At 59.6% G+C, this 57,038-nt stretch carries 55 protein-coding genes and 1 pseudogene (2 of these 56 cut by a window edge); 19 read left to right on the top strand and 37 right to left on the bottom strand.

All coding sequences use genetic code 11. The features are described 5' to 3' along the window. From BLO50_RS02005 to BLO50_RS02055, 11 genes and pseudogenes are all read left to right on the top strand, one after another. On the top strand, positions 1-673 hold the 3' portion of the coding sequence (locus BLO50_RS02005; protein WP_090248313.1) for a branched-chain amino acid ABC transporter substrate-binding protein. The gene continues 449 nt to the left of window position 1, outside the view; only the last 673 of its 1,122 coding nucleotides appear in the window; its start codon lies off the left edge, out of view; the stop codon is at positions 671-673. A 117-nt stretch (positions 674-790) separates the two neighbouring features. Then, complete coding sequence (gene livH / locus BLO50_RS02010) at positions 791-1,714, top strand: high-affinity branched-chain amino acid ABC transporter permease LivH (protein ID WP_090248315.1); 924 nt, start codon at positions 791-793, stop codon at positions 1,712-1,714. Next, positions 1,711-2,979: a high-affinity branched-chain amino acid ABC transporter permease LivM gene (locus BLO50_RS02015; RefSeq protein ID WP_178093306.1), complete on the top strand. Its 1,269-nt coding sequence runs from the start codon at positions 1,711-1,713 to the stop codon at positions 2,977-2,979. The genes livH and BLO50_RS02015 overlap by 4 nt, the downstream gene beginning before the upstream one ends. Then, positions 2,976-3,743, top strand: coding sequence for a high-affinity branched-chain amino acid ABC transporter ATP-binding protein LivG (gene livG, locus BLO50_RS02020; protein WP_090248317.1), 768 nt, complete (start codon positions 2,976-2,978; stop codon positions 3,741-3,743). The genes BLO50_RS02015 and livG overlap by 4 nt, the downstream gene beginning before the upstream one ends. Continuing rightward, positions 3,743-4,444, top strand: coding sequence for an ABC transporter ATP-binding protein (locus tag BLO50_RS02025; RefSeq protein ID WP_090248318.1), 702 nt, complete (start codon positions 3,743-3,745; stop codon positions 4,442-4,444). The genes livG and BLO50_RS02025 overlap by 1 nt, the downstream gene beginning before the upstream one ends. Before the next feature lie 187 nt (positions 4,445-4,631). Next, positions 4,632-5,342, top strand: a complete 711-nt coding sequence (locus BLO50_RS02030) for an rRNA pseudouridine synthase (RefSeq protein ID WP_090251120.1) — start codon at positions 4,632-4,634, stop codon at positions 5,340-5,342. Positions 5,343-5,390: 48 nt separating this feature from the next. Beyond that, positions 5,391-5,852: a YehS family protein gene (locus BLO50_RS02035; protein WP_090248320.1), complete on the top strand. Its 462-nt coding sequence runs from the start codon at positions 5,391-5,393 to the stop codon at positions 5,850-5,852. A 120-nt stretch (positions 5,853-5,972) separates the two neighbouring features. Further along, positions 5,973-6,743, top strand: coding sequence for an SDR family oxidoreductase (locus BLO50_RS02040; RefSeq protein ID WP_090248321.1), 771 nt, complete (start codon positions 5,973-5,975; stop codon positions 6,741-6,743). A 39-nt stretch (positions 6,744-6,782) separates the two neighbouring features. Continuing rightward, positions 6,783-7,478: a tRNA (N6-threonylcarbamoyladenosine(37)-N6)-methyltransferase TrmO gene (gene tsaA / locus BLO50_RS02045; protein ID WP_090251123.1), complete on the top strand. Its 696-nt coding sequence runs from the start codon at positions 6,783-6,785 to the stop codon at positions 7,476-7,478. 93 nt (positions 7,479-7,571) lie between these two features. Then, positions 7,572-7,984 (top strand): annotated as a pseudogene (locus tag BLO50_RS02050) (VOC family protein). Between the two features lie 195 nt (positions 7,985-8,179). Continuing rightward, positions 8,180-9,514: a GGDEF domain-containing protein gene (locus BLO50_RS02055; protein WP_090248323.1), complete on the top strand. Its 1,335-nt coding sequence runs from the start codon at positions 8,180-8,182 to the stop codon at positions 9,512-9,514. Positions 9,515-9,561: 47 nt separating this feature from the next. Here BLO50_RS02055 and fpr read toward each other — a convergent pair whose 3' ends face one another. Beyond that, entirely contained in the window at positions 9,562-10,341 is a 780-nt protein-coding gene (gene fpr / locus BLO50_RS02060) for a ferredoxin-NADP reductase (protein ID WP_090248324.1), read from the bottom strand. A gap of 121 nt (positions 10,342-10,462) precedes the next feature. Between fpr and BLO50_RS02065 the strand changes: the two genes are divergently transcribed. Continuing rightward, positions 10,463-11,389 (top strand): LysR family transcriptional regulator, encoded by a 927-nt coding sequence (locus tag BLO50_RS02065; protein WP_090248326.1) that lies wholly within the window; start codon positions 10,463-10,465, stop codon positions 11,387-11,389. An 8-nt stretch (positions 11,390-11,397) separates the two neighbouring features. Here the strand turns inward: BLO50_RS02065 and BLO50_RS02070 are convergent, their stop codons facing one another. Beyond that, on the bottom strand, positions 11,398-11,763 hold the full coding sequence (locus BLO50_RS02070) for a diacylglycerol kinase (protein WP_090248327.1): 366 nt from the start codon (positions 11,761-11,763) through the stop codon (positions 11,398-11,400). A gap of 67 nt (positions 11,764-11,830) precedes the next feature. Continuing rightward, on the bottom strand, positions 11,831-12,490 hold the full coding sequence (gene erdR, locus BLO50_RS02075; protein WP_090248329.1) for a response regulator transcription factor ErdR: 660 nt from the start codon (positions 12,488-12,490) through the stop codon (positions 11,831-11,833). A 197-nt stretch (positions 12,491-12,687) separates the two neighbouring features. Here erdR and BLO50_RS02080 point away from each other — a divergent pair, with 197 nt between their 5' ends. Then, positions 12,688-13,575, top strand: a complete 888-nt coding sequence (locus BLO50_RS02080) for a DMT family transporter (protein WP_090248331.1) — start codon at positions 12,688-12,690, stop codon at positions 13,573-13,575. 3 nt (positions 13,576-13,578) lie between these two features. On the opposite strand, the gene BLO50_RS02085 is transcribed toward BLO50_RS02080, so the two are convergent. Continuing rightward, on the bottom strand, positions 13,579-14,289 hold the full coding sequence (locus BLO50_RS02085) for a tRNA-uridine aminocarboxypropyltransferase (RefSeq protein ID WP_090248332.1): 711 nt from the start codon (positions 14,287-14,289) through the stop codon (positions 13,579-13,581). A 218-nt stretch (positions 14,290-14,507) separates the two neighbouring features. On the opposite strand from BLO50_RS02085, the gene BLO50_RS02090 reads away from it, so the two are divergent. Further along, positions 14,508-14,906, top strand: a complete 399-nt coding sequence (locus BLO50_RS02090; protein ID WP_090248333.1) for a quorum-sensing-regulated virulence factor family protein — start codon at positions 14,508-14,510, stop codon at positions 14,904-14,906. 3 nt (positions 14,907-14,909) lie between these two features. On the opposite strand, the gene BLO50_RS02095 is transcribed toward BLO50_RS02090, so the two are convergent. Then, the gene (locus BLO50_RS02095; RefSeq protein ID WP_090248335.1) at positions 14,910-15,110 is read right to left on the bottom strand and encodes a hypothetical protein; all 201 of its coding nucleotides are present in this window, start codon (positions 15,108-15,110) and stop codon (positions 14,910-14,912) included. A 36-nt stretch (positions 15,111-15,146) separates the two neighbouring features. Then, positions 15,147-17,549 (bottom strand): phosphoketolase family protein, encoded by a 2,403-nt coding sequence (locus BLO50_RS02100; protein ID WP_090248337.1) that lies wholly within the window; start codon positions 17,547-17,549, stop codon positions 15,147-15,149. A 129-nt stretch (positions 17,550-17,678) separates the two neighbouring features. Between BLO50_RS02100 and BLO50_RS02105 the strand changes: the two genes are divergently transcribed. Both BLO50_RS02105 and BLO50_RS02110 read left to right on the top strand, forming a co-directional pair. Further along, entirely contained in the window at positions 17,679-19,082 is a 1,404-nt protein-coding gene (locus BLO50_RS02105; protein ID WP_090248338.1) for an MBL fold metallo-hydrolase RNA specificity domain-containing protein, read from the top strand. Positions 19,083-19,214: 132 nt separating this feature from the next. After that, on the top strand, positions 19,215-20,294 hold the full coding sequence (locus tag BLO50_RS02110) for an LOG family protein (protein WP_090248340.1): 1,080 nt from the start codon (positions 19,215-19,217) through the stop codon (positions 20,292-20,294). A gap of 198 nt (positions 20,295-20,492) precedes the next feature. On the opposite strand, the gene recX is transcribed toward BLO50_RS02110, so the two are convergent. From recX to BLO50_RS02125, 3 genes are all read right to left on the bottom strand, one after another. Further along, the gene (recX, locus tag BLO50_RS02115; RefSeq protein WP_090248341.1) at positions 20,493-20,957 is read right to left on the bottom strand and encodes a recombination regulator RecX; all 465 of its coding nucleotides are present in this window, start codon (positions 20,955-20,957) and stop codon (positions 20,493-20,495) included. An 11-nt stretch (positions 20,958-20,968) separates the two neighbouring features. Next, complete coding sequence (gene recA / locus BLO50_RS02120; protein WP_090248343.1) at positions 20,969-22,012, bottom strand: recombinase RecA; 1,044 nt, start codon at positions 22,010-22,012, stop codon at positions 20,969-20,971. A 90-nt stretch (positions 22,013-22,102) separates the two neighbouring features. Next, a complete protein-coding gene (locus tag BLO50_RS02125) occupies positions 22,103-22,615 on the bottom strand; it encodes a CinA family protein (RefSeq protein WP_090251125.1) in 513 nt (170 codons plus the stop codon). A gap of 78 nt (positions 22,616-22,693) precedes the next feature. Here BLO50_RS02125 and mutS point away from each other — a divergent pair, with 78 nt between their 5' ends. Together mutS and fdxA are read left to right on the top strand one after the other, a co-directional pair. Then, positions 22,694-25,267 carry a DNA mismatch repair protein MutS gene (mutS, locus tag BLO50_RS02130; RefSeq protein ID WP_090248345.1) on the top strand — a complete coding sequence of 858 codons (2,574 nt, stop codon included), beginning with the start codon at positions 22,694-22,696 and terminating at the stop codon, positions 25,265-25,267. A gap of 138 nt (positions 25,268-25,405) precedes the next feature. Next, positions 25,406-25,729, top strand: coding sequence for a ferredoxin FdxA (gene fdxA, locus BLO50_RS02135; RefSeq protein WP_090248347.1), 324 nt, complete (start codon positions 25,406-25,408; stop codon positions 25,727-25,729). Positions 25,730-26,297: 568 nt separating this feature from the next. Here fdxA and rpoS read toward each other — a convergent pair. The 9 genes from rpoS to BLO50_RS02180 form a co-directional block, all read right to left on the bottom strand. After that, positions 26,298-27,308, bottom strand: a complete 1,011-nt coding sequence (gene rpoS / locus BLO50_RS02140; RefSeq protein WP_090248349.1) for an RNA polymerase sigma factor RpoS — start codon at positions 27,306-27,308, stop codon at positions 26,298-26,300. Between the two features lie 105 nt (positions 27,309-27,413). Next, on the bottom strand, positions 27,414-28,268 hold the full coding sequence (locus tag BLO50_RS02145) for a peptidoglycan DD-metalloendopeptidase family protein (RefSeq protein ID WP_244152823.1): 855 nt from the start codon (positions 28,266-28,268) through the stop codon (positions 27,414-27,416). Between the two features lie 56 nt (positions 28,269-28,324). Then, a complete protein-coding gene (locus tag BLO50_RS02150; RefSeq protein ID WP_090248352.1) occupies positions 28,325-29,263 on the bottom strand; it encodes a polyprenyl-phosphate transporter in 939 nt (312 codons plus the stop codon). A gap of 23 nt (positions 29,264-29,286) precedes the next feature. Then, positions 29,287-29,922, bottom strand: coding sequence for a protein-L-isoaspartate(D-aspartate) O-methyltransferase (locus tag BLO50_RS02155; protein ID WP_167354445.1), 636 nt, complete (start codon positions 29,920-29,922; stop codon positions 29,287-29,289). A 41-nt stretch (positions 29,923-29,963) separates the two neighbouring features. Beyond that, positions 29,964-30,713: a 5'/3'-nucleotidase SurE gene (surE, locus tag BLO50_RS02160; protein ID WP_090248353.1), complete on the bottom strand. Its 750-nt coding sequence runs from the start codon at positions 30,711-30,713 to the stop codon at positions 29,964-29,966. Then, positions 30,701-31,759: a tRNA pseudouridine(13) synthase TruD gene (gene truD, locus BLO50_RS02165; RefSeq protein WP_090248355.1), complete on the bottom strand. Its 1,059-nt coding sequence runs from the start codon at positions 31,757-31,759 to the stop codon at positions 30,701-30,703. Before truD ends, surE begins: the two co-directional genes overlap by 13 nt. Then, complete coding sequence (ispF, locus tag BLO50_RS02170; RefSeq protein ID WP_090248356.1) at positions 31,756-32,229, bottom strand: 2-C-methyl-D-erythritol 2,4-cyclodiphosphate synthase; 474 nt, start codon at positions 32,227-32,229, stop codon at positions 31,756-31,758. The genes truD and ispF overlap by 4 nt, the downstream gene beginning before the upstream one ends. An 89-nt stretch (positions 32,230-32,318) precedes the next feature. Next, positions 32,319-33,164: an S-formylglutathione hydrolase gene (gene fghA, locus BLO50_RS02175; protein WP_090248358.1), complete on the bottom strand. Its 846-nt coding sequence runs from the start codon at positions 33,162-33,164 to the stop codon at positions 32,319-32,321. Positions 33,165-33,204: 40 nt separating this feature from the next. Next, positions 33,205-34,317 carry an S-(hydroxymethyl)glutathione dehydrogenase/class III alcohol dehydrogenase gene (locus BLO50_RS02180; protein ID WP_090248360.1) on the bottom strand — a complete coding sequence of 371 codons (1,113 nt, stop codon included), beginning with the start codon at positions 34,315-34,317 and terminating at the stop codon, positions 33,205-33,207. A gap of 124 nt (positions 34,318-34,441) precedes the next feature. Between BLO50_RS02180 and BLO50_RS02185 the strand changes: the two genes are divergently transcribed. Continuing rightward, positions 34,442-35,329 carry a LysR family transcriptional regulator gene (locus BLO50_RS02185; RefSeq protein WP_090248362.1) on the top strand — a complete coding sequence of 296 codons (888 nt, stop codon included), beginning with the start codon at positions 34,442-34,444 and terminating at the stop codon, positions 35,327-35,329. On the opposite strand, the gene ispD is transcribed toward BLO50_RS02185, so the two are convergent. The 19 genes from ispD to uppS form a co-directional block, all read right to left on the bottom strand. Next, positions 35,326-36,036 (bottom strand): 2-C-methyl-D-erythritol 4-phosphate cytidylyltransferase, encoded by a 711-nt coding sequence (gene ispD / locus BLO50_RS02190; protein ID WP_090248363.1) that lies wholly within the window; start codon positions 36,034-36,036, stop codon positions 35,326-35,328. The two genes, BLO50_RS02185 and ispD, sit on opposite strands and share 4 nt — an antisense overlap. Then, the gene (gene ftsB / locus BLO50_RS02195) at positions 36,033-36,314 is read right to left on the bottom strand and encodes a cell division protein FtsB (protein ID WP_090248365.1); all 282 of its coding nucleotides are present in this window, start codon (positions 36,312-36,314) and stop codon (positions 36,033-36,035) included. Before ftsB ends, ispD begins: the two co-directional genes overlap by 4 nt. A gap of 65 nt (positions 36,315-36,379) precedes the next feature. After that, a complete protein-coding gene (gene eno / locus BLO50_RS02200; RefSeq protein ID WP_090248367.1) occupies positions 36,380-37,669 on the bottom strand; it encodes a phosphopyruvate hydratase in 1,290 nt (429 codons plus the stop codon). A gap of 145 nt (positions 37,670-37,814) precedes the next feature. Further along, positions 37,815-38,660 (bottom strand): 3-deoxy-8-phosphooctulonate synthase, encoded by an 846-nt coding sequence (gene kdsA, locus BLO50_RS02205; RefSeq protein WP_090248368.1) that lies wholly within the window; start codon positions 38,658-38,660, stop codon positions 37,815-37,817. 4 nt (positions 38,661-38,664) lie between these two features. Continuing rightward, positions 38,665-40,296, bottom strand: coding sequence for a CTP synthase (locus BLO50_RS02210; RefSeq protein ID WP_090248370.1), 1,632 nt, complete (start codon positions 40,294-40,296; stop codon positions 38,665-38,667). A gap of 168 nt (positions 40,297-40,464) precedes the next feature. Then, positions 40,465-41,781, bottom strand: coding sequence for a tRNA lysidine(34) synthetase TilS (gene tilS / locus BLO50_RS02215; RefSeq protein WP_090248371.1), 1,317 nt, complete (start codon positions 41,779-41,781; stop codon positions 40,465-40,467). 60 nt (positions 41,782-41,841) lie between these two features. Then, entirely contained in the window at positions 41,842-42,792 is a 951-nt protein-coding gene (locus BLO50_RS02220; protein ID WP_090248373.1) for an acetyl-CoA carboxylase carboxyltransferase subunit alpha, read from the bottom strand. Between the two features lie 168 nt (positions 42,793-42,960). After that, positions 42,961-46,482, bottom strand: a complete 3,522-nt coding sequence (dnaE, locus tag BLO50_RS02225) for a DNA polymerase III subunit alpha (RefSeq protein ID WP_090248374.1) — start codon at positions 46,480-46,482, stop codon at positions 42,961-42,963. Positions 46,483-46,593: 111 nt separating this feature from the next. After that, a complete protein-coding gene (rnhB, locus tag BLO50_RS02230; protein ID WP_090248376.1) occupies positions 46,594-47,190 on the bottom strand; it encodes a ribonuclease HII in 597 nt (198 codons plus the stop codon). Further along, the gene (gene lpxB / locus BLO50_RS02235; protein ID WP_090248377.1) at positions 47,190-48,323 is read right to left on the bottom strand and encodes a lipid-A-disaccharide synthase; all 1,134 of its coding nucleotides are present in this window, start codon (positions 48,321-48,323) and stop codon (positions 47,190-47,192) included. The genes rnhB and lpxB overlap by 1 nt, the downstream gene beginning before the upstream one ends. Positions 48,324-48,326: 3 nt before the next feature. Next, complete coding sequence (gene lpxA, locus BLO50_RS02240; RefSeq protein ID WP_090248379.1) at positions 48,327-49,103, bottom strand: acyl-ACP--UDP-N-acetylglucosamine O-acyltransferase; 777 nt, start codon at positions 49,101-49,103, stop codon at positions 48,327-48,329. Further along, entirely contained in the window at positions 49,100-49,540 is a 441-nt protein-coding gene (gene fabZ / locus BLO50_RS02245) for a 3-hydroxyacyl-ACP dehydratase FabZ (protein ID WP_090248381.1), read from the bottom strand. The genes lpxA and fabZ overlap by 4 nt, the downstream gene beginning before the upstream one ends. A 48-nt stretch (positions 49,541-49,588) precedes the next feature. After that, on the bottom strand, positions 49,589-50,650 hold the full coding sequence (lpxD, locus tag BLO50_RS02250) for a UDP-3-O-(3-hydroxymyristoyl)glucosamine N-acyltransferase (RefSeq protein ID WP_090248382.1): 1,062 nt from the start codon (positions 50,648-50,650) through the stop codon (positions 49,589-49,591). Next, positions 50,650-51,153, bottom strand: a complete 504-nt coding sequence (locus BLO50_RS02255) for an OmpH/Skp family outer membrane protein (protein ID WP_090248384.1) — start codon at positions 51,151-51,153, stop codon at positions 50,650-50,652. Before BLO50_RS02255 ends, lpxD begins: the two co-directional genes overlap by 1 nt. 43 nt (positions 51,154-51,196) lie before the next feature. Then, entirely contained in the window at positions 51,197-53,545 is a 2,349-nt protein-coding gene (gene bamA, locus BLO50_RS02260; RefSeq protein ID WP_090248385.1) for an outer membrane protein assembly factor BamA, read from the bottom strand. Between the two features lie 89 nt (positions 53,546-53,634). Next, positions 53,635-54,987, bottom strand: coding sequence for a sigma E protease regulator RseP (rseP, locus tag BLO50_RS02265; RefSeq protein ID WP_090248387.1), 1,353 nt, complete (start codon positions 54,985-54,987; stop codon positions 53,635-53,637). Between the two features lie 21 nt (positions 54,988-55,008). Beyond that, the gene (ispC, locus tag BLO50_RS02270; RefSeq protein WP_090251132.1) at positions 55,009-56,193 is read right to left on the bottom strand and encodes a 1-deoxy-D-xylulose-5-phosphate reductoisomerase; all 1,185 of its coding nucleotides are present in this window, start codon (positions 56,191-56,193) and stop codon (positions 55,009-55,011) included. Further along, positions 56,190-57,005, bottom strand: coding sequence for a phosphatidate cytidylyltransferase (locus BLO50_RS02275; protein ID WP_090248388.1), 816 nt, complete (start codon positions 57,003-57,005; stop codon positions 56,190-56,192). Before BLO50_RS02275 ends, ispC begins: the two co-directional genes overlap by 4 nt. After that, a protein-coding gene (uppS, locus tag BLO50_RS02280; RefSeq protein WP_090248390.1) for a polyprenyl diphosphate synthase crosses the window boundary here: on the bottom strand, positions 57,005-57,038 show its final stretch. 722 nt of this gene lie beyond the right edge of the window; the window shows 34 of its 756 coding nt (coding positions 723-756); its start codon lies off the right edge, out of view — the gene reads right to left on this strand; it ends in the stop codon at positions 57,005-57,007. The genes BLO50_RS02275 and uppS overlap by 1 nt, the downstream gene beginning before the upstream one ends.

A 57,038-nucleotide genomic window follows, 5' to 3' on the forward strand; every position in this document is an offset into this window, starting at 1 on the left:
GCAAGGCCCAACCGCTGGCAACTTCATCGCTGACCACGTCAAGCCTAAAGCGGTTGCCGTGATCCACGACAAGCAGCAGTACGGTGAAGGGATTGCTACCGCGGTCAAGCAGACCCTGGAAAGCAAAGGCACCAAAGTCGTTATGTTCGAAGGCATCAACGCCGGCGACAAAGACTTCTCCGCAATGATCGCCAAGCTCAAGCAAGCCGGTGTGGACTTCATCTACTACGGTGGCTACCACCCAGAGCTGGGCCTGCTGCTGCGTCAGTCGGCTGAAAAAGGTCTGAGCGCCAAGTTCATGGGCCCAGAAGGCGTAGGCAACAAGGAAATCTCGGCCATCGCTGGCCCAGCTTCCGAAGGCCTGCTGGTTACCCTGCCGAAGTCGTTCGACCAGGACCCACGCAACAAGGCGCTGGTTGATGCGTTCAAAGCCAAAAACGAAGACTCCAGCGGTCCGTTCGTGTTCCCGGCTTACGCCGCGGTACAAGTGATCGCCGAAGGCATCACCAAGGCTGGCGACACCGATACCGCTAAAGTGGCCGCAGCCCTGCGAGCCAACAGCTTCGACACCCCAACTGGCACCCTGGCCTTCGACGAGAAGGGCGATCTGAAAGACTTCAGCTTCGTCGTCTACGAATGGCACCAGGACGGCACCAAGTCCGAAGCCAAGTAAGCTCTTAGCCTGAACCCAAAACCCACTGCTTCGGCAGTGGGTTTTGTTTATTAGAAGAATTCCGGTTGCATGCTGCGCCAAAAGCGCTGCCTTGCGTGACAACCCAGGAGTTAGGCAATGCCTGATCTTTATCACTACCTGCAACAGCTGGTTAACGGTCTGACCGTTGGCAGCACCTATGCCTTGATCGCCATCGGCTACACCATGGTTTACGGCATTATCGGCATGATCAACTTCGCCCACGGCGAGGTTTACATGATTGGCTCGTACGTAGCCTTCATTGTGGTCGCCGGCCTGGCCATGTATGGCCTGGACAGTTTACCCATCGTGATGATTGCGGCCTTTGCCGCCAGCATCATTGTCGCCAGCGCCTATGGCTACAGCATCGAACGGGTCGCCTACCGCCCTCTGCGCGGCGGTAACCGTCTGATTCCTCTGATTTCCGCTATCGGCATGTCGATCTTCCTGCAGAACCAGGTGCTCCTGGCGCAGGACTCCAAGGACAAATCGATCCCCAACCTGCTGCCAGGCAACTTCGTCTTCGGCGAAAGCGCCATGAATGGCGTGGTGATTTCCTATATGCAGGTACTGATCTTCGTCGTCACCTTCTTTGTCATGGTCGGCCTGACGCTGTTTATCTCCCGTTCACGCCTGGGCCGCGCCTGCCGCGCCTGCGCCGAAGACATCAAGATGGCCAACCTGCTGGGCATCAACACCAACAACATCATTGCCCTGACCTTCGTCATCGGCGCTGCACTGGCTGCCATCGCCGCCGTGCTGCTGGGCATGCAATACGGCGTGATCAACCCACACCTGGGCTTCCTCGCCGGGATCAAGGCCTTCACCGCAGCGGTACTCGGCGGTATCGGCAGTATTCCTGGCGCGGTACTCGGCGGCCTGCTGCTGGGCGTGGCCGAAGCCTTTGGCGCCGATATCTTCGGTGACCAGTACAAAGACGTGGTGGCGTTCAGCCTGCTGGTACTGGTGTTGCTGTTCCGCCCAACCGGTATTCTCGGCCGTCCGGAGGTTGAAAAAGTATGAAGACCTCCATTACCCAAAACCTCAGAACCGCGATCTTCAGCGCCTTGCTGGTGCTGGCCGTGGCCTACCCGGTTATCGGTCTGAAGCTCTCCACTGTCGGCATCAAGCTCGAAGTGCAAGGCGCCAGCCCAGCCGTGCTGTGGACCATCTTCGGCTGCTCGATTGCCATGTTCTTCTGGCAACTGTTCCGCAACCACCTGAGCGCCGCCTGGAGCAATGCACCCAAGCTGCCCAGCATGCCGGGCAAAGCCAGCGAGTTCCTCACCCTGCCCTCGACCCAGCGCTGGATTGTTCTCGGCCTGATCGTCGTTGCGCTGGCCTGGCCGTTCTTCGGCTCGCGCGGTGCGGTGGATATCGCCACGCTGATCCTGATCTACGTGATGCTCGGCCTCGGCCTGAACATCGTGGTCGGTCTGGCCGGCCTGCTCGACCTCGGCTACGTGGCCTTCTACGCCGTGGGCGCTTACAGCTACGCGCTGCTGTCGTTCTACTTCGGCCTGAGCTTCTGGATCTGCCTGCCGATTGCCGGCCTGATGGCGGCGTTCTTCGGCTTTATCCTGGGTTTCCCGGTGCTGCGCCTGCGCGGCGACTACCTGGCCATCGTGACCCTGGGTTTTGGCGAGATCATCCGCATCCTGCTGAACAACATGACCTGGCTGACCGGTGGCCCTAACGGCATCGGTTCGATCCCCAAGCCAACGCTGTTCGGCCTGTCGTTCGACCGCAAGGCCGCTGAAGGCATGCAGACCTTCCACGAGTACTTCGGGGTGGCTTACAACTCGATCAACAAGGTGATCTTCCTCTACCTGATCGCCCTGCTGCTGGTGCTCTTGACCCTGTTCGTGATCAACCGCCTGCTGCGCATGCCAATCGGTCGCGCGTGGGAAGCGCTGCGTGAAGACGAAATTGCCTGCCGCGCCCTGGGCATGAACCCAACCGCAATCAAGCTCTCGGCCTTCACTATTGGTGCCTGCTTCGCAGGTTTCGCCGGTAGCTTCTTCGCCGCGCGCCAGGGCTTGGTTAGCCCACAGTCGTTCACCTTTATCGAATCGGCGATCATTCTCGCTATCGTCGTACTGGGCGGTATGGGCTCGCAGCTGGGCATCATTCTTGCGGCCATCGTGATGATTCTGCTGCCGGAGCTGGCACGTGAATTCAACGAATACCGCATGCTGATGTTCGGCGCGCTGATGGTATTGATGATGATTTGGCGTCCGCAGGGCCTGCTGCCCATGCAACGTCCGCACCTGGAGCTGAAGCAATGAGCCGCCCGATCCTGGAAGTAAGCGGCCTGTCCATGCGCTTCGGCGGCCTGCTGGCCGTCAACGGGGTGAACCTGCAGGTCAAGGAAAAACAGGTTGTGTCGATGATCGGCCCGAACGGCGCCGGCAAGACCACCGTATTCAACTGCCTGACCGGCTTCTATCAGCCTACCAGCGGCAGCATCCGCCTCAATGGCGAGCAGATCGAAGGCCTGCCCGGCCACAAGATCGCCCGCAAAGGCGTGGTGCGCACGTTCCAGAACGTGCGTCTGTTCAAGGACATGACGGCGGTGGAAAACCTGCTGGTCGCTCAGCACCGCCACCTCAACACCAACTACCTGGCGGGCCTGCTGAAGACCCCGGCGTTTCGCAAGAGCGAACGCGAAGCCATGGAGTTTGCCGCGCACTGGCTGGAGCAGGTCAACCTGACTGAGTTTGCCAACCGTACGGCCGGCACCCTGGCCTACGGTCAGCAACGTCGCCTGGAAATCGCCCGCTGCATGATGACCCGCCCGAGCATCCTGATGCTCGACGAGCCAGCCGCTGGCCTCAACCCGCGCGAGACCGACGACCTCAAGGCGCTGATCCGCGTGCTCAGCGACCAGCACAACGTCACCGTGCTGCTGATTGAGCACGACATGAAGCTGGTCATGAGCATTTCCGACCACATCTACGTGATCAACCAGGGCACGCCCCTGGCGGACGGCACGCCGGAACAGATCCGCGCCAACCCGGACGTGATCAAAGCCTACCTGGGGGAAGCGTGATGCTGTATTTCGAGAACGTTTCCACCTTCTACGGCAAGATCCAGGCGCTGCATGACGTCAACGTCGAAGTCCGTCAGGGTGAGATTGTCACCCTGATCGGCGCCAACGGTGCCGGCAAGTCGACCCTGCTGATGACCCTCTGTGGCTCGCCCCAGGCGAGCAGTGGCAGCATCCGCTACCAGGGTGAAGAGCTGATCGGCCAGGACACTCCGAGCATCATGCGCAAGAGCATTGCCGTGGTGCCGGAAGGCCGCCGGGTATTTTCCCGCCTGACCGTGGAAGAAAATCTGGTGATGGGCGGCTTCTTCGGCAGCAAGGCCGACAATCAGGAACAGCTGGACAAGGTCCTGCACCTGTTCCCGCGCCTGAAGGAACGCTTTGCCCAGCGCGCCGGCACCATGTCCGGCGGTGAGCAGCAGATGCTCGCCATCGGCCGCGCGCTGATGAGCAAGCCCAAACTGCTGCTGCTCGACGAGCCGTCGCTGGGCCTGGCACCGATCATCATCCAGCAGATCTTCGACATCATCGAACAGCTGCGCAAGGACGGTGTAACGGTGTTCCTGGTCGAGCAGAACGCCAACCAGGCGCTCAAGCTGGCCGACCGTGGTTATGTCCTGGAGAACGGCCGGATCGTCATGCAAGGCAGCGGTGAACAACTGCTGAACGATCCAAAGGTACGCGACGCCTATCTGGGCGGTTAAGCGCTACCTCGCTGAAAAACCGCTCTTCGGAGCGGTTTTTTATTGCCGAAGACAAAGCCAACCCTGCCTGCCTGTCTCTGCCTCAATACTGACAACAGCTTTTATCGCCGCCGTTCGCCCGATGTTCCGTGCACCGGGGGCCTGTCCGGTTACAATGACGGCCCTTTTTTTGCCGATGACCGCTTTTATGACTGACCCCATTCGCCTGTCCAAACGCCTGATCGAAGTGATTGGCTGTTCGCGCCGCGAGGCCGAACTCTACATCGAAGGCGGCTGGGTCACGGTGGATGGTGTGGTCGTAGAGGAGCCCCAGTTCAAAGTCGCTGAACAGCGCGTGGAACTGCTGCCCAATGCCGTCCTGGCGCCGATCGAGCCAGTCACCTTGCTTCTGAATGTGCCCAATGGGCATAACCCGGAACGCGCAGTGGAAGGCATCAGCTCGGCCAATCACTGGCCGGAAGACAGTTCCGGGATTCGCCCGTTAAAAGGCCATTTCGCCCGTCTGATCAACTGTGCACCGCTGCAAGCTGGCGCAGATGGCCTGCATGTACTGACCCAGGATTGGCGCATCGAGCGCAAGCTCAAGGAAGACCTGAGCAAACTGGAGCAGGAATATGTGGTCGAAGTCGTCGGCACCCTGAGTGCAAGTCAGCTCAAACGCCTGGCACACGGCCTGACTTTTAATGGCGTGGCCTTGCCACCCTGCAAGGTCAGCTGGCAGAACGAAACCCGCCTACGCTTCGCTTTGAAGAACCCGCTGCCCGGACAGATCGTGTTCATGTGCAACAGCGTCGACCTCAAAGTGCTGGGTATGAAGCGCATCCGTATCGGCGGTGTGTCGATGGCCAAGGTTCAGCCTGGGCAATGGCGCTACCTGGCCGGCAAAGAACGCTTCTAATCATTTTTTAACGGCTGCTTTGAGCCGCCGCCTTTTCAGGACCTTTCCATGCTTAACAACGACGTACTGCGCAGCCTGCGCTACACCCTCGACATCAGCGACGCGCAGATGGTCGACATCATTAAGCTCAGCGGCAAACAGGTTGCTCCCAGCGACCTCGCGGCCATGCTCAAGAAGGAAGACGAAGAAGGCTTTACCCCATGCGACGACGAGCTGATGGCACATTTCCTCGATGGTCTGGTGTTCTTCAAGCGCGGCAAGGATGACAGCCGCCCCGCTCAGCCACTGGAGCTGCCCGTCACCAACAACATGGTGTTGAAGAAACTGCGCGTGGCCTTCGAGCTGAAGGAAGACGACATGCACACGATCATGAACAGCGTCGACTGCCCGGTTTCCAAGCCGGAGATGAGTGCGCTGTTCCGCAAGTTCGGCCACAGCAACTACCGCACCTGCGGCGATCAGTTTCTGCGCAACTTCCTTAAGGGCCTGACCCTGCGCGTTCGCGGCTGAGTCCCAACGCCTCGCTGCCATGCCCGCCCGCATGGCAGCGTATTTCCACAGGCAATGATGACTGCCATGGCGCGGTCAGATGATTAGGGTAGTGGCACTCATCCGTTAAAAGGATTCGCCATGCACCCCTACTTCAGCCTGCAAGGCCGCACCGCCCTGGTTACCGGTGGCACCCGCGGCATCGGCAAAATGATCGCCAAAGCCTTTGTCGAAGCCGGCGCCACGGTCTACGTCTGCGCGCGTGACGGCGAAGCCTGCGCGCAAACCGCTGCCGAACTATCGGCCTTTGGCACCTGCCACGGCATCGCCGCCAACCTAGCGAGCGAGGAAGGTGTGCACGTGTTGGCTGAGCAGTTGGCCGGCAAGATCAACAGCCTGGATATTCTGGTTAACAACGCCGGCACCACCTGGGGCGCGCCGCTAGAAAGCTATCCGGCCAAGGGCTGGGAAAAGGTCATGCAACTCAACGTGACCTCGGTGTTCAGCTGCATCCAGCAATTGCTGCCGCTGCTGCGCAAGGCAGGCAGCGCGGCTAATCCGGCGCGAGTGATCAATATTGGCTCGGTCGCCGGCATTACCTCCCACGGCGAAGACGCCTACGCCTATGGCCCGAGCAAGGCGGCGCTGCATCAGCTGTCTCGCATGCTCGCCCGCGAGCTGGTCGGCCAACATATCAACGTCAACGTAATCGCGCCGGGGCGCTTCCCGAGCAAGATGACTCAGCATATCGCCACTGATGAGGCCGCCATGGCCGAAGACACCGCACTGATCCCGATGCAGCGCTGGGGCCGTGAAGAGGAAATGGCCGCTCTGGCGATCAGCCTGGCCAGCACGGCCGGGGCCTACATGACCGGCGCGATCATCCCCATCGACGGCGGTTTTCACCTCTAGTCAGGTACTATGGCGGCGTTTTCACTCGATCACACCGCCATGCCCTACTCCGTTTCCCCCATCGGTTTTGTCCGCTCCTGCTTCAAGGAGAAGTTCGCCATTCCCCGTCAGCCGCAATTGGCCCCGGCTGCCCGTGGCGTGCTGGAGCTGGTCACGCCCTTCGATAACGGCGATGCAGTGCAGGGATTGGAGCAGGTCAGCCATGTCTGGCTGCTGTTTCTGTTTCACCAGTCGCTGGAAGACAAGCCGCGGCTCAAGGTGCGCCCGCCGCGCCTGGGCGGCAATCAATCGGTCGGCGTATTCAGCACCCGCGCCACCCACCGGCCCAATGGCATCGGCCAGTCGGTGGTCAAACTGGACAAGGTCGAAGCCGGCAAACTGTGGCTGTCCGGCATCGACCTGCTCGACGGCACCCCGGTGCTGGATATCAAACCCTACGTGCCCTATGCCGACAGCATCGCCGGAGCCTACAACCGCATCGCGAACAGCGCGCCGGCACTGATCGACGTCGGCTGGCAGGACAGTGCACTGATCCAGGCAAACGAACATGGGCAGCGCCTGAATGAACCGCTGGTCGAGTTGATCGAACAATGCCTGGCCCAGGACCCGCGCCCGGCCTACCAGCAGCCCAGCCCAGAGCGCCGTTATGGCGCGTGCTTCTGGGATGTCGATGTGCACTGGCACTACCCGCAGCCTGGCAGCATCTGCGTGCTGGAAGTCGTGCCTGCCGGCTGATCTAGTTCACCTCACCCCGTTCGCGCAGATAGGCCAAGCAGCTATTTTGTCCTATATTTACTAAATAAATGTATACAAAAAAGGATGCTCACCATGCTCGAACGCCCCGGTCGCCTTAATGGCTTGCGCCATATCGCCCTGCTGGTCCCCAACCTGGAGGCCTGCGAACGCTTCTACGTGGATATTCTCGGCATGCAGGTGCTGCACCGCGCCAATCCAGACCTGGTCTACCTGACCTGTGGTAATGACAACCTGTCCCTGGGTCGCGCTTCTGTGCCCAGCAGCGGCGAGCAGGCAGTGGATCACTACGGCTTATCGTCGACAGCATCGATGAGCTGCACGCCTGGTACGCCTACTTCAAGGCACATGGCGTGACCCTGCTTGACCGCCCTTTCGCCCATGGCGACGGCGCGCACAGCTTCCACTTGCTCGACCCCGCCGGTAACAAGGTGCAGCCGATCTACCATCCGGCGGTCTCCGGGCAGCGCTTCAGCCAGGCACAATAGCAGGGAATACGCCGTCGAAACGGCGTTCTACACTGAGTAGACACCCGTCAGCAGTGATCGGCAAAGCCCAGCAGGCGACAAACAGACGTGCACTGTTCAACGCCTTGCGGGTATGGTGAGTGCAAGGGGCATGCTGCCAAAGCGCCAGTAAGCGGCCCGATAAACCGTCATCACACATCGACACACTGTGAACGCATGAAAGCCAGCACCTACGCGCCGACCGAAAACCTTGTCGATCTGCTGCTCGACGCCATCTGCGTGGTCGACAAACGCGGCCGCTTTGTTTTTGTCAGTGCGGCCTGCCAGCGCATTTTCGGCTACAGCGCAGAAGAAATGATCGGCCAGGTGATGATCGAAATGGTCCACCCCGAAGACCGCGCCAAAACCCTGCTGGCGGCGAAGGAAGTAATGGCCGGGGTGCATAAACCACAGTTTGAAAACCGTTACCTGCGCAAGGATGGCAGTAGCGTGCATATCCTCTGGTCTGCACGCTGGTCGGAAGATGATCAGGTGCGCATCGCCGTGGCCCACGACATCACCGAGCGTAAGCGCAGCGAAGCCCTGCAGACCGCGCTGTATGGCATTTCCGAAGCTGCTCATTCGGCCAAGGACCTGCTTGGCCTCTTTCAGCAGGTGCATCAGATTATTGGCGAACTGTTGCCAACCCTGAGCTTTTCCGTCGCCCTGTATGACGAACAAAATGACGAATTGAGCTTCCCCTACCCTGCCGAACCCCTTCCCAGTCCGCTGACTGATTCGCCGCTGAATGCCGTCACGTTGAGTGCCCAGGTCATTCGCAGCGGCAACACTTTGCTGTTGCCCAATGCCAGCCAGCCGCAACCTGAATCGCCACACAGCTGGCTGGGCGTACCGCTGCACTCACACAGAGGCATCATCGGCGCACTGCTGGTGCAAAGCAGCGCCTCCACCCGCTACAGCGAACGTGATCAGGAATTACTGCAATTCGTCTCGACCCAAGTGGCTGCGGCCATTGAGCGCCAGCAAATGCTCAGCCGGCTGCAGTTTATGGCGCAGTACGACCAGCTCACCCGACTGCCCAATCGCGAACTCCTGCGCGACCGCCTTCACACGGCCTTGGCCCGCGCACGTCGCGAGCAGTCGCAGGTCGCGCTGCTGTTCCTCGACCTGGACAAGTTCAAGCAGGTCAACGACAGCTTCGGTCATGCTGCAGGCGATCAACTGCTGCAAGGCGTCGCTCAACGTATCCAGCTGTGCCTGCGCGAGTCCGATACGGTGGCACGCTTTGCCGGGGACGAGTTCGTCGTGCTGTTAGAAGACTTTCACTCGACCGATCACGCCAGCGTGGTAGCCGAGAAAATCCGCCAGAGCCTCAATCAACCCTTTGAGGTGTGTGGCCAGAGCCAGACCGTCCTGCCCAGCATCGGCATCGCCCTGTACCCCCAGCACGCCCAAGACGAGCAGCAACTGCTGCAACATGCCGACAACGCCATGTACCAAGCCAAGCAGAAAGGCGGCAACCGTGCGCACAGCGCCTTAGCGCTGGAATAGCGCGCATAAAAAAGCCCGCCATGAGCGGGCTTTTGATAACGGCAGGCTTACTTCTCGACGAAGGCACGCTCAATCAGGTAATCACCCGGCTCACGCATACGTGGCGAAACGGTCAGGCCGAACTCGTTGAGCACTTCGCTGGTTTCATCCAGCATGCTCGGGCTGCCGCAGATCATCGCGCGGTCGTCCTGAGGATTGATCGGCGGCAGGCCAATGTCTTGGAACAGCTTGCCACTGCGCATCAGGTCGGTCAGACGTCCCTGGTTCTCGAACGGTTCACGGGTCACCGTCGGGTAGTAGATCAGCTTGTCCTTCAGCGCATCACCGAAGAACTCATTCTTCGGCAGGTGCTCGGTGATGAATTCACGGTAGGCCACTTCATTCACATAGCGCACGCCGTGAACCAGAATCACCTTCTCGAAACGCTCATAGGTTTCCGGGTCCTGAATAACACTCATAAACGGTGCCAAGCCAGTGCCCGTGCTGAGCAGGTACAGGTGCTTGCCCGGCTTGAGGTCATCCAGTACCAGGGTCCCGGTGGGTTTCTTGCTGATGATGATCTCATCGCCTTCCTTGAGGTGCTGCAACTGCGAGGTCAGCGGGCCATCCGGCACCTTGATACTGAAGAACTCCAGATGCTCTTCCCAGTTCGGGCTGGCAATCGAATAGGCGCGCATCAGCGGACGGCCGGTTTCCTGCTGCAAGCCGATCATCACGAACTGACCATTCTCGAAACGCAGACCCGGATCACGGGTGCACTTGAAGCTGAACAGCGTGTCGTTCCAATGGTGAACGCTAAGAATGCGCTCGGCGTTAAGATTGCTCATGTTCGGAGCTCCGCAAAGGTAATGTCGCCTGCGCGCCTGTGCGCAATTGCACGGCATTATAATGAGCGGCAGAATATCTGTTAACTTGATTATCAAGATATAGGTTATCGGTTATATAGATATGCGATTTACCCTCAGACAATTGCAAGTCTTCGTCGCCGTGGCTCAGCATGAAAGCGTGTCGCGCGCGGCCGATTCCCTGGCCCTGTCGCAATCAGCCACCAGTACTTCGCTCAGCGAACTGGAGCGTCAGTCCGACTGCCAGCTGTTCGACCGCGCCGGTAAGCGCCTGGGCCTCAACGCACTGGGCCTGCAACTGCTGCCACAAGCAGTCGCATTCCTCGATCAGGCCAAAGAAATCGAACGCCTGCTGGGCGGCAAGAGCGGCTACGGCTCGCTGAATGTTGGCGCCACGCTCACCGTCGGCAACTACCTGGCCACCCTGCTGATCGGCAGTTTTATGCAGCGCCACCCGGAGTGCCGGGTCAAGCTGCAGGTACACAACACCGCCTATGTGGTGCAACAGATTGCCCACTACGAACTAGATATGGGCATGATCGAAGGTGACTGCCAGCACCCGGATATCGAGGTGCAGCCCTGGGTTGAAGATGAGCTGGTGGTGTTCTGCGCGCCGCAACATGCGCTGGCGCAGCGCGGTGAAGCGAGCCTCGACGAGCTAACGCGCGAGGCGTGGATTCTGCGTGAACAAGGCTCCGGTACGCGCCTGACCTTTGACCAAGCCATGCGCCATCACCCCAGCAGCCTGAATATTCGCCTTGAGCTGGAACACACCGAGGCGATCAAACGTGCGGTGGAATCAGGCCTAGGGATTGGCTGCATTTCCCGCCTGGCACTGCGCGATGCCTTTCGCCGCGGCAGCCTGGTGGCGGTGGAAACCCCCGAGCTGGATCTACGCCGACAGTTCTACTTTATCTGGCACAAACAGAAGTACCAGACCGCCGCCATGCGTGAGTTCATCGAGCTGTGCCGCGCCCTGACCGCCGGCGTGACGCGCAGCGACCAGATCGTCCTGCCGACTATTGCCTGAAAGGCGGATTAACCGAGCAGGATAATCGCCCACACCAAGGCAATCAGGCTGAGGGCGGTGAACTGCGCGGCACTGCCCATGTCCTTGGCATTCTTCGACAGCGGGTGCAGCTCCAGGGATATACGGTCGATGGCCGCCTCCACTGCCGAGTTAAGCAGTTCGATGATCAGCGCCAGCAGACACACCGCGACCATCAAGGCGCGTTCAACGCGGCTGACATCCAGGTAGAACGCCAAAGGCACAAGTATCAGGTTGATCAACAACAGCTGGCGAAACGCGGCTTCACCGGTAAAAGCGGCGCGCAGGCCGGCCAGCGAGTAACCAGTGGCATTGAGTACACGTTTAAGGCCGGTCTGGCCTTTGAATGGAGACATTGAGGGTCATCACAACGAGAGGAGGAAAACAGCGCGGCAAGCCTGCCAGGCAAAGATTAACGGACGCTTAACCGTCCGTTTGTGAAGGAATCGACTCCAGCTGTTGCAGCAGCAAGGCCGCTTGAGTCCGAGTACGCACTCCCAGTTTACGGAAGATCGCCGTCACATGGGCCTTCACCGTGGCCTCAGACACGTTGAGTTCATAGGCGATCTGCTTATTCAGCAAGCCATCACAGACCATGGTCAGCACCCGGAACTGCTGCGGCGTCAGGCTGGCCAGCCCTGCACTGGCGGCTTTGGCTTCAGCCGACAAGGCAATCGCTTCCTGAGTCTGCTGTGGCCACCAGACCTCGCCATCCAACACCAGACGTACTGCCTGCTGGATCGTCTCCAGCGGGCTGGATTTGGGGATAAAGCCACTGGCGCCGAACTCCCGCGAGCGCGCGACTATGGACGGCTCTTCCTGAGCGGAGATCATCACCACCGGAATATGCGGGTACTGCCCTCGGAGCAACACCAAGCCTGAGAAGCCATAAGCGCCGGGCATATTGAGATCAAGCAGAACCAGGTCCCAGTCGGTCTTCTGTGCCAGGCAGGCTTCCAACTCGGCAATGCTGGCGGCTTCGACCAGCCGTACATCGGGCCCCAACCCCAGGGTTAACGCTTGTTGCAAGGCACTGCGAAACAGGGGGTGATCGTCGGCAATGAGGATTTCAAAAGCGGCCATGGTAAATCCTGTTTTTGTTATGTGGGTACCCGCCAGGGTACTGTCCAGGGCACGGTGAACAATGCGCCAGGCCACAGGGTTGCGGCGCAACCAAGCCTGAAAACGCAGAAAAGCGACCAAGCATGCCCAGCACTGACGGGGTGGTCAAGCACGACGCTTTGCGGCACAGTTCGCAGCTTTGCCGACGAGAGCCTGAAATGCGAAGCCACGCCCTGCGCGCCGACCTGTTAATGCTGCTGACTGCCATGATCTGGGGCTCGGCGTTTGTAGCTCAGCGCCTGGGCATGGACTCCGTAGGCCCGTTTCTCTACAGCGGCCTGCGTTTTGGCTTGGCAGCACTGATTCTGCTGCCAGTACTACGCCTGCTGGAAGGTCGCAGCAACAGCGCGACAGTCGCACCACTGAACCGCCAGCTGCTGCGTGGCGGCGTGCTGATGGGCTTGGCCCTAGCTTTGGGGATCAACCTGCAGCAGGTTGGCCTGCTGTTTACCAGCGTGACCAACTCCGGTTTCATCACTGGGTTGTACGTGATCATCGTGCCGCTGCTAGGGCTGTTTATTGGCCATAAAACCGGCCTGGGTATCTGGTTGGGCGCCTGCCTGGCAGTGGTCGGCATGTTCCTGCTCAGCGTCGGCGAGGGCTTTACCGTGGCCTCCGGCGATTGGCTGCAACTGGCCGGGGCGTTCGTGTGGGGTGTGCATGTACTGCTGGTGGGCTTCTTTGCCGGGCGCCATGACCCGCTGCGCCTGGCGCTGGTGCAGTTCATCACCTGCGCGGTAATCAGCCTGGTGCTGGCAGTAATCTTCGAGGAAATTCAGCTGGACGCGATCATCGCCGCGGGACCGGCGATTCTCTACGGCGGCATCTTCGGCGTAGCCATCGGTTTTACTTTACAGGTGGTGGCGCAGAAAGACGCCATCGCCTCGCATGCGGCCATTATCCTCTCACTGGAAGCGGTATTTGCCGCCATCGCCGGGGCCTGGCTACTCGGTGAATCACTGGAACTGCGTGGCTACTTCGGCTGCGCACTGATGTTTGCCGGCATGCTGTTGGCGCAGTTGTGGCCCAAGAAGCTGGCCCACTAGCCGCTAGAGAAACGCGCGCAGGCGTTCGTGCAACGGATCATCCAATGGCACCGCACGCGGTGCCTTGGCAGCCAGGTAGTGCTGACTAAAAACATCCAGGTAAGCATTCAAACCATCCGCCGCGCGCTGGTCGCCTGCCAACTCCAGGCACAGTGCCGCGACCTCGGCCGTGCAGAAATGGTCATCGCGCTTGGAGCGTCGCAGCTTGTAGCGTGACAGCTGCTCAGCCTGCAGGCTGAGTACGGGTAGGCTATCGAGGTAGGGGCTTTTGCGAAACATCTTGCGCGCCTCGCTCCAAGTGGCATCCAGCAGCACAAACAAAGGCCGCTTACCGGGCGCGGGTTGAACTTCGCTGACCACCCGTTCGGCGGCCACGTATTCACCCGGAAACACCAGATAAGGCTGCCACTGCGGATCGTTCAGCAACGCCGGCAACTCGGCATCAACCTCGACACGTGACCAGCCGAATGCCGACGTATCAGCCAGCACATCGGCAATCAGCCAGCCGGTATTGCTCGGTTTGAGCGCCTCGACATCGTGCATCAACAGACATACCGCTGACGTAGCGGCAATGCGCGGACGCCAGGCACACAGGCAATGGGTCATAACCAAACGGCACTCGTCACAACGCACTGAGCGGCTACCACGGGCCAAAAAAGGTTTAGCACTGCGGGCAATCCGCGCAGCGCGTAAACGCGAGACGGCGTGGCTCATCAGGCGTACACCTGACAGATAAGAAGAAACGGCATAAGTCATCCTGGGGTCAGCAAGCGCGGCAGTCTATCAAAGCCCGCTCAGGCGTATTCAACCGTGCGTCTTACGTGACCTACCGTGGTAACTGCGTAAGTGTCGGCAGACGAGTAAGATAGGCGCCACTGAACCTCTGCCCGGCAACGCCGGTCAGAAGGTGCGAATCGACTTTGGAGAACCCCATGCTGCGTTTGATCAGCCTGACCCTGGCAGTGAGTCTGCCCCTGTTTGCCCATGCCGCTACCCTGAAAGACTTTGAGCTGAGCAAAACCCTGGAAAAAGTCGCGCGCGAGAGCAGCGTAGGCACGCCACGAGCAATCAATGAAGACATTCTTGATCAAGGTTATACCGTTGATGGCAGTGAGCTGGTCAACCACCTCAGCGTACGCAGCGAGCATGCGGCACAAATGCGTGGCAACCCGGATGTGGTTCGCGCACAACTGGCTAACAGCGTGTGCCGCAACACCGGGTATCGCCAGTTATTGGCCCGCGGCGCGGCGCTGCGTTATGAATTCAGCGAATACAAAAGCAACCGCCCAGTGACCACCGAGCGTTTCAGCAAAGCCGACTGCGGTCTTTAATCCTCAGCTATCCGTTTGCTCCGCGCGCCGCTGCTCATCATCGGCGCGCAGATCGGCTAACAAGGCATGCATATAGCGCGAACGCCTGACGCCGCCCTCAAGACGATGCAAACACTCTTCTTCCAGGCTTATCTGGTTCTGCTGTGCTGCCTGCTGTAACAAGCGGTACAAATCGGCATCAAGATCCAAAGTCAATTTAGGCATACCTGCCCCTCCTTTTCCCACACCCACTGGCCTGCACTAACGCAGACAGTGTGGTTCTCCCCGCCCTTGCACGGCAGCTTGCTCCTCGGCACTGAGCAAATCGCCAAGCGGTTTTTCCAGCAACGCGGCAGCGGCCTCCAGCACATGCGCCCAGCTCGCCTGGTTGGCGAACAACATACCGGCTTCATCCAGGGTGCCACCTCGATTACGGTAGCCCAGCACCCGACTGTGTCGAGCCTCACCCAGCAGCGGCCACAGATGCCCACGGGCAACTTCCGGGCGCATATGGGTGAGCAGCACACGCTTTATGCTGGCAGCCGGGAATAACCGCTCTACCCGCTCGGCATCGACAATCACCGCCTGTTCCCAGGTATCGCGAGCAGCACGAAAACGCCCCGGCTCTTGCAAGTAAACCAGACGCCAGGCGCACCCGGCCGCGCTCAGACGAACGGCCGCGCGCTGCATTTCCGCCAACTGATAACTGCCGGTGGCGATCAGCAGCAATGGCTGCTCGCCTTGCTTCTCAGCCAGCACAACAGCGCCATCCTGCGCCAGCTGCTCGGCCTGTTCGCGAGTGAATACACAAGGCCGCTCACGTTTGGCTATCACCATGCAGGCGATCTGACCACGCGCCTGATAGATGTCTGGCAGCAGCGCCAATACCGAATTGTGATCGGCTGGAAAGATCACCCGCACCATATCGCTCATCTCACCGAGCAACGCCTCACAGAAGGTGGTGTCCTGGTGCGATTGCTGATTCTTGCCGTTCTCCCAGGTGTGCGATGTAGCCACCAGCGGCCAGCCAAGCCAGCCTGCCGGCCGGCCGGCCTCTTTCTGCTGACGGGCAAAAATGATCCGCTGACGTACTGCGCCAAGCATCTTCACGCAGAACGCCTCATAGCTCGCCACCAGATTCAGACCACCCTGGTTGGCCAGGCAGGCAGACACCACGGCTTCTTCATTGAGCGCAGTGATGATGGCGCCATCCAGCGCTTCCTGTTCGCTCTCCGGCGCGGTCACCCGGTGCTTGAGCGCCTTGAGGACGCCACCCAGACGATTGCTGGCCAGCTCATCGGGGTTACCAACACGCGGACGCAACTGCGGATTGGCCTGCACCAGATCGACAAAGAAACGATCCAGGGCCAGCATCGGCGAGCAGGCGCCGTCCTGATACTGCAACTCAGGCAGTTTTGGCAGCGCTGGATGACGCAGCGCCAGCGGGTTATCGCGCTCCAGCGGGCGGGAGCCTCGATCCGCAAACAGTGCGCAGGCGGCGCTCAGCTCTTCCGGCGCGACCCAAAGCTGCGTCGCATGCTGATTGAACAGCTCGCGGGACACCCCATCGGTGTGCGGGTTGGCCGGCAACGGCAGGTTGTGCGCCGCATTGCTGCCAGCGCCATAGAAGCCGAAGCCCTTGAGCGTTTCGGCAATGCCATAGGGAATCGGCAGCGGATAGTTCAACACACCATCGTGCAACTCCTGCACGCGGTGCCCCATACGCTGCTCCATGTCCCACAACGCGCAGACAAAAGCCGCCGGGTCGCGGCCATCGAAACTCACGGGATCAAAGCCGCAATGACGCAGGTGCTCACGGAAGTTATCCAGCCCGGCGGGCGTCGCCAGCTCGGTGCGTTGCTCGATGCGCCGACCATTGGCAATCATCAGCGGCAACGCCACGCCGCAGTCCTCGGCGCGCCACCAGCGTGGCATCCAGTCACTACCGCGTTGCTCTTCGGCCGCACCATCGGAGAGGAAGGCCACCAGCTTCTCGCCGGGTAACGGCAGATGAGCATATTGCAGCTCGGCAAAGCCCAGATAGCCGCCTTCGGCAATACCACCTGCCGTATGCGGATTGACGTGGCTGCCCAGCGGCGCGCTGACCTGGCCGGCGGCGTTCTGCGCATAGCTGTAGAAGTCCGCCACCAACTGGCTCATCCCGGCCTCGTCACAGGGGTAACGCTCGGCCTGTTCCGGGTGCTGATTGGCCGTTAGCAGGTTGAGCGCCTCGATGGCTGCCACACAGTGGCCCTGGCCCATCAGCCAGCCACGGGTTTCCCCGGTCAGGTTATTCAACGCCAGGTAACCGGCATAGGCCGGCACCATATTCAGCGCACCTCCGGTATGCCCTTCGGGCGACACCTTGAAGTCCTCTGCAGCCAACGCCTCGCCATCGAGGCGCACGCGCTGGGCATAGGTCATATGCACCACCAGCCAAAGCCCTGCGGCCGTCAGCCGATCCAGCGCGTGAAAGTGGCGGTAGACGCTCGGCAGATCCGCCTGCACACCGGCCTGCACCAACTGGTGGGCCATGCGGTAGACCGCGGCAAAGGTCTGCGGACTGTGCTGCAAAGGACCATAACCGCGCTGCCAGGCGGCGAAGGTTGGCTCAAGACGGGCATGCTCGGCCAACTCGCTGGCGCTGGGAAATAGCTGGATCATATGCGGCTCCGATAGTTTTAATCAGCTTAGAGCGCGGGATACAGGCAGATGCTGACCTGTATCAAAACCCCCGGTTACCTGATGGGACAGCCTTAAGCGCCACCCATTCAACTTGTTCAAGGATTAGCCATGGCCCTGCTCAACTTCCTCGGCGCAATTCAACAAGTCACCGGTTCCTGCTACCTGATCGAAAGCCGCGACGGGGCACGGGTATTACTCGACTGCGGCATGCGTCAGGGCCGCCGCGAAGAGGAAGACGGCAACCGCGCGCCGTTTGCCTTTGACCCGCACAGCCTAGACGCCGTGGTGATTTCTCATGCGCACATCGACCACACCGGCCTGCTGCCGAAACTCACGGCAGCCGGCTATCGCGGACCGATCTTCGCCACTGATGCGACCTGTGAGCTGATGGAGTTGATGCTGCTCGACGCAGCCTTTCTTCAGGAGAAAGACGCGGAGTGGGAAAACAAATGGCGCGCGCGGATGGGCAAGGCGCCAATCAGCCCGCTCTACACCACCGCCGACGCCGAACAGGCGCTGAGCCAACGCCGGCCAATGATTTATGGCGAAAGCCGCGAAGTGGCCAAGGGTGTGCAGGTCACCTTTCACGATGCCGGGCATATCCTCGGCTCGGCGATTGTCGAACTCGAAGTGCAGGACCATCACCTGACCCGCCGCTTGGTGTTCTCCGGCGACCTGGGCAATACCTGTTCACCCTTGATGCAAGACTCCAGCACGCTAAACAAAGCCGATGTGGTGCTGCTGGAATCGACCTACGGCGATCGCGATCACCGCTGCAGCGAGGACACCCTGGAAGAACTGGCGGAGATTCTGCAGCAGGCCCATCGCGATGACGGCAACGTCCTGATCCCCTCCTTCGCCGTCGGTCGTACCCAGGACCTGATCTACTACCTTGGGCGCTTCTACCACGAAGGGCGACTGCCGCAGCAGGCGGTGTTTCTCGACAGCCCCATGGCAATCCGCGCCAACGCCATCTACTCGCGTTTTCAGGACCAGTTTGCCGCCGAAGACCGCGCCGCCTTTCAGGCCCGCGGCAGCAAACGCATCGAAGACTGGCTACCGATCCTGCGCTGCACGCCGAGCCCGGAAGAATCGATGGCGATCAACCGGATACAGAGCGGCGCAATCATCATCGCCGGCAGCGGTATGTGCACCGGCGGGCGCATTGTCCATCACTTCAAGCACAACCTCTGGCGCGAGAATTGCCACCTGATCTTTCCCGGTTTCCAGGCCAAGGGTACGCTGGGACGCAGCATTGTCGATGGTGCGCAGAACGTGAAAATCCTCCATCAGCGCATCGCGGTAAAAGCCAAGGTGCATACCCTCGGCGGCTTCTCCGCGCATGCCGGGCAATCACAGCTGCTCGACTGGGTCAGCCACTTCGAGCACCACCCCGAGCTGTACCTGGTGCATGGCGAGCTGGAGAAGATGCAGGCCCTGCAACTGGCCTTGCGCGAGCGTCTGAACTGGATCGCCAACATCCCTGAACCAGGCGAGCAAATCGCCCTCTGATGCAGTCCTGGCATGGGCTGTCGGTTGTCACACATGGGCATGCGTCGCACAATCCCTCAGCCAGCAGCCATACTCAGGACAAGGCCGACGCAGCAAGAGGCTGCTCGGCCGGCAACCAGAAGGAGAAGTTGTATGCCCGATGAATCGGACGATTTTCTGTCCCGGCATTTTCAGACCAGTGGCGTCGACCTGACCACCCGAGTGGAAGAACTGGGCATCCTCGCCGCACCGCCCGACAGCCCCAACACCAAGCTCTACCAGGCCATGCTCGGCACGGTTGTGCGCATGGCGCAGGCTGATCGCAACCGCTGGGATGCCAAGATCATGCTGCAGACCCTACGCGAAATGGAGCATGCCTTCAGCACACTGGAACAGTTCAAACGGCGGCGCAAAGTGACCGTCTTCGGCTCGGCGCGCACCCCGTCCAGCCACCCGGTTTACCGTCTGGCCCGGGACCTGGGCGCTACCCTGGCCAAGCACAACCTGATGGTCATTACCGGCGCCGGTGGCGGCATTATGGCGGCCGCCCATGAAGGTGCCGGGCTGGAAAACAGCCTGGGCTTCAATATCACCCTGCCCTTCGAACAAGGCGCCAATGCCACTGTGCAAGGCAGCAACAACCTGTTGTCGTTCCACTTCTTCTTTCTGCGCAAACTGTTCTTCGTCAAGGAGGCCGACGGCCTAGTGCTCTGCCCCGGTGGTTTCGGCACCCTGGACGAAGCACTGGAAGTGCTGACCCTGATCCAGACCGGGAAAAGCCCACTAGTACCCGTGGTGCTGCTCGACCAACCTGGCGGCACCTTCTGGACCAGCGCCCTGACGTTTTTGCAGGAACAACTGCAGGACAACGGCTATATCCTGCCCAGCGATATGCGCCTGATGCGCCTGGTGCACAGCGCCGAAGAAGCAGCCGAGGAAATCGCCCAGTTCTACCGCAACTATCACTCCAGCCGCTGGCTCAAGGAACGCTATGTGATCCGCCTCAACCACGCGTTGAGCGAAGTGGCCATACAGCAGCTGAACGATGAGTTCCACGACCTGTGCATGCACGGCGACTTCCAGCAGCAAGCGCGCTGCGACTCCGAGCAGGACGAACCGGAACTGTGCCATATGACGCGCCTGGCCTTTGCCTTTAACGGGCGCAACCACGGCCGTTTGCGCGAACTCCTCGACCTGGTCAATCAGCCGCAGAACTGGACGGAAAACGCCTGAGCTGCCGCCCAGCCGATAGCCTGCTTGCGGGTTATCGACAATCTCGACTCAGCTGGCTAACGAGAAAAGATCATCCACACGCATTTCAGTACGGAAAGCATTGGCTTCCAGTACTGCAGCATCATCGGCGTGTGAAAGTAAGTAATGGGTAAAACGGAAGTACTGATACAAGCAGCCCGAACAACAGCCAGCTGCGGCTTAGTCGTCCAGTGCACCGCGTAGCAGCCGCCCAATCAGCTCAGGCGGATAACCTCGATAGCTAAGAAAGCGGCCTTGCTGGGCACGCTCACGAGCATCACGGGGTAGCTCACCGGCAAACTTGCGTTGCCAGGTTTCCTTCAGATGTTCACGCCAGTCGATACCACTGTCGCGCAAGGCTTGTTCGACATCACTGCGGGCCAAGCCACGCTGGGTCAGCTCTTCACGAATGCGCAACGGCCCGTAGCCGGAACGCGCACGGTAACTGACAAAGGCCTCCAGATAACGCGCCTCAGACAACAGACCTTCTTCTGCCAGGCGATCGAGAGCGGCTTCGATCAACTCATCCGCCGCTCCACGACTGCGCAACTTGCGGGTCAACTCGACCCGACCATGTTCGCGCCGCGCCAGCAGATCCATGGCAGCCCGCCGCACCGCGACGGGGTTATCCAGAGCAATGGACATAGACGGGCAAATCAGGCGTCGGCGTCAGCCAGGTCATCAGCCGTGGAGTTGGCCTTGACCGTCGGACTGACCACCAGCAACTTCTCACGGATCAAACCTTCAATGGTGCGTGCCACTTCCGGGTTGTCTTCAAGATATTTGGCCGAATTGGCCTTGCCCTGACCGATCTTGTTACCTTGGTAGCTGTACCAGGCGCCGGATTTTTCCAGCAGACCGAGCTGCACGCCGAGGTCGATGATCTCGCCGTTGCGGTAGATGCCCTTGCCGTAAAGAATCTGGAACTCGGCCTGACGGAACGGCGGCGCGACCTTGTTCTTCACCACTTTGACGCGGGTTTCGCTACCCACCACTTCGTCGCCTTCCTTCACCGCGCCGGTACGGCGGATGTCCAGACGAACCGAGGCGTAGAACTTCAGGGCGTTACCACCGGTGGTGGTTTCCGGGCTGCCGAACATCACGCCGATCTTCATGCGGATCTGGTTGATAAAGATCACCAGACAGTTGGCGTTCTTGATGTTGCCGGTGATCTTGCGCAGCGCCTGGCTCATCAGACGGGCCTGCAGGCCCACGTGCATATCGCCCATTTCGCCTTCGATTTCCGCCTTCGGCACCAGGGCTGCCACGGAGTCGATCACGATCACGTCGATGGCGTTGGAGCGCACCAGCATGTCGGTGATTTCCAGAGCCTGCTCGCCGGTATCCGGCTGCGAAACCAGCAGGTCATCAACGTTGACGCCCAGCTTGCCAGCGTACTCAGGATCGAGTGCATGCTCAGCATCGACGAAAGCGCAGGTGGCACCGAGCTTCTGTGCTTCGGCGATAACCGACAAGGTCAGGGTGGTTTTACCGGAAGACTCAGGGCCGTAGATTTCGACGATACGGCCTTTCGGCAGACCGCCAATGCCCAGCGCGATATCCAGACCCAGCGAGCCGGTGGAGATGGCCGGAATCGCCTGACGATCATGATCGCCCATGCGCATCACTGCACCTTTGCCGAATTGTTTTTCAATTTGGCCCAGGGCTGCCGCCAAGGCGCGCTTCTTATTCTCGTCCATTTAAGTCCTCACGTAATCAAGAAGGGCCAGCTAGCGGCCACCAACAACTGTATAAGTAGACAGTATTATTCCACAGGGCAAGTCGCCCGCCTACCCCGCGTTTGGATTTTCTTGCGCAAGCAGGCGCAACAGCCCGGCCAGCGCGGCCTCAACCGTTTGTCGGCGAACTTCGCTGCGGTCCCCGGCAAACTGCCGGCGCACACTGAATAGCTGCTCACCATCGCCCCAGGCCAGCCAGACCGTGCCCACCGGTTTCTCCGGCGAACCGCCATCCGGCCCCGCGACACCACTGACTGCCACCGCAAAGCGCGCTCCACTATTGGCCTGCGCACCCCGCACCATGGCCTCGACCACCTCCTGACTCACAGCGCCAACAGTGGCGAACAGCGCCTCAGGAACGCTCAGCTGCTTAGTCTTCTGCCTGTTGGAGTAAGTTACGTAACCGGCTTCAAACCAGGCCGAACTACCGGGAACCCGGGTAATCGCCTCGGCGATGCCGCCGCCAGTGCAGGATTCGGCGGTTGTCACCTGGGCCTTGGTGGCAATCAGCTGTACGCCCAGCTCGGCAGCCAGTTGGGTCAGAGCATATTCATTAGCAGTCATCTGCACTCCGGGGTTAAAGCCAGCCAGGCCGATACCGTACACTAGGCGCTTTTGCGATTCAGCCGGACAGTTAAAACGATGAGCCAAAGCGACCTCAGTTCTCACACGCCGATGATGCAGCAGTACTGGAAGCTGAAAAATCAGCACCCGGAACAGCTGATGTTTTACCGCATGGGCGACTTCTACGAGATCTTCTACGAGGACGCGAAAAAGGCCGCCAAGCTGCTGGATATCACCCTGACTGCGCGCGGCCAGTCCGCCGGCCAGGCCATTCCCATGTGCGGGATTCCCTACCACTCGCTGGAGGGCTACCTGGCCAAGCTGGTCAAGCTTGGCGAATCGGTGGTGATCTGCGAACAAATTGGCGACCCGGCCACCAGCAAAGGCCCGGTGGAACGCCAGGTGGTGCGCATCATCACCCCCGGCACCGTCAGCGACGAGGCGCTGCTCGATGAGCGCCGCGACAACCTGTTGGCAGCGGTACTGGGTGACGAGCGCCTGTTCGGCCTGGCCGTGCTGGATATCACCAGCGGCCGCTTCAGCGTGCTGGAGATAAAGGGCTGGGAAAACCTGCTGGCCGAACTGGAGCGCCTGAATCCGGTTGAATTGCTGATTCCCGATGATTGGCCGCAAGGCTTGCCTGCGGAAAAACGCCGTGGCGTGCGCCGCCGCGCCCCTTGGGACTTCGAACGCGACACTGCACACAAAAGCCTCTGTCAGCAATTCGCCACTCAGGACCTGAAGGGCTTCGGCTGCGAAAACCTGACCCTGGCCATCGGCTCTGCTGGTTGTCTGCTGGCTTACGCCAAAGAAACCCAGCGCACCGCCCTGCCGCACCTGCGCAGCCTGCGTCACGAACGCCTGGACGATACGGTGATTCTCGACGGTGCCAGCCGCCGTAACCTGGAACTGGACATCAACCTGGCCGGTGGTCGCGAAAACACCCTGCAATCGGTGGTCGACCGCTGCCAGACCGCCATGGGCAGCCGCTTGCTCAGCCGCTGGCTAAACCGCCCGCTGCGTGATCGCGCTGTACTGGAAGCACGCCAGGAATCGATTGCCTGCCTGCTGGAGCGCTACCGCTTCGAGACCCTGCAGCCGCAGCTGAAAGAAATCGGCGATCTGGAGCGCATCCTGGCGCGGATCGGTCTGCGTAATGCCCGCCCGCGCGATCTGGCGCGCCTGCGCGACGCCCTCGCAGCGCTGCCCACGCTACAGATGGCCATGACCAATCTGGAAGCGCCGCACCTGAGCGAGCTGGCAGGCGTAGTCAGCACCTACCCGGAGCTGGCCGAACTGCTGGCCCGGGCGATTATCGATAACCCGCCAGCGGTGATCCGCGATGGCGGTGTGCTCAAGACCGGTTACGACGCAGAACTGGATGAGCTGCAATCGCTTAGCGAGAACGCCGGCCAGTACCTGATGGACCTGGAAACTCGCGAGAAAGCCCGCACCGGCCTGGCCAACCTCAAGGTCGGCTACAACCGCGTGCACGGCTACTTTATCGAGCTTCCGAGCAAGCAGGCCGAATCGGCTCCAGCCGACTATATCCGCCGGCAGACCCTGAAAGGTGCCGAGCGCTTTATCACGCCCGAGCTGAAGGAGTTCGAAGACAAGGCGCTGTCGGCCAAAAGCCGCGCCCTGGCCCGCGAGAAGATGCTCTATGACGAGCTGCTCGAACGCCTGATCAGCCACCTCGGCCCGCTACAGGACAGCGCAGCAGCACTGGCCGAGCTGGACGTATTGAGCAACCTGGCCGAACGCGCGCTGAATCTCGATCTCAACCGTCCACGTTTTGTCGATGAGCCGTGCATGCGCATCGACCAGGGCCGTCACCCGGTGGTCGAGCAGGTGCTGACCACGCCGTTTGTGGCCAACGACCTGAGCCTGGACGATGAAACGCGCATGCTGATCATCACCGGGCCGAACATGGGTGGTAAATCCACCTATATGCGCCAGACCGCGTTGATCGTGCTGCTGGCGCATATCGGCAGCTTCGTGCCGGCGAAAAGCTGCGAGCTGTCACTGGTGGATCGCATCTTTACCCGCATCGGCTCAAGCGATGACCTTGCCGGTGGCCGCTCGACCTTTATGGTGGAGATGAGCGAGACCGCCAATATCCTGCACAACGCCAGCGAACGCAGCCTGGTGTTGATGGACGAGGTGGGCCGCGGCACCAGCACCTTCGACGGCCTGTCGCTGGCCTGGGCCGCTGCCGAGCAGCTGGCCAAACTACGCGCCTACACCCTGTTCGCCACCCATTACTTCGAATTGACCGTGCTGCCGGAAAGCCAGCCGCTGGTGGCCAACGTGCACCTCAACGCCACCGAGCACAATGAACGCATCGTGTTCCTCCATCACGTGCTGCCTGGCCCAGCCAGCCAGAGCTATGGCCTGGCCGTGGCGCAACTGGCGGGCGTACCCAATGAAGTGATCCTGCGCGCCCGTGAGCACCTAGCGCGCCTGGAAACCACCAGCCTGCCCCATGAGCTACCGCCGGTACAGCCTGGGCAGACGGCCGCACCGATGCAGAGCGACATGTTCGCCAGCCTGCCGCACCCACTGCAGGAGGAATTACGCAAGATCAATCCGGATGATCTGACTCCGCGCAAAGCGCTGGAACTGTTATATACATGGAAGACACGCTTCTAACGTTTACCCGCGTGAACTGTTAGAATCGCGCGCATTTTTACCATTGCCCGACTTAAAGCCTGAGCCGTGGCCACTAACCCCAGCCTGCTAAAGCCCGCATAGAACGGTGCAGGCTGGCGCCCGAGGAGAGAATCAGAAATGACCTTCGTTGTTACCGACAACTGCGTGAAATGCAAATACACCGACTGCGTGGAAGTCTGCCCGGTGGACTGCTTCTACGAAGGCCCGAACTTCCTGGTGATCCACCCGGACGAGTGCATCGACTGCGCACTCTGCGAGCCTGAATGCCCTGCACAGGCCATCTTCTCCGAAGATGAGGTGCCGGAAGATCAGCAGGAATACATCGAACTGAATGCTGATCTGGCCGAAGTCTGGCCAAATATCACCGAGAAGAAAGAGTCCCTGCCGGACGCTGAAGAGTGGGATGGCGTGAAGGACAAGCTGCAGTATCTGGAGCGCTAGCACTTAGCTCCGCTATCTGCACAAAAAACCCGCCTTGCGCGGGTTTTTACTTTTCTGCAGGCCCGAAATTGCCTGAAGCAAGACCGGCAGAGTGATCTGCAAATGATGGGTACACAAAACGCGGACAAAAAAAAGGGGCGGCTCACGCCGCCCACTCTTTTGTCCCTAGTCCCTGTATTTCCCAGCTCATCATCCTGATGAATCGCGTCTTGCGATGTCCTGATTGTCTTCCTGACAACCTGTGCTTATCCCTGAGCACAGGTGTAATACTAGCGATTTCCGCCTTCCTAACAAGCGCTTAAAACTCCATCCAAATGGTCTTTAACCTTCACCAATAAAAATAAATATTGTTTAAAAACAATAACTTAAAATAACACAGAGCACTTAGCCGGCCGCCTTGCACACCAATTGCTTACGCACCCTGTAAGCAATGACTTACACAAGCACTCACAAAACTCGCCAGGAATAGCTTCTGGCGACACCCATGACGCTCACTAGAAAGTGGCTGCCATGGAACACAGGCACAAAAAACCCGGCCAAGGCCGGGTCGAGTGTTAACTCATCAAGCTCACTGGAACAGTGAGTCGCTCGACAGGCCGTTCTTCTCCAGAATTTCCCGCAGACGCTTGAGTGCTTCGACCTGAATCTGCCGAACGCGCTCACGGGTCAGGCCGATTTCCTGGCCAACCTCTTCCAGGGTGCAGCTTTCATGGCCGCGTAGGCCGAAGCGGCGAATCACCACCTCACGCTGCTTGTCAGTCAGTTCGGACAGCCACTGATCGATGCTCTGTGACAGATCATCATCCTGCAGCAACTCGCAGGGATCGGTCGGACGATCATCGGTCAGGGTATCGAGCAGGGTTTTATCCGAATCCTGGCCCAGTGAAACGTCCACCGAGGACACACGCTCATTCAGGCCTAGCATGCGTTTAACTTCACCCACCGGTTTTTCCAGCAGGTTGGCAATTTCTTCTGCCGAAGGCTCGTGATCGAGCTTCTGGGTCAATTCGCGAGCAGCACGTAGGTAGACGTTGAGCTCTTTGACCACATGAATAGGTAAACGAATGGTACGGGTCTGATTCATGATCGCCCGTTCGATGGTCTGGCGGATCCACCAGGTGGCATAAGTCGAGAAACGGAAACCACGCTCGGGGTCGAATTTCTCCACCGCGCGGATCAGGCCTAGGTTGCCCTCTTCAATCAGATCCAGCAGGGACAAGCCCCGATTGACGTAACGGCGAGCGATTTTCACGACCAAACGCAAGTTGCTTTCAATCATGCGCTTGCGGCCGGCAGGGTCGCCCTTCTGCGCCAAGCGCGCGAAGAACACTTCTTCTTCAGGGGTCAGGAGAGGGGAAAAGCCGATTTCGTTGAGGTACAGCTGAGTGGCGTCAAGCGCGCGGGTGTAATCGATGTACTTATGCTGCTTGCTGCTAGCGGTGGAAGCTTTTGCTTTGCTGCGGGAAAGTGGCGGTTGCGCTTCTTCGTCTGAATCATCGTCAAGGACAATAGCAGGCTCCATCAGGAGCACTTCATCATCGACGTCAAACTCCGGCGCTTCTTTTTTATTGAGAGCCATTTTTGTTATTCCTTGCTGAGTTCGACAGCAAGCCCTAGCGCGACCAAATCCCTGGTTACACCAAAGCCTGTCCCTCCCACGTGGTGGAGACAGGCTAGCGCAAGATCAACGTCGCGGCAGGTATTGCAGCGGGTCGACAGGTTTACCTTGGCGGCGTACTTCAAAGTGAAGTTTCACCCGGTCGGTTCCTGTGGAACCCATTTCGGCAATTTTCTGCCCGGCTTTGACCTGTTGCCCCTCCTGCACCAACAACCTGCGGTTATGTCCGTAGGCGCTTACGTAGGTATCGCTATGTTTGATGATCACTAATTCGCCGTAGCCCCGTAAACCACTCCCGGCGTAGACCACTGAACCATCAGACGCAGCTAAAACAGGCTGGCCCAATTCTCCGGCGATATCAATGCCTTTATTCAAACTGCCGTTTGAGGAAAAACGTCCGATAACCGCCCCGCTGGAAGGCCACAACCAGCCCGATGCAGAACGTTTTGTAGGCGGTAACGCAGTGACCGTTGGGGTGGTTTTCACTGGGGCTGGTGGCTGGGTCTGCACGGGCCGGGTCTGAATGGGTGTGCTCGGGCGACCGGACGGCGTGACTACGACTGGCGCAGTGGCCACCACAGGCGGACGACTGGCAGGCTGCCCATCAAAGCGAATGATCTGACCAACCCGAATCAGGTAAGGCGGCGCAATGCCATTGCGTGCAGCCAGCGCTTTCCAATCCCAACCGAAGCGGAAAGCAATCGAGTACAGCGTGTCGCCACGTTGCACCTGATACTGGCCACTGCTGACCGGCTGACGCTGCGGTGCCTGGCTGGCCCCGCCATGGGTACGATCAACCACCTTTACGCCACCCGGCGGCGGACTCGCACAGGCGCTGAGCAGCGCACCGAGAACAAGGCCACTCAACAGGGTACGAGCACTGCTGGCGCGAATCGGCAATTGAATGGCTGTGAAACTCACCTGCATCTCCCTCGGGTAAAACTGCTTACATCTTGCTGGCGTGCATTGTGCCGCAATTATGGGTTATCACCAGCGCTTTGCAGATTGCGCCCAGCCAGCCATTCGAGAGCCAGCACCAGCAGGATGCCGGCAATCGCCAGGGCAATGGCCAAGAGCAACTGCGGGTCCTGACCACTGATCTCGGCAAACTGCGCAGGCCAGAGATTGGCTTGTAGCAACGGCACCTGCTCACCATGGCTATCGGCACGCCAGGTCAGGGTTTCCTTCCAGGGCCAGATCTTGTTCAGCGAACCGATCATCAGCCCGGTGAGAAACGCCAGCGTCAGATCACGCCAGCGCGCCAGCAGCCAACGCAAAATCCCGGCAAAGCTGACAATCCCCACCAGGCAACCGCTGGCAAAAACCAGTAGCACGGTAATATCCAGGCCCTTTACCGCGGTCAGCACGAAGCTGTACAACCCCAGCAACACCAGAATAAAACTGCCGGAAATCCCCGGCAGAATCATCGCGCAAATGGCAATTGCGCCCGCAAAGAACAGGCTCAACGGGTCATGCCCCAACTGCAGCGGCGAAGCCACGGTAATCCAGTAGGCGAATGCCGCTCCCAGCACCAGGCTGACAACCCGCGTCCAGTTCCAACGCTGGACTTCGCGCACCACCAAGTGCGTGGAAACCAGAATCAAGCCAAAAAAGAACGACCACACCGGGATCGGCTGCTCATCCAGCAGGTAGGTGATCAGCCGCGCCAGGCTAAGCACGCTGGTCATGATGCCCAGCAGCAGCACCAGCAGAAACGTCGCATTGGCGGCCTTCCAGGCCTCGACGATACGCCCGCGCAGAAACAGCCCAAGGGCCACCGGCACGCTGGCAATCGAGCGCAGCAGCTCGTCATAGATACCGGTAATAAAAGCCACGGTGCCGCCGGATACGCCGGGCACAACGTCGGCTGCGCCCATGGCAATGCCTTTGGCGTAGAGCAGGAAATACTTCTTCATGAGTTCATCCGTAAACAATCGAATCAGGCCAACGGCCCATTAAGCAAGGGTACAAAGCGCACCGCATCCAGCACATGGCGGGAGAAGCCGTCTTCTTCACGGACGATCAGCAGCAGCTCCTGCACATCGCCTGCACCGACGGGAATCACCAGACGCCCGCCCAGAGCCAGCTGATCCAGCAACGCCTGCGGCACGTTGGCCGCCGCTGCGGTGACGATGATGCCGTTGTAAGGCCCCAGGGCGTTCCAACCTTCCCAGCCGTCACCCCAGCGAAACACCACATTGCGTAGATTGAGCTGGGTCAGACGATCCTTGGCTTTTTCCTGCAGGCTCTGTATGCGCTCGACGCTAAACACCCGCTCCACCAGCTGAGCCAGAATCGCGGTCTGGTAGCCCGAGCCGGTGCCGATCTCCAGCACCTTGTCCAGCGGACCAGCCGCCAGCAGCAGCTCGCTCATGCGCGCGACCATATAGGGCTGCGAGATGGTCTGGTTGTTGCCAATCGGCAGCGCCGTGTCTTCATAAGCGCGATGTGCCAGGGCCTCATCGACAAACAGATGACGCGGCGTGCGACGGATGGCTTCCAGCACATGGGCGTTGGATAGGCCTTCCTCGTAGAGACGCTGAATCAGCCGCTCGCGGGTGCGCTGCGAGGTCATGCCGATGCCGCGGTGGTGCAATTCGTCCTGTTCACGGCGGATCACAGCAAACCCTCCAGCCAGGGTTGCAGGCTGTTGAAACCGTCCATAAAGGTGCGATCCAGCTGCAGCGGAGTGACCGAGACATAACCCTGCATCACCGCATGGAAATCCGTGCCCGGGCCGCCGTCTTCGGCATCGCCGGCCACCGAGATCCAGTAACCCTCTTTGCCGCGCGGGTTGACCACCTTGACCGGTGCAGCAGCACGGGCGCGATGGCCTAGGCGGGTCAGCTGAATGCCGCGAATATGCTCCAGCGGCAGGTTGGGGATATTCACGTTGAGCACGGTGCGCGGCGGCAGATCGAGCTGCTCGTGAGCCTCGACCAGCTTGCGGGCGAAATAGGCCGCGGTGGCCAGGTTATCCGGCATGCGGGAAAGCAGGGAGAAAGCAAACGCCGGACGGGTCAAAAAACGCCCTTCGAGGGCCGCTGCGACGGTGCCGGAATACAGCACGTCATCGCCGAGATTGGCGCCCAGGTTGATGCCCGACACCACCAGATCCGCCACGTGCGGCAACAGGCCGTTAAGGCCCAGGTGCACACAATCGGTCGGCGTACCGTTCAGGCTGATATAGCCATTGGGCAGCGTGGTCGGGTGCAGCGGGCGGTCGAGGGTCAGCGAGCTGCTCGCGCCGCTCTTGTCCTGATCAGGGGCAATCACCGTGCACTCGGCATAGTCGGCCAGCGCCGCATGCAGCGCAGCAAGGCCTGGCGCAGCAACGCCGTCATCATTGGAAATCAGAATACGCATGGGTTGTCCGTCTGCCCTGCAGGCAACAGATCGACGAGCTCACGCACCAAGGCGGTGGCGAAGCATCCAGCCGGCAGGACGAATTCCAGTTGCAGAATGTCAGGCTCGGGATAATGCCACGACAGGCCGCCAATGGGGAGGCGCAGGATACGCCGTTCGTGCGTCATGTCCGCTTCTGCCAACCAGTCGACCAGAACGCTTTCGCGTGCGGCCAGATCCTGCTCCAGCGCCTGCGCCACACCGCCGGCGCTGGAGACGCCTGCGCCCCACAACGGGCCCGTCGGATGCAGATCGAGAATCGCCAGGCGCGGATCGCTGCACTCCGCCTCGCCGGCAGCAAAGAAGCTGCGGCTGTCGGTAAAGGCCAGCAGATCACCGAGCAACGCCTGATTCCAGGTGCCGGCTGCTACTCGCTCGGCCAGGACCTGATTGAACAGGTAACTGCGCGCCGCCGAGAGCACACGCGAGCGCACATTGCGCTTCTCCGGCAGGCTCTTGTTCGCCGCAAAATGCCGGGCATGGGCGACATTGCCGCCCTCATGGCCGAAGCGCTGCAAGCCGTAATAATTGGGAATGCCCTGAGCGGCGATTTGCGTCAGACGTTGATCCAGCGCCGCGCGATCCGCGACCAACTGAGTCAGGCGCAGGGTAAAGCCGTTGGCCGCATGCGCGCCGCGCTGCAGTTTGCGGGTATGCCGCACCTGCTTGAGGATGCTCAGGCTGGCATCTTCGGCGGCGCTCAGGTCGGGATCAAGCTTGCCCGGCAGGTGCAGACTGAACCACTGCCGGGTCAGGGCCTGACGATCCTTGAGGCCGGCATAGCTGATCAGCTTCAGCGGCACGCCAGCGGCGCGGGCGATGCGTTTGGCCGCTTCTTCGGTATTCAGCTCGCGCTTTTCTACCCAAAGCCAGAGGTGTTCACCCTCGCCGGCCAGGGGGATATCCAGCACTTCATCAACCTGAAAATCTTCCGCCACGGCCTTGAGCACCGCAGTACCGCAGGGCTCGCCATGGGCGCGCGGCCCCAGCAACTCGAGTTCGTTCATCGGGCGACCAACAGCGCAACGGCATGCACGGCGATGCCTTCTTCACGACCGGTAAAGCCAAGCTTCTCGGTGGTAGTGGCCTTGACGTTGACCTGATCCAGGCTCACCTGCAGATCCTCGGCAATCCGCGCACGCATGCTCTCGATATGCGGCGCCATCTTTGGCGCCTGGGCGACGATGGTGGCGTCGACATTACCGACCTGCCAGCCCTTGGCATGAACAAGGCCGAGCACATGGCGCAGCAGCACGCGGCTGTCCGCGCCCTTGAAGGTCGGATCAGTATCGGGAAAATGTTTGCCGATATCGCCCAGCGCGGCCGCACCGAGCAAGGCATCGCTCAGGGCATGCAGCAGCACATCACCATCGGAATGGGCCAGCAGGCCGAATTTATGGGGAATCTGCACGCCGCCCAGGGTGATAAAGGAGCCCTCACCGAAGCGGTGCACATCGTAGCCGTGGCCAATACGCATAAGAAACAACGCCCTGAAAAAGTCAGGGCGTGATTCTAACTGAAAGCTACAGGATCAACCCGGCTAGCTGGCCGTCGGTCAGTAGCGGTTCAGCTCAACAACGCCTTAGCGTGATGACGCAGGTGGTCATCGATAAAGCTGGCGATAAAGTAGTAGCTGTGATCGTAGCCCGGCTGCAGACGCAGGGTCAGCGGATGCCCTGCGGCCTGCGCCGCTGCCTTGAGCGCATCCGGCTTGAGCTGATTTTCCAGGAAGTCATCACGATCACCCTGGTCGACCAGAATCGGCAGCTTTTCCGTTGCTTCGGCGAGCAAGGCGCAGGCGTCCCATTCGCGCCAGCGCGAACGTTCATCGCCGAGATAGCGCGAGAACGCCTTCTCACCCCAGGGACAGTTGCTCGGGTTGCTGATCGGCGCAAAGGCCGACAGCGACTGATAGCGCCCCGGATTACGCAGCGCACAGACCAACGCACCGTGCCCACCCATGGAGTGGCCGCTGATGCCGCGCTTGTCGGATACCGGGAAGTTGGCCTCGATCAGCGCCGGCAGTTCCTGCACCACATAGTCGTACATGCGGTAATGCCGCGCCCAGGGCTCCTGGGTGGCGTTCAGGTAGAAACCCGCGCCCAGGCCGAAGTCCCAGGCCTTGTCCGGGTCACCCGGCACCTCAGCGCCGCGCGGGCTGGTATCCGGCGCAACGATGATCATCCCCAACTCGGCCGCCAGCTTGTGCGCGCCGGCCTTCTGCATAAAATTCTCATCGGTGCAGGTAAGCCCGCTCAGCCAATACAGCACAGGCAGCTTGCCGCCCTGCTCGGCCTGCGGCGGCAGGTACACGGCAAACACCATGTCGCAGCCCAGCACCGCCGACCGGTGGCGGTAACGCTTGTGCCAGCCACCGGCACTCTTCTGGCAGGAAATATTTTCCAAGGTCATTAGGCCTCCAGTGGGCGGCCATTACGGCCGCCCGACGCAATCAGAAGTGGATAACGGTGCGGATGCTCTTGCCTTCATGCATCAGGTCAAAGGCCTTGTTGATGTCTTCCAGCGGCATGTTGTGGGTAATAAAAGTATCCAGTGGGATTTCGCCCTTCTGCGCCTTTTCCACATAGCTCGGCAGCTCGGTACGGCCCTTGACGCCGCCGAAGGCCGAACCGCGCCAGACGCGGCCGGTCACCAGCTGGAACGGACGGGTACTGATTTCCTGGCCGGCACCGGCCACACCTATGATCACCGACTCGCCCCAACCCTTGTGCGCGCATTCCAGCGCCGCGCGCATCAGTTGCACATTGCCGACGCATTCGAAGGAATAGTCCACGCCGCCGTCGGTCATCTCGACGATAACTTCCTGAATTGGCTTGGCGAAATCTTTCGGGTTAACGAAATCAGTCGCGCCCAGCTCACGGGCTACCTCGAACTTGGCCGGGTTGATATCGATGGCGATGATGCGCGAAGCCTTGGCCATCTTCGCGCCGATGATTGCCGCGAGACCGATACCACCAAGACCGAAGATCGCCACGGTAGCGCCCTCCTCCACCTTGGCGGTGTTGAGCACGGCACCGATACCGGTGGTCACGCCACAACCGAGCAGGCAGACCTTCTCCAGCGGCGCTTCCTTGGGGATCACCGCCAGGGAGACTTCCGGCAACACGGTGTATTCGGAGAAGGTCGAACAGCCCATGTAGTGGTAGATCGGCTCGCCGTTGTAGCTGAAGCGGCTGGTGCCGTCCGGCATCAGACCCTTGCCCTGAGTGGCGCGTACCGAGCTACACAGATTGGTTTTGCCGGATTTGCAGAATTTGCAGGCGCGGCATTCGGCGGTGTACAGCGGAATCACGTGATCACCCACCTTGACCGAGGTCACGCCCTCACCGATCGCCTCAACGATGCCGCCGCCTTCATGACCAAGAATCGCCGGGAAAACCCCTTCGGAATCTTCGCCAGACAGGGTGTAAGCATCGGTATGACACACGCCGGTGGCGACAATGCGCACCAGCACTTCCCCGGCCTTGGGCGGCGCCACGTCGACTTCGACGATTTGCAGCGGCTGATTGGGGGCAAAGGCTACGGCAGCACGGGACTTGATCATGATCGCTCTCCAGCGGATTCAACGGTGGCGCAGAGTGTAGATCAGTGATGCGGATAGATAATCCGCCAAAAAACAAAACATTCTTGCTATACAGGGACAATCAAACCTACCAAGGATATCCACCATGAATCGCTGGGAAGGCCTCGATGAATTTGTCGCCGTAGCCGAGTGCGGCCAGTTCACCGCCGCCGCCGAACGCCTGAGCCTGTCGTCATCCCAGGTCAGCCGGCAGATCGCCCGCCTGGAAGAGCGCCTACAAACCCGCCTGTTCTACCGCAGCACCCGCCGTGTGGCACTGACCGAGGCCGGTCAGACTTTTTTACAGCACTGCCAGCGCCTGCAGGATGCCCGCGAAGAAGCCCTGCGCGCCGTAGGCGATCTGGGCAGCGAGCCCAAAGGCCTGCTGCGCATGACCTGTGCGGTGGCCTATGGCGAGCGCTTTATCGTGCCGCTGGTCACCGACTTTATGCTGCAGCATTCGCAATTGCGGGTGGATATCGAACTGAGCAACCGTACCCTCGACCTGCTGCATGACGGCCTCGATCTGGCCATCCGCCTGGGCCGCCTGCAGGACTCACGCCTGGTGGCCACCCGCCTGGCACCAAGGCAGATGTACCTGTGCGCAGCCCCCGAGTACCTGCAGCGCTACGGCAGGCCGCACTCGCTGTCGGAACTGGCGCGACACAACTGCCTGATCGGCAGTTCGGACCTCTGGAGTTTTCAGGCCAATGGCCGCGATTCCAGCCTGCGGGTACAAGGCAACTGGCGCTGCAACAGTGGCCAGGCGGTGCTGGAAGCGGCGCTGCGCGGCCTTGGTCTATGTCAGTTGCCGGATTACTACGTGCTGGAACATTTGCGCAGCGGCGCGCTGGTCTCGTTGCTGGATAACCAGCAACCACCGGACACTGCGGTGTGGGCGCTCTATCCACAGCAACGCCACCTGTCACCCAAGGTGCGTCAGCTAGTCGAGTTTCTTAAACAGGGGTTAGCGCAACGCAGCGAGTATCGCTAGCTCTTCAGGTGCCAAAGACTGGCAATACTGCGCAAATCTTCAGGGCGAGTGACCTTGAGGTTGTCCGAGCGGCCTTCGATCAGGCGCGGTGCCTGTCCAGCCCATTCGATGGCCGAGGCCTCGTCGGTAATGGCCACTCCAGCAATCAGCGCATCGGCCAGCGCACGTTGCAATTCGCCAAGACGGAACATCTGCGGGGTAAAGGCCTGCCAGATGGTCGAACGATCCACCGTAGCCTGCACCCGGCCATCGGCGCCAGCACGCTTAAGCGTATCGCGCGCCGGTACGGCCAACAGGCCACCCACCGGGTCATCAGCCAGCTCACTGAGCAGCAGATCCAGATCGCTGCGTGCCAGGTTGGGCCGCGCCGCATCGTGCACCAGCACCCAATCCTGCTCCTGAGCGCCTAGCGCTGTGAGGCGCAGCAGGCCGCTAAGCACCGAGTCAGCACGCTCAGCACCGCCATCGGCGCGCTGGATACGCGAATCGCTGGCACAACCCAGGGTCGGCCAGTAGGGATCGTCTACCGCCAGGCTGACCACTACCGCGCGCAACTGCGGATGATTGAGAAAGCACGCCAGGGTGTGTTCGATAATGCTTTTGCCGGCCAGCTGCAGGTACTGCTTGGGCCGGTCGGCGCGCATCCGGCTGCCAATGCCAGCAGCGGGGATCAACGCCCAGAAAGGAGGTAAATCAGAGGTATTCATTCAGCCAACTGATAGAGGGTTTCGCCCTCTTTGAGCATGCCCAGCTCATGTCGCGCACGCTCTTCGACAGTTTCCATACCGCTTTTCAGCTCCAGCACTTCCGCTTCGAGAATCCGGTTGCGCTCTTGCAACTGCTGGTTCTCGCCCTGCTGATCGGCGATCTGCTGCTGCAACTGGGCCACTTGCGCCAGGCTGCCATCGCCGACCCACAGGCGATACTGTAGACCTGCCAACACGGCAATCAGCACGATAAATACCCAGTAAAAGTTATTGCGCATAGCGTAAAAAGCTTCCGAACGAAAAAGGGGCGACTCGCGCCGCCCCTCTTTTACCATGCCTGGGTTCAACCACGGAACTCGGCGCGGCCTTTGTAAGGTGCTTTGCCAGCCAGCTGCTCTTCAATACGCAGCAGTTGGTTGTACTTGGACACGCGGTCCGAGCGGCACAGCGAGCCGGTCTTGATCTGACCAGCAGCAGTACCGACCGCCAGGTCAGCGATGGTGCTGTCTTCGGTTTCACCCGAACGGTGCGAGATCACGGCGGTGTAACCGGCAGCCTTGGCCATTTGGATGGCTTCCAGCGTCTCTGTCAGGGTACCGATCTGGTTGAACTTGATCAGGATCGAGTTACCGATCGACTCGTCGATACCGCGCTTGAGGATCTTGGTGTTGGTTACAAACAGGTCGTCGCCCACCAGCTGTACTTTGCTGCCGATCTTGTCAGTCAGCACTTTCCAGCCAGCCCAGTCGGACTCGTCCATGCCGTCTTCGATGGAGATGATCGGGTAACGCTCGGACAAGCCGGCCAGGTAGTCGGCGAAACCAGCAGCGTCAAACACCTTGCCTTCGCCGGCCAGGTCGTACTTGCCGTCCTTGAAGAACTCGCTGGAGGCGCAATCCAAGGCCAGGGTGACATCGTCGCCCAAGGTGTAACCGGCATTAGCCACAGCTTCGGCGATGGCGGCCAGGGCGTCCTCATTGGAAGCCAGGTTCGGCGCGAAGCCGCCTTCGTCACCAACGGAGGTGCTCAGACCACGGGCCTTCAGCACGGCTTTGAGGTGGTGGAAAATCTCGGTGCCCATGCGCAGCGCGTCGGCGAAGGTTTTCGCGCCAACCGGCTGAACCATGAATTCCTGGATATCGACGTTGTTATCGGCATGCTCGCCGCCATTGATGATATTCATCATCGGCACGGGCATCGAGTACACGCCCGGAGTGCCATTCAGGTCGGCGATGTGTGCGTACAGCGGCACGCCCTTGGCCTGAGCGGCAGCCTTGGCAGCGGCCAGGGATACGGCAAGGATGGCGTTGGCGCCCAGGGTGGCTTTGTTCTCGGTACCGTCGAGGGCAATCATCGCCAGGTCGAGGGCTTTCTGGTCAGTTGCATCTTTACCCAGCAGCAAGTCGCGGATCGGGCCATTGATGTTGGCCACGGCCTTCAGCACGCCCTTGCCCAGGTAACGGCTCTTGTCGCCATCACGCAATTCCAGCGCTTCACGCGAACCGGTGGAGGCACCGGACGGCGCGCAGGCGCTGCCCATGATGCCGCCTTCGAGAATTACATCGGCTTCCACAGTAGGGTTACCACGGGAATCGAGAACCTCACGGCCTTTGATGTCGACGATCTTTGCCATTGCGTGTAGCACTCCAAAAAATTGACGAAAAGGGTAGTACCGAGTTGCACACTCATTGCACGCCGAAGGTTAACCTAGCGTACAACATGTACCGACTATTTAGCCAGATTGTATACAAACTGCACTTTACCGGAGATTTGCCGTTTCAGGCAGTCTCAATCGGCGCAAAACTCTTGATCAAATCATCCAGCTGCTTGAGCTGGGTGAGGAACGGCTCCAGCTTGTCCAGACGCAGGGCGCAAGGGCCGTCGCATTTGGCATTGTCCGGGTCCGGATGCGCTTCCAGGAACAGACCGGCCAGACCCTGGCTCATGCCTGCCTTGGCCAGATCGGTGACCTGAGCACGACGACCGCCAGCAGAATCGGCGCGACCGCCTGGCATTTGCAGGGCGTGGGTCACGTCGAAGAACACCGGGTAGTTCATCTGCTTCATGATGCCGAAGCCGAGCATGTCCACCACCAGGTTGTTGTAACCGAAGCTGGAACCACGTTCGCAGAGAATCAGTTGGTCATTACCGGCCTCTTCACACTTGGCCAGGATGTGCTTCATCTCCTGGGGTGCGAGGAACTGGGCTTTCTTGATATTGATCACCGCGCCGGTCTTGGCCATGGCCACGACCAGGTCGGTCTGCCGCGAAAGAAACGCCGGCAACTGGATAATGTCGCAGACATCAGCCACAGGCTGCGCCTGATGCGGCTCATGCACGTCGGTGATCACCGGCACGCCGAAGGTCTTTTTGATTTCCTCGAAGACCTTCATGCCCTCTTCCAGGCCTGGGCCACGGAATGAAGTCACAGACGAGCGATTAGCCTTGTCGAAACTGGCCTTGAACACGTAGGGAATGCCGAGCTTTTCGGTAACCCGCACATACTCTTCACAGGCGCGCATGGCAAGATCGCGAGATTCGATTACGTTGATCCCGCCGAACAGCACAAACGGCTTGTCGTTGGCGATTTCAATGTCGCCAACCTTGATGATTTTCTGCGCCATATCCCTAGGCCTTCTTGGCTTTTTGCGTCAGCGCTGCAGTTACGAAGCCACTGAACAGCGGGTGGCCATCGCGCGGAGTCGAAGTGAACTCCGGGTGGAACTGGCAAGCGACAAACCATGGATGATCCGGCGCTTCCACCACTTCAACCAAAGCGCCATCGCCCGAGCGGCCGGTGACCTTGAGGCCAGCTTCGATCAACTGCGGCAGCAGGTTGTTGTTCACTTCATAGCGATGACGGTGACGCTCGACGATTACATCTTTGCCGTAGCAAGCGTGCACTTGTGAGCCAGACAGCAGCTGGCAGTCCTGAGCACCCAGACGCATGGTACCGCCCAGGTCGGAAGCATCGGTGCGCTGCTCAGTCACGCCGGTCGCATCCTGCCATTCGGTGATCAGACCGACCACTGGATGCGTGCTGACGGTGTCGAATTCGGTGGAGTTTGCATCAGTCCAGCCCAAGACGTTGCGGGCGAACTCGATCACCGCCACCTGCATGCCGAGGCAGATGCCCAGGTAGGGAATCTTGTTCTCACGGGCGTACTGCACGGTCTTGATCTTGCCTTCCACCCCGCGCAGGCCGAAACCGCCCGGAACCAAAATGGCATCAACGCCTTCGAGCAGGTCGGTGCCTTTGTTCTCGATATCTTCGGAATCGATATAACGCAGATTGACCTTGGTACGATTCTGGATGCCGGCATGGCTCATCGCTTCGATCAGCGATTTATAAGCATCCAACAGCTCCATGTACTTGCCGACCATGGCGATAGTGACTTCGTGCTCCGGATTCAGCTTGGCATCGACGACACGGTCCCACTCGGACAGGTCGGCACCGTTGCATTCCAGGCCAAAGCGCTCGACGACGAAATCATCCAAGCCCTGGGCATGCAGCACGCCAGGAATTTTGTAGATGGTGTCGACGTCTTCCAGGGAGATCACCGCACGCTCTTCAACGTTGGTGAACAGCGCGATCTTGCGACGCGAGGAAATATCGATCGGGTGGTCGGAACGGCAGATCAGCACGTCTGGCTGCAGGCCGATGGAGCGCAGCTCTTTCACCGAGTGCTGAGTCGGCTTGGTCTTGGTTTCGCCAGCGGTGGCGATATACGGCACCAGAGTCAGGTGCATGAGCATGGCGCGCTTGGCGCCTACTTCCACACGCAGCTGGCGGATGGCTTCGAGGAACGGCTGCGACTCGATGTCACCCACCGTGCCGCCGATTTCAACCATGGCCACGTCAGCATCGCCAGCACCCTTGATGATGCGGCGCTTGATCTCGTCGGTGATGTGCGGGATGACCTGAATGGTCGCGCCCAGGTAATCACCACGGCGCTCGCGGCGCAGCACGTCTTCGTAGACGCGGCCGGTGGTGAAGTTGTTGTTCTGGGTCATGGTGGTGCGGATAAACCGCTCATAGTGGCCCAGGTCAAGGTCGGTCTCAGCGCCGTCGTGGGTGACGAACACCTCACCGTGCTGGAACGGGCTCATGGTGCCCGGATCGACGTTGATATAGGGATCCAGCTTGAGCATGGTGACCTTCAGGCCCCGCGCCTCCAGGATAGCCGCCAATGAAGCCGAGGCGATGCCTTTCCCCAATGAAGAAACAACACCACCCGTGACGAATATGTAGCGCGTCATGAAAAACCCTAGAAGTCTGCGTTTAAGCGGTCAATGCCGCCGGGAAAAGCGAAGGAATACCGAAGCGGCCAATTGCAATACACCGCAATTAGCTAACCCTGCCGATTCCCAAAGGGAGTCAACAAAAGCTGTAGTAAGACGGGAGCGTAGTCTACCGGAAAGGGCTTATCAGCTCAAACCTTGATCATTCGTCGGTGGCTGCCAATGCAATTGCCAACTGCCATCGGCGGCGCCCTGCAGACCTGGCAGGTTGGCAATCGCCACAACCTGGTTATCCAGACGCAGCAACGGCAGGCGATCACGGACAAAAGCCGGTACGCGCAGCTCATTGAACAAGCGCTTGAGATCGCGATGCCCACGTCCCGGTAAAAGAAGCTGATCGCCGCCCTGCCGGTAACCCAACTGCCAGTTATCCGCAGGTAACTGACCGTCAATTCGCACACTGCCGTTAGCGGGCAATGTCACCTGCTGATTACCTTGCACCGCCACATTGACCGGTACTGGAGAGCACAGCCAATCACCCGCCAACCACCACAGCCGCTCATCACTGCGATGCAACTCCCCTGCCGCCAGCTTCCAGATTGGCGCTGCATCCGGCGCTGCATCGCGCAGCGCCTGCCAGCCGGCCCAGTGCTCACTATCTGGCATCGCCGTCAGCGGACGCAGCCAGTAACGCAGGGCATTGCGCTGGCGCGGCTCACTCAGACTGCGCAGCGCTGGCAGTGCCAGATTTGGTAACCGCAGCCAGGCAAACTCGGTTGATACCTGCGCGGCGGATATATCCTGCTGCGCCAATTCATCGAGCAACTGCGCGGCCTCACTCAAGTGCGCGGCGCTACGGGCCATACTGGCTGAGGCCTGTGGCCAGCGACCAAGCAGCGCAGGCAACACCTGACGACGCAGGTAATTGCGCGAAAAGCGCTCATCGGCATTTGACGGGTCTTCGACCCAGGACAACTTGTGCTCACGGGCATAAGCCAACAGCTCATCGCGCGAGCAGTTGAGTAGTGGCCGAACCAGCTGCCCCGCTCCCAATGCACGACTCACTGGCATGGCCGACAACCCCTGCACGCCAGCACCGCGCAACAGGCGAAACAACAGGGTTTCAGCCTGATCATCACGATGCTGTGCAGTCAGCAGCAGTTCACCTGCGCCAAGACGAGCCGCAAAAGCCGCGTAACGAGCCTCGCGCGCCGCACGCTCAAGACTGGCGCCTGGAGCAACCTGAACATATTCAACCTGCAACGGCACAGACAAAGCCGCGCACAGCTCACGGCAATGCGCCGGCCAGGCATCAGCCGCAGCCTGCAGGCCGTGATGAATATGAATGGCGGAAAGAGGCGGCAATGCCTCGCGTTGCGCGAGGCTGGCCAGCAGGTGCAACAGCACCGTGGAATCCAGCCCGCCGGACAAGGCTACACACCAGCCCGAGGCACTACGCCAGGGCTGGAGGGCATCACGCAAACGAATATGCACAGGAGTCATCGGCCAAGCTTAAAACAACAACGGGCCCGAAGGCCCGTTGTATGCGCAGCTGCCGAGCAATCAGGCAATTCCGTAGCTCATCAGACGCTCATAGCGACGCTTGAGCAGCGCGTCGGTATCAAAGGTCTTGAGCATTGCCAGCTGTGTCAGCAAAGCCTGACGCACCGATTCGGCTGCAGCAGCCGGGTCGCTGTGCGCGCCACCGAGTGGCTCACCGATCACCTGATCAACAATACCCAGGCCTTTCAGGCGCTCGGCAGTGATGCCCATAGCCTCGGCAGCATCCGGCGCTTTTTCTGCGGTTTTCCACAGAATCGAGGCGCAACCTTCCGGCGAGATCACCGAATAGGTGGAGTACTGCAGCATGTTCAGCTGATCGCACACACCAATCGCCAAGGCACCACCGGAACCACCCTCACCGATTACAGTGGCTATGATCGGGGTTTTCAGGCGCGCCATAACACGCAGGTTCCAGGCGATGGCTTCGCTCTGGTTGCGCTCTTCGGCGTCGATGCCTGGGTAGGCACCCGGGGTGTCGATAAAGGTCAGGATCGGCATCTTGAAACGTTCGGCCATTTCCATCAGGCGGCACGCCTTGCGGTAGCCCTCCGGACGCGGCATGCCGAAGTTGCGGCGCACCTTCTCGCGAATCTCACGGCCTTTTTGGTGACCGATAACCATCACCGGCTCACCATCCAGACGGGCAACGCCGCCCACCAGTGCCGCGTCGTCGGAGAAGTGGCGGTCGCCATGCAGCTCATCGAACTCGGTAAAGATGTGCTGCAGGTAATCCAGGGTGTAGGGACGGCGTGGGTGGCGCGCCAGCTGGGCGATCTGCCAGCTGCTCAGGTTGCCGAAAATGCTTTCGGTCAGCGAGCTGCTCTTGTCCTGCAGGCGGGCGATTTCATCGTTGATGTTCAACGAGTTGTCGTTACCGACCAGGCGAAGCTCTTCGATCTTGGCTTGCAGGTCGGCGATCGGCTGTTCGAAATCGAGAAAATTCGGGTTCATAGTCATCCGTCTTGCGTCGACGGCCAAGTGGCCGGGAGCTGTATCCGTTATCGCGCCCTACCTTATAGCAGCAGGCGCATTCAGGTCGACACCCGGTTCTGTACGAAAGCCTTCAAAACAGAACCCACTGGGTATCACGACCGACCGGCGAAGCCTGAGCCTCGCAAATCAGCGGTAGTGCAAAAAGACGTTGTCGCGGCCGAACTGGTCACGCAATGCCTGAATCAGACTATCAGCCGGTTCAATGCGCCAGCCTTCGCCAAACTGCAATTGCGCCTTGGCGTCACTGCCGCTGTAGTCGACGGTGATCGGGCACGCACCGCGATGACGGCCGCACAAGTCGGCCAGCCAACGTAGACGATCGCCCTGCAAGGCGCTGCTGGCGACCTTCAGACGCAAGCTATCGGCCAGACCGGTTCGCGCTTCTTCCAGACTCATCACCCGTTTGGCACGCAGGCGCAGACCACCGGAGAAGTCGTCATTACTCACCTCGCCTTCGACCACCACCAGGGCGTCGGTCTGTAACAAGGCTTGAGCACTGTTAAACGCTTCGGCAAACAGAGAGGCCTCGATCCGCCCGGAACGGTCATCGAGGGTGATAAAGCCCATCTTGTCGCCCTTCTTGTTCTTCATCACCCGCAGGTTGACCACCAGACCGGCAATTGTCTGATCGCCGCGTGCGGCTTTCAGGTCGACGATGCGCTGGCGGGCAAACCGCCGCACTTCGCCTTCGTACTCATCAATCGGGTGACCGGTCAGGTACAGGCCCAGGGTGTCTTTCTCACCTTTGAGGCGCTCTTTCAGCGCCAGCTCACGGGCACGCAGATGATTGAGGTAAACATCCGCATCGGCATCGGCAAACACCCCGCCGAACAGGTCCATATGCCCGCTCTCGGCGCTGCGCGCGGTCTGTTCGGCGGCCTGCACGGCTTCCTCCATCGCACCAAGCAATACCGCGCGATTGCGATCGATATTGGCCTTGTAGGCTTTCAGCTCTTCATGGAAGTGCGGCCCCAGACGATCCAGTGCACCGCTGCGAATCAGCGCTTCGAGGGTGCGCTTGTTGATGCGCTTGAGGTCGACGCGCGAACAGAAGTCGAACAGATCCTTGAACGGTCCGTCCTGACGCGCCTCAACGATGGCCTCCACCGGCCCCTCGCCCACGCCCTTGATCGCGCCCAGGCCGTAGACGATCCAGCCTTCGTTGTTAACCGTGAATTTGAACTCGGAGATGTTCACGTCCGGCGCATCGAGGCGCAGCTTCATGCTGCGGCATTCCTCGATCAGGGTGACCACCTTGTCGGTGTTGTGCATATCCGCCGACAACACTGCCGCCATAAAGGCCGCCGAGTGGTGCGCCTTGAGCCAGGCCGTCTGATACGAAAGCAAGCCATAGGCAGCGGAGTGGGATTTGTTGAAGCCGTAACCAGCGAACTTTTCCACCAGATCGAAGATGTTACCCGCCAGGTTCGCATCGATCCCGTTGCTGGCGCAGCCTTCGATAAAGCCACCGCGCTGCTTGGCCATCTCTTCGGGTTTTTTCTTACCCATGGCGCGGCGCAGCATATCCGCACCACCGAGGGTGTAGCCGGCCATGACCTGGGCGATTTGCATCACCTGTTCCTGGTACAGGATGATGCCGTAGGTCGGTTTCAGCACCGGTTCCAGACCCGCGTACTGGTAGTCCTGATGCGGGTAGGAAATCGGCTCACGACCGTGTTTACGGTTGATAAAGTCGTCCACCATGCCCGACTGCAACGGCCCTGGACGGAACAGGGCCACCAGAGCGATCATGTCTTCCAGACAGTCCGGCTTGAGCTTTTTGATCAGCTCCTTCATGCCGCGTGATTCAAGCTGAAACACCGCGGTGGTCTCGGCTTTCTGCAGCATGCTGAACGTCGGTTTGTCGTCCAGCGGGATAAAGTCGATGTTCAGATCCGGCAAGCCCTTCTTGGCCTGCTCGCGGTTGATGGTTTCCATCGCCCACTTGATGATCGTCAGGGTACGCAGGCCGAGGAAGTCGAACTTCACCAGGCCGGCGGATTCCACATCATCCTTATCGAACTGGGTGACCAGTCCGCCGCCTTCGTCATCGCAGGCAATCGGCGAGAAGTCGGTGAGCTTGGTTGGCGCGATCACCACACCACCAGCGTGCTTGCCGGTGCCACGACAGATGCCTTCGAGCTTGAGCGACATTTCCCAGATTTCCCGGGCGTCTTCGTCGACCTTGAGGAAGTCGCGCAGCGGCTCTTCCATCTCGTAGGCTTTTTCCAGGGTCATGCCGACTTCGAAAGGAATCATCTTCGACAGGCGGTCCGCCAGCCCGTAGGACTTGCCCTGCGCCCGCGCCACGTCACGCACTACCGCCTTGGCCGCCATGGTGCCGAAGGTGATGATCTGGCTCACCGCATTGCGGCCGTATTTCTCGGCCACGTAATCGATTACCCGGTCGCGGCCGTCCATGCAGAAGTCGACGTCGAAGTCGGGCATGGAAACCCGTTCCGGGTTGAGGAAACGCTCGAACAGCAGGTCATAGGCCAGCGGGTCAAGGTCGGTAATTTTCTGCACGTAGGCCACCAGCGAACCGGCACCCGACCCACGGCCTGGGCCCACCGGCACGCCGTTGTTCTTCGCCCACTTGATGAAGTCCATTACGATCAGGAAGTAACCGGGGAAGCCCATCTGGATGATGATATCCAACTCGAAATTCAGCCGGTCGATATAGACCTGACGCTTCTCTTCGTAATTCGGTGTGGTTTCCTTAGGCCAGAGCACAGCCAGGCGCTCTTCCAACCCCTCGAACGAGACCTGGCGAAAGTACTCGTCCATAGTCAGGCCGGCTGGTACCGGGAAATCCGGCAGGAAGTACTTGCCCAGCTGCACTTCGATGTTGCAGCGTTTGGCGATCTCGATGGTGTTTTCCAGCGCTTCCGGCAGGTCACTGAACAGCTCGGCCATCTCCTCCGGCGTTTTCAGGTACTGCTGATCGGAATAAGTGCGCAGACGGCGCGGGTCATCCAGGCTGCGACCTTCGCCGATGCACACGCGGGTTTCGTGGGCAGCGAAATCGTCCTGCTTGATAAAGCGCACATCGTTGGTCGCTACCAGTGGCGCGCCGACCTTATCAGCCAGGGCGACGGCGGCATGCAGATGCTCTTCGTCGTTGACCCGATTGGTGCGCTGCACTTCCAGGTAAAAACGCTCGGGGAACACCGCCATCCACTCGCGCAGTATGGCTTCGGCCGCCGCCGGCTCGCCATCGAGCAAGGCATGGCCGACTTCGCCTTCTTTCGCGCCGGACAGGGCAATCAGGCCTTCGGCCGCTTCCTTGACCCAGTCACGCTGGATGATCACCAGGTCATTGCTCTGCCCTTCGCTCCAGCCGCGCGAGACCAGTTCAGTGAGGTTGCGATAACCCTTGGCATTCATCGCCAGCAGGGTCATGCGGCTGAGCGGGCCATCTTCATCGGCACTGGCCAGCCAGATGTCGGCGCCGCAGATCGGCTTGATACCGCCGCCCATGGCGGCCTTATAGAACTTCACCAACGAGCACATATTGCTCATATCGGTAACCGCTACCGCCGGCATTCCAGCTGCCGCCACCGACTTGATCAGTGGTTTGACCCGCACCAGCCCGTCGACCAGGGAAAATTCGGTGTGCAAACGCAGGTGGACGAACGAAGCGGTCATGGCAGTCCTATACAAAACGCAAAAACGACAAGGCTGGGATTGTACAACCGCAGCAGCGCGCGACAAGCGCTACCGGGCACAGGATAACGAGGGAATTTCGCCAGCGTTGTGTCAGTCGTCCAACAACGCACGTACCGGGCCAAAGGAGCGCCGGTGAATCGGGGTCGGCCCCAGGCGCCGCAGTGCTTCCAGGTGTACCGGGGTGGGGTAGCCTTTGTGGCCGGCAATGCCGTAACCGGGGTATTGCTGATCAAGCAGCTGCATCTCGCGATCACGACTGACCTTGGCCAGAATTGATGCCGCAGCAATCGCCGGCACCTGGCTATCGCCCTTGACCACAGCTGCGCTGGGCACCTGCAGTTTCGGGCAGCGATTACCATCAATCAGTGCCAGCTTGGGCGTGACACTCAGGCCCTCAACCGCGCGCTGCATGGCCAACATGGTGGCCTGCAGGATATTCAGCTGGTCGATCTCTTCCACCTCGGCACGGGCGATGCACCAGGCCAGGGCTTTTTCACGAATCTCGTCGAAGAGTTTTTCCCGACGCGCCTCGGTCAGCTTTTTCGAATCGTTCAGGCCGAGAATCGGCCGCGCCGGATCGAGAATCACCGCCGCCGTTACCACGGCGCCGCAAAGCGGGCCACGGCCGACTTCATCGACACCGGCCACCAGCTCCTGCACCAAAGTGAAATCCAGCCCGAGCTGCATCAGCCGCGACCTGTCAGCTGCAGTACAGCCTGGGCCGCTTGCACCGAAGCGTCACGTCGCAGCGCCCGGTGAATCACATCAAAGCCTTCAGTTTGCACCTCGCCGCCATCCAGCAGCGGAGCCAGCAACTGGGCCAATGCTTCAGGCGTCGCAGCGTCCTGAATCATCTCAGGTACCAGCAAACGCTCAGCCAGCAGATTCGGCAGGGAAATATAAGCGCTGGTAACCAGACGTTTGAGGATGCGATAGGTCAATGGCGCAACTTTGTAAGCCACCACCATCGGCCGCTTGTACAGCAGGGCCTCAAGGGTTGCCGTACCGGATGCGATCAGCACCGCATCACAGGCGGCCAGCACCTCATGGGAGCGGCCGTTGAGCAAGGTCAGCGGCAGATCACGGCCCACCAGCATCTGCTCAAGCTGTGCGCGACGCTCCGGGCTGGAGCACGGCAAAACAAACTGGATACCGGGGCGCAAGGTGCGCAATCGCACGGCGGCATCGAGAAACAGGCTACCTAGGCGCGACACTTCGCCGCCACGGCTGCCCGGCATCAGGGCGACCACCGGCTGATCATGAGATAGATTCAGCGCCTCACGGGCCGCAGCACGATCTGCCTGCTGCGGGATCGTATCGGCCAGCGGGTGGCCGACAAAACGCACCGGTACCTGATGATCTTGATAGAACTGCGCCTCGAACGGGAACAGGGTCAGCATCAGGTCGCAGGCTTCGCGAATCTTCAGCACGCGCTTCTGCCGCCAGGCCCATACGGACGGGCTGACGTAATGCACGGTCTTGATGCCAGCCTGACGCAGCTTGAGTTCTAGGGTCAGGTTGAAATCCGGCGCATCGATGCCGATAAACACATCCGGCTTTTCGGCAATCAGGGTGTTGATCAGACGTTTGCGCCGCGACAGCAATTCGGGAAGGCGACCCAATACCTCGACCAGGCCCATCACCGACAGACGCTCCATCGGAAAATAGGAATTCAGCCCCTGGGCTTGCATCAGCGGGCCACCGACACCGATAAATTCGATCTGTGGGTATTGGGCTTTGAGGGCCTGCATCAGGCCCGCACCAAGAATATCGCCAGACGCCTCGCCAGCGACCAGCGCGACACGCATCAGGTCAGTCATAAATTATCGGGTAATGCCGCGGCTTGAAGCCTGAATAGAATCGCGGAAGATAGCGACTTCGGGGAACTCTGCAGACGACTCGGCCAGCTCGGCCATCGCCTGCTCAACCGTAAGGCCCTGGCGATAGACAATCTTGTAGGCACGGCGCAAGGCAGCAATGGCCTCGGCGCTGAAACCGCGACGGCGCATGCCTTCGAAGTTCATGCTGCGCGCTTCGGCCGGGTTACCGAATACGGTGACAAATGCCGGTACATCCTTGCCAATCGCCGTGCCCATACCGGAAAAGCTGTGCGCACCGATACGGCAGAATTGATGGACCAGGGTGTAGCCGGAAAGAATCGCCCAGTCATCGACCCACACATGCCCAGCCAGCGCAGTGTTGTTGACCAGGATGCAATGGTTACCGATCACGCTGTCATGGCCAATATGGGCATAGGCCATGATCAGATTGTGGTCACCCAAGGTGGTTTCGCTGCGATCCTGCACGGTGCCGCGGTGGATGGTGACACCCTCGCGAATCACATTGTGGTCGCCAATGACCAGCCGAGTCGCCTCGCCCTGGTACTTGAGGTCAGGTGTGTCTTCACCCACCGAAGAGAACTGATAGATGCGGTTGTGTTTACCGATCCGCGTCGGCCCCTTGAGGATCACATGGGGGCCGATCACTGTACCCTCGCCAATTTCTACATCGGCCCCAACTATCGACCAAGGGCCGACGACGACGTCGTCAGCCAACTTGGCGCTGGGATCGATGATGGCGCGAGGGTCAATCAAACTCATAGCTTGCGTTCCGCACAGATGATTTCTGCCGAGCAGACTTCCTTGCCGTCGACGCTGGCTTTGCACTCGAACTTCCAGATGCTGCGCTTGCTGCTCAGGTAACAGGCTTCGAGGATCAGTTGATCACCCGGCACCACTGGCTGACGAAAGCGTAGCTTGTCGGAGCCGACAAAGTAATACAGGGTGCCATCGGAGGGCTTCAGGTCCATCATCTTGAAACCGAGAATGCCGGCTGCCTGAGCCATAGCTTCGATGATCAACACGCCGGGCATAATCGGGTGCTCAGGGAAATGCCCGTTGAAAAACGGCTCATTGATGCTGACATTCTTGTAGGCACGAATTCGCTTGCCTTCAATATCCAGCTCAGCCACCCGGTCCACCAAGAGGAACGGGTAGCGGTGCGGCAAGTATTCACGAATCTGGTTAATGTCCATCATGTGCAGAGAAGCCTGTAAGAGAAAAAAGAGAAGCCGGCAAACACCGGCTCAGGCATCAGATGAAGTGTCGGCGGTTGGGGTCACGGCCGCCAGCTGCTTTTCCAACTGTTGCAGGCGGCGCGCCATATCATCCAACTGACGAATCCGTGCCGCGCTCTTGCGCCATTCAGCAGCTGGCTGCATGGCGGTGCCCGAGGAATAGGACCCCGGTTCAGTTATCGAACGTGTGACCATGGTCATACCGGTGACAAATACGTTGTCGCACACCTCGATGTGCCCAACCATGCCCACACCACCGGCGATCATGCAGTTCTTGCCAATCTTGGTACTGCCGGAAATACCCGCGCAACCGGCCATGGCCGTGTTGTCGCCGATCTGCACGTTGTGCGCGATCATGATCTGGTTATCCAGCTTCACTCCATTACCAATCAGCGTGTCTGAGAGTGCGCCACGGTCGACAGTGGTATTGGCGCCTATCTCGACGTCATCACCGATGGTCACCCCACCGATCTGCGCGATCTTCTGCCACACGCCCTTCTCGTTGGCAAAGCCGAAGCCCTCACCGCCGATCACCGCGCCAGATTGAATAACCACCCGCTTGCCGATCCGTACATCGTGATACAGCGTTACTCGCGGGGCCAGCCAACCGCCCTCGCCGATCAACGAGCGCGCGCCGACAACGCAATGCGCACCTACCGTTACGCCAGCCGCAATCCGTGCACCACTCTCAATCACCGCATAGGCGCCGATACTGGCAGTCGCATCGATCTGTGCATCCGCAGCTACCACAGCAGTGGGGTGCACGCCAGGCAATGCCTGGGGCTTACGGTCAAACAGATGTGAAAGTTCGGCGTAGGCCAGATAGGGATTAGCAACGACCAAGACATTGCCGGCATAGCCTTCGGCATCAGCTGCGGTCAACAGCACCGCGCCTGACTGGCAGCCCGAGAGAAACTTACGGTATTGCGCATTTGCGAGAAAGCTCAGCTGATCAGCGCCGGCTTCCTGCAAGGTAGCCAAGCCGCTGATCGGCTTGCCTGTGTCGCCACGCAAGGTAGCGCCCAGACGCTCGGCCAGCTGGCCAAGGGTATAAACCGTTGCACTCATGATCAGCGCAGCTGATTCATGCGCTCGATAACCTGGCGGGTGATGTCGAACTGAGGTTTGACATCAATCACCGCACCGCGCTCAAGCACCAGGTCGAAGTTACCGGTCTTGATCACTTCTTCCACGGCCTTGTCCAGGTTCGGCTTGAGCTTTTTCAGCATTTCACGATCAGCCACGGCCTTGGACTCATTCAGCTCCTTGGACTGGAACTGGAAGTCACGAGCTTTTTGCTTGAATTCAAGCTCCAGGCGCTCGCGCTCAGCGGTCTGCATTTTTTCGCCGTCTTTAACTAGACGGTCCTGAATGCGCTTGGCGTCGCTTTCCAGGGTTTTCAGCTTGTTCAACTGCGGGCCGAATTTCTTCTCGGCGTCCACAGCGTAACGCTTGGCAGCATCAGATTCCAGCAAGGCCATTTGGTAATTCAGTACGGCTACTTTCATCTCGGCAAAAGCCGGGGTTGCCAGCAGGGCAACGCTTAACAAAACTAGTTGAGTCAACTTACGCACGGTGCAACTCCTGCAAAACTGTTGGTATTCAAAAATCCGACGCTTAGAACGTCTGACCGAGAGAGAACTGGAAAATCTGCGTATCAGCATCATCCGGTTTGATGATTGGCATGGCCAAGCTAAAGCTCAACGGCCCCAGGGCTGTGATCCACGTCAAACCAACACCCACAGAGCTGGCCAAGTTGCCTGGATCGATGCTGCCGCACTCTTCCTGGGACTTGCCACAGTTGGTGTCGAAGACGTTACCCACGTCCCAGAACAGCGCAGTACGCAGAGAGCGTTGATCTTTCACGAAAGGCATGGGGAACAACAGCTCAGCACCACCTTGAATCAGTACGTTGCCACCAAAGGGCAGTGGGTCTTGGTCAGGGTCGAAGGCTGTACCAGGATTGATACCGCGGCTAGGCGTGCTACGCGGCCCCAGGCTGCTGTCCTTAAAGCCACGTACCGAGTTAAAACCACCGGCATAGTAGTGTTCATAGAACGGCAGATCAGAGGTAGAACCGTAACTCTCACCATAACCCAGCTGGCTGTGCAGACGCAGGGTGTAGGTGTCAGTCAGCGGTTTGAAGACTTGGCCTCGGTAATCAACCTTGAAGAACGACAGGTCACTGCCCGGCACCGTGGTTTCAAAGACCAAACTTTGCGAGTGACCACGGTTAGCGAGTACGCCGCGGTTTAGTGTCGACTCAGACCAACCGACCGATGCTTTGAGGTTCAGATAACTGTCCCCCTCTTGCTCGATAAAGTTGAAAATCTCATCAACCGTATACACACCAGTACCGATGCTGTCGTTCTGCACGGTCAGACCATAGGTCAGGCGCGAAGTATCACTGATTGGATAGCCGATACTGGCGCCCACGCCGTAGCTATCCACCGAGTAGCTGGACACATCGGTGTTCAGTTCGTCGTAATCGGTTTCACGGAAGAAGGCGTTGTAGCCCAAACTAACGCCATCTGGCGTCCAGTAGGGGTCAACAAAACCAAAGTTGTAGTTGCTCTGATACTCACTGCGAGTCAAGCCGACGCTGACCTTGTTACCCGTTCCCAGGAAGTTGTTCTGGGTAATCGAGCCACCGAGAATCAGACCGGCGTTCTGGGCAAAACCAACGCTGGCGGTGATGGAGCCAGAAGCTTGCTCTTCCACGCTGTAGTTGACGTCAACCTGGTCATCGGTGCCTGGCACCTGTGGGGTTTCGACGTTAACTTCCTTGAAGTACCCCAGACGCTCCAGGCGGGTCTTGGACTGGTCAATCAGGTACGTCGAAGCCCAGCCCCCCTCCATCTGACGCATTTCACGGCGCAGCACTTTGTCTTCCGACTTGGTGTTACCACGGAAGTTGATGCGATTAACGTAAGCTCGCTTGCCCGGGTCAACCACAAAGGTAATCGACACAGTGCCGTCATCATGAGCTTCTGGTACGCCGTTAACGTTGGCAAAGGTATAACCTTCATTACCCAGACGGCGGGTGATGAGTTCAGACGTGGTGGTCATCACTTTGCGCGAGAACACCTGACCTTCCTGAACCAGCAGCAATGCCCGTACGTCTTCTTCCGGAACCTTCAGTTCACCGCTGAGTTTGACCTCACGTACGGTGTACTTCTCGCCTTCGTCGACATTGACGGTGACATAGACGTGTTTTTTGTCCGGGGTAATGGATACCTGAGTCGAGCTGATATCCATATTGATATAGCCGCGATCCAGGTAATAGGAACGCAGGCGCTCCAAGTCGCCGGAAAGTTTTTCACGGGCGTACTTGTCATCGTTTTTAAAGAAGGACAGCCAGTTGGTGGTCTTCAGCTCAAACAGGTCAATCAGGTCCTCATCAGCAAAGACTGAGTTACCCACCACGTTGATATGCTGAATTGCAGCAACGGAGCCTTCATTGATATTGATCTTTAGCGCTACGCGGTTGCGCGGCTGCGGAATCACTTCGGCTTCGATTTCGGCGGAATAGCGACCCTGCGCAACGTATTGACGTTGCAGCTCATTACGCACACCTTCAAGGGTTGCGCGCTGGAAAATCTCACCTTCAGACAGACCGGACTGATTGAGACCTTTGAGCAAGTCTTCGCTGGTGATGGCCTTGTTGCCTTCGATTTCGATACTGGAAATCGACGGACGCTCAACTACGGTCACAACCAGTACGTCGCCATCGCGACCGAGCTGAATGTCTTGGAAAAAGCCGGTTTTGAACAGCTCGCGGGTCGCCTCAACCAGCGAACGGTCATCGGCTTGCGCGCCCACATTAAGTGGCAGGGCACCGAATACGCTACCCGCGGAAACGCGCTGCAGACCGGTGACCCGGATATCGGAGATGGTGAAGGACTCGGCGTGAACTTCGGTGATCATCAGTGCGGCAAGCACCGCAGGTAGCAGCAGACGTTTCATGAAGTCCTTTCTTATTCCAACTGACAATAAAAAATCTGCCGCTTAGTGCGACACGTATTGTTCGTACCGAGAGCGTAATTCAGCAGTGGTTACAGGCGACCCAAGTCGTTTACCAGGGCCAGTAGCATCACCCCGATGACCAAACTGATGCCGATCTGCATCCCCCAACCCTGTATCCGTTCCGACAGCGGGCGACCACGCACCCACTCGACCAGATAAAAAAGCAGATGCCCCCCATCCAGCACGGGGATAGGCAACAAATTAAGAACCCCCAGACTAATGCTTAAGTAGGCGAGAAATTTAAGAAAATCACTCAAACCTGACTCAGCAGAAGCGCCCGCCACTTTAGCAATGGTTATCGGCCCGCTCAAGTTTTTTACCGAGAGCTCGCCAAACAGCATTTTCTTCAGTGAATTAAGGGTCAGAACGCTCATTGTCCAGGTGTTTTTGGCACCTTCGGCGATGGCTTCTAATGGGCCATAGCTGACTTCGCGCAACATCTCAGGCGGCCATTCGCCACCCGCGACACCAGCACCCAGGTAACCACTGAGCGCCTCACCTTCACCGCGAGCGGCCAGAGTCAACGGCACATCCAGCTGCTGGCCTTGGCGCTCTACCCGCAAACTAATCTTTTTACCCGGTAAGCCACGCACTTGATCCACCAGCTGCTGCCAATCGGCCAAAGACTGACCGTCGAGCGCAAGCAGGCGATCACCAACCTGCAAGCCCGCAGCAAATGCCGGACCTTCAGGATCAAGCTGCGCCAGCACCGGCTGCAGAGCCGGACGCCAAGGACGAATACCCAATGAGGAGATGGGATCTGGCTCATCAGCACCGCGCAGCCAGTTATCCAGGACGATCTGCCGAGGACTGTCGACCGAGGAACCCGGCTCGCGTACCGCGAGATCCAGCCGACCACTTTCACCCAGCCGACTAACCAGCTGCAGATTTACCGAAGCCCAGCCGGTGGTGGGCTCGCCGTCAACCGCAACAATCTCCTGCCCGACCTGCAAACCAGCGACATCGGCCAGACTGCCCGCTTCGACCGCGCCAATAACCGGGCGCACCTGCTGGCTGCCCAGCATCGCCACAACCCAGAAGAACAGTAGCGCTAGGAGGAAATTCGCCACCGGACCAGCCGCCACGATGGCAATACGCTGCTGGACTGACTTGCGATTGAACGACTGATCAAGCAGCTCCGGCGGCACATCGCCTTCGCGCTCATCGAGCATCTTCACATAACCGCCCAGCGGGATGGCGGCCACGACAAACTCAGTGCCCTGGCGGTCATGCCAACGCAGCAGCGGGCTGCCAAAACCGACGGAAAACCGCAGTACCTTGACGCCACAACGGCGGGCGACCCAGAAGTGCCCATATTCGTGGATGGTTACCAGCACACCCAGTGCAACCAGGGTGCCGACCAACATATAAAGCGCACTCATCAAACTTCTCCGCGTCGGCGATCAGCGCCGACTCAGCCATTGTTCGGCCAGATAGCGGGCCCGACCATCTGCAGCCAGCACCGTATCCAGGCTCTCAACCGCCAGGGCGGGCTCAGCGTGCAAAACGTCTTCGATGATACTCGCGATCTCGGGAAAGCGGATGCGTCGCTCAAGGAATGCAGCAACCGCCACTTCATTGGCCGCATTAAGCATGGCAGGAGCAGTGCCGCCGGCCTGCGCCGCCTCACGCGCCAGACGCAGACAAGGAAAGCGCTGTTCGTCCGGCGCCTGGAAATCTAACCGAGCGACGGCAAACAGATCCAGCGGAGCAACGCCGGAGTCGATTCGCTCCGGCCAGGCTAGGGCATGACTGATCGGCGTGCGCATATCCGGATTACCCAACTGGGCCAGTACCGAACCGTCGACATAATCGACCAGCGAATGGATCACGCTCTGCGGATGCACCACCACTTCAATTTGCGCCGGAGTGGCATCAAACAACCAACAGGCCTCGATCAGCTCCAGGCCTTTGTTCATCATGCTCGCTGAGTCGACCGAGATCTTGCGCCCCATCGACCAATTGGGATGCGCGCACGCCTGCTCGGGAGTGACTGCATGCAACTGCTCCAGCGGCATTTCGCGAAATGGCCCACCCGAGGCGGTCAACAGAATACGCCGCACACCGACTTGCTGCAGGCCGCGAGCGTAGTCACCCGGCAGGCACTGGAAAATCGCATTGTGTTCACTATCGATTGGCAACAGCACAGCGCCGCTTTTACGCACAGCCTGCATAAACAGCGCGCCCGACATCACCAGAGCTTCTTTGTTTGCCAGCAGCACCTTCTTGCCGGCCTCGACCGCCGCCAGGGTCGGCGGCAAACCGGCCGCGCCGACGATAGCAGCCATCACCGCATCCACTTCAGGATGCGCTGCCACTTCACACAACCCATCGGAGCCATGCAGCACTTGAGTGGTAAGCCCGGCAGCACGCAAGCCCTCCTGCAGGTGGCAAGCTTGCAGAGCCTGCGGCACCACAGCAAAGCGCGGGCGGTAGATCATGCACAACGCCTCCAGCTCAGTCAGACGACTGAAACCGGACAATGCGAATACTTGATAACGCTCTGGATGGCGGGCGATGACATCAAGGGTGCTCAGACCTATCGAGCCGGTCGCCCCCAGCACGGTAATCTGCTGCGGATGACTCACAGCGAGCCCCAACCCGCCAGCCATAGCAGCGCGGCGAACACAGGAATCGCCGCCGTCAGGCTGTCGATACGGTCCAACACGCCACCGTGGCCCGGCAGCAGATTACTGCTGTCCTTAACCCCGGATTGACGCTTGAACATGCTTTCGGTCAGATCACCGACAACCGAGATCAACACCACCACGGCGGTGCCGATCAAGCCCAGCAACAGACTGGCAAACGACCAGTCACGGTAAATCGCCACGCCCACACAGATCAGCAGGGTCGCCAGCAGGCCACCGAACACCCCTTCCCAGCTTTTACCGGGGCTTACCTGCGGGGCCAGCTTACGCTTGCCGAAGCGCCGACCGGCGAAATAGGCACCGATATCCGCGCCCCACACCAGCACCATCACCGCCAGAATTAGCCAATTCGCTTCAGGCCACTGTTTGAACAGCACCAAGCCTTGCCAAGCCGGCAGTAGAATCAGCAAGCCAATCAGTAATCTGATCGGAGCCTGAGTCCAGTAACGGCTGCTGGCTGGATAACCCAAGACCAGAAAGGTCGCCACTACCCACCAGACAACCCCTAACGACAACATCCAGGGCGCCAACGCTGGCAACAGATACAAGCCAAACAACAACGTAGCTACCAGCGCGGCGTAGGCCACGCGCTGCACCTGGGCAGTAAATCCTGCCAGCCGCGCCCATTCCCAGGCGCCCAAACTGACCACCGCGCCGATAAACAGCGCAAACAGCGTGCCATTGAGCAGAAAGAAGCCACCCAGGGCGAATGGCAACAGCACCAGCGCCGTGATAATTCGTTGTTTGAGCATCAGCTACGGGCCTCAGCAGCCACCTGATCGCTG

Source organism: Pseudomonas peli, assembly GCF_900099645.1.
Lineage (GTDB): Bacteria > Pseudomonadota > Gammaproteobacteria > Pseudomonadales > Pseudomonadaceae > Aquipseudomonas > Aquipseudomonas peli.

Excerpts from the sequence above, each read along its gene's own strand:
- recX (WP_090248341.1), bottom strand. The coding sequence starts at position 20,957 with ATGTCCATTGCTCTGGATAACCCCGTCGCGGTGCGGCGGGCTGCCATG.
- BLO50_RS02105 (WP_090248338.1), top strand. The coding sequence starts at position 17,679 with ATGGCCCTGCTCAACTTCCTCGGCGCAATTCAACAAGTCACCGGTTCC.
- BLO50_RS02035 (WP_090248320.1), top strand. The coding sequence starts at position 5,391 with ATGCTTAACAACGACGTACTGCGCAGCCTGCGCTACACCCTCGACATC.
- lpxA (WP_090248379.1), bottom strand. The coding sequence starts at position 49,103 with ATGAGTTTGATTGACCCTCGCGCCATCATCGATCCCAGCGCCAAGTTG.
- ftsB (WP_090248365.1), bottom strand. The coding sequence starts at position 36,314 with ATGCGCAATAACTTTTACTGGGTATTTATCGTGCTGATTGCCGTGTTG.
- BLO50_RS02030 (WP_090251120.1), top strand. The coding sequence starts at position 4,632 with ATGACTGACCCCATTCGCCTGTCCAAACGCCTGATCGAAGTGATTGGC.
- BLO50_RS02065 (WP_090248326.1), top strand. The coding sequence starts at position 10,463 with ATGCGATTTACCCTCAGACAATTGCAAGTCTTCGTCGCCGTGGCTCAG.
- bamA (WP_090248385.1), bottom strand. The coding sequence starts at position 53,545 with ATGAAACGTCTGCTGCTACCTGCGGTGCTTGCCGCACTGATGATCACC.
- BLO50_RS02180 (WP_090248360.1), bottom strand. The coding sequence starts at position 34,317 with ATGATCAAGTCCCGTGCTGCCGTAGCCTTTGCCCCCAATCAGCCGCTG.
- BLO50_RS02275 (WP_090248388.1), bottom strand. The coding sequence starts at position 57,005 with ATGCTCAAACAACGAATTATCACGGCGCTGGTGCTGTTGCCATTCGCC.
- dnaE (WP_090248374.1), bottom strand. The coding sequence starts at position 46,482 with ATGACCGCTTCGTTCGTCCACCTGCGTTTGCACACCGAATTTTCCCTG.
- BLO50_RS02125 (WP_090251125.1), bottom strand. The coding sequence starts at position 22,615 with ATGACTGCTAATGAATATGCTCTGACCCAACTGGCTGCCGAGCTGGGC.
- BLO50_RS02150 (WP_090248352.1), bottom strand. The coding sequence starts at position 29,263 with ATGAAGAAGTATTTCCTGCTCTACGCCAAAGGCATTGCCATGGGCGCA.
- BLO50_RS02025 (WP_090248318.1), top strand. The coding sequence starts at position 3,743 with ATGCTGTATTTCGAGAACGTTTCCACCTTCTACGGCAAGATCCAGGCG.
- BLO50_RS02185 (WP_090248362.1), top strand. The coding sequence starts at position 34,442 with ATGAATCGCTGGGAAGGCCTCGATGAATTTGTCGCCGTAGCCGAGTGC.
- BLO50_RS02015 (WP_178093306.1), top strand. The coding sequence starts at position 1,711 with ATGAAGACCTCCATTACCCAAAACCTCAGAACCGCGATCTTCAGCGCC.
- ispF (WP_090248356.1), bottom strand. The coding sequence starts at position 32,229 with ATGCGTATTGGCCACGGCTACGATGTGCACCGCTTCGGTGAGGGCTCC.
- BLO50_RS02070 (WP_090248327.1), bottom strand. The coding sequence starts at position 11,763 with ATGTCTCCATTCAAAGGCCAGACCGGCCTTAAACGTGTACTCAATGCC.
- livG (WP_090248317.1), top strand. The coding sequence starts at position 2,976 with ATGAGCCGCCCGATCCTGGAAGTAAGCGGCCTGTCCATGCGCTTCGGC.
- erdR (WP_090248329.1), bottom strand. The coding sequence starts at position 12,490 with ATGGCCGCTTTTGAAATCCTCATTGCCGACGATCACCCCCTGTTTCGC.
- BLO50_RS02085 (WP_090248332.1), bottom strand. The coding sequence starts at position 14,289 with ATGAGCCACGCCGTCTCGCGTTTACGCGCTGCGCGGATTGCCCGCAGT.
- rnhB (WP_090248376.1), bottom strand. The coding sequence starts at position 47,190 with ATGCAGCTCGGGCTGGATTTCACTTTGGTGCAGGAGCTGGTGGCCGGT.
- BLO50_RS02095 (WP_090248335.1), bottom strand. The coding sequence starts at position 15,110 with ATGCCTAAATTGACTTTGGATCTTGATGCCGATTTGTACCGCTTGTTA.
- BLO50_RS02040 (WP_090248321.1), top strand. The coding sequence starts at position 5,973 with ATGCACCCCTACTTCAGCCTGCAAGGCCGCACCGCCCTGGTTACCGGT.
- eno (WP_090248367.1), bottom strand. The coding sequence starts at position 37,669 with ATGGCAAAGATCGTCGACATCAAAGGCCGTGAGGTTCTCGATTCCCGT.
- BLO50_RS02090 (WP_090248333.1), top strand. The coding sequence starts at position 14,508 with ATGCTGCGTTTGATCAGCCTGACCCTGGCAGTGAGTCTGCCCCTGTTT.
- rseP (WP_090248387.1), bottom strand. The coding sequence starts at position 54,987 with ATGAGTGCGCTTTATATGTTGGTCGGCACCCTGGTTGCACTGGGTGTG.
- BLO50_RS02110 (WP_090248340.1), top strand. The coding sequence starts at position 19,215 with ATGCCCGATGAATCGGACGATTTTCTGTCCCGGCATTTTCAGACCAGT.
- surE (WP_090248353.1), bottom strand. The coding sequence starts at position 30,713 with ATGCGTATTCTGATTTCCAATGATGACGGCGTTGCTGCGCCAGGCCTT.
- fdxA (WP_090248347.1), top strand. The coding sequence starts at position 25,406 with ATGACCTTCGTTGTTACCGACAACTGCGTGAAATGCAAATACACCGAC.
- lpxB (WP_090248377.1), bottom strand. The coding sequence starts at position 48,323 with ATGACTGACCTGATGCGTGTCGCGCTGGTCGCTGGCGAGGCGTCTGGC.
- rpoS (WP_090248349.1), bottom strand. The coding sequence starts at position 27,308 with ATGGCTCTCAATAAAAAAGAAGCGCCGGAGTTTGACGTCGATGATGAA.
- mutS (WP_090248345.1), top strand. The coding sequence starts at position 22,694 with ATGAGCCAAAGCGACCTCAGTTCTCACACGCCGATGATGCAGCAGTAC.
- BLO50_RS02055 (WP_090248323.1), top strand. The coding sequence starts at position 8,180 with ATGAAAGCCAGCACCTACGCGCCGACCGAAAACCTTGTCGATCTGCTG.
- BLO50_RS02080 (WP_090248331.1), top strand. The coding sequence starts at position 12,688 with ATGCGAAGCCACGCCCTGCGCGCCGACCTGTTAATGCTGCTGACTGCC.
- BLO50_RS02100 (WP_090248337.1), bottom strand. The coding sequence starts at position 17,549 with ATGATCCAGCTATTTCCCAGCGCCAGCGAGTTGGCCGAGCATGCCCGT.
- BLO50_RS02220 (WP_090248373.1), bottom strand. The coding sequence starts at position 42,792 with ATGAACCCGAATTTTCTCGATTTCGAACAGCCGATCGCCGACCTGCAA.
- livH (WP_090248315.1), top strand. The coding sequence starts at position 791 with ATGCCTGATCTTTATCACTACCTGCAACAGCTGGTTAACGGTCTGACC.
- tilS (WP_090248371.1), bottom strand. The coding sequence starts at position 41,781 with ATGACTCCTGTGCATATTCGTTTGCGTGATGCCCTCCAGCCCTGGCGT.
- kdsA (WP_090248368.1), bottom strand. The coding sequence starts at position 38,660 with ATGGCGCAGAAAATCATCAAGGTTGGCGACATTGAAATCGCCAACGAC.
- truD (WP_090248355.1), bottom strand. The coding sequence starts at position 31,759 with ATGAACGAACTCGAGTTGCTGGGGCCGCGCGCCCATGGCGAGCCCTGC.
- BLO50_RS02155 (WP_167354445.1), bottom strand. The coding sequence starts at position 29,922 with ATGACCTCGCAGCGCACCCGCGAGCGGCTGATTCAGCGTCTCTACGAG.
- tsaA (WP_090251123.1), top strand. The coding sequence starts at position 6,783 with ATGCCCTACTCCGTTTCCCCCATCGGTTTTGTCCGCTCCTGCTTCAAG.
- BLO50_RS02210 (WP_090248370.1), bottom strand. The coding sequence starts at position 40,296 with ATGACGCGCTACATATTCGTCACGGGTGGTGTTGTTTCTTCATTGGGG.
- fghA (WP_090248358.1), bottom strand. The coding sequence starts at position 33,164 with ATGACCTTGGAAAATATTTCCTGCCAGAAGAGTGCCGGTGGCTGGCAC.
- fpr (WP_090248324.1), bottom strand. The coding sequence starts at position 10,341 with ATGAGCAATCTTAACGCCGAGCGCATTCTTAGCGTTCACCATTGGAAC.
- ispD (WP_090248363.1), bottom strand. The coding sequence starts at position 36,036 with ATGAATACCTCTGATTTACCTCCTTTCTGGGCGTTGATCCCCGCTGCT.
- fabZ (WP_090248381.1), bottom strand. The coding sequence starts at position 49,540 with ATGATGGACATTAACCAGATTCGTGAATACTTGCCGCACCGCTACCCG.
- recA (WP_090248343.1), bottom strand. The coding sequence starts at position 22,012 with ATGGACGAGAATAAGAAGCGCGCCTTGGCGGCAGCCCTGGGCCAAATT.